The following is a 42,036-nucleotide window of genomic DNA, read 5'->3' on the forward strand; positions in this document are numbered from 1 at the left end:
AGAGCGCCCCCCGAAGGTGCGCTCTTTGTATTGGCGAAAATCCCCTTCCCCCCCTTGCGCCTTCAGGCGGCGAATCGGTGCCCGAAAGCTCCGGGTCTTTTCGGCGCCCTTATCTTGACAGGCTTTTCGTGAAGGAGTAAAATGATTTTACTTATGCGGGTGTAGCTCAGTGGCAGAGCCTCGGCTTCCCAAGCCGATCGCGAGGGTTCGATTCCCTTCACCCGCTCCACGGCCCTCGGGCCGTTTTTTTATTGCTTATGCGGGAAATTCCATAAGGGAATAGACGGGCACGCCCATTTTTTCCCGGCCGTTTAAGCCCTGAAGCTCGATTAAAACCAAGCAGCCCACCACTTCGGCGCCTGCCTGTTTACATAATTCCACTGCCGCGCTCCCCGTGCCGCCGGTGGCCAAAAGGTCGTCGACGATGAGCACCTTCTCCCCTTTTTCCACGCCGTCGACGTGCATTTCCACCTTGTCGGAGCCGTATTCCAATTCATATTCGGCGGAGATGGTGTCTGCGGGAAGCTTGCCCGGCTTTCTTATAGGCACAAAGCCCACGCCCATGTCGTAGGCCAGGGGCGCCCCCAGCAAAAAGCCCCGAGCTTCGATGCCTACGATTTTGTCGATGGCTTCATCCTTCACTAAATCCTTCATGGCGTCGATGGCCGCGCGGAAGGCCTCGCCGTCTTTTAAAAGGGTGGTAATGTCCCGAAAGATGATGCCTTCTTTCGGGTAATCCTTTAAGCTTCTGATCTTATCTTTTAAATCCATAGTCGCCTCTCTTTCTTTTCTATTCATTTATACCCTAAAACTGGGTATAGAACAAGTAAGGAGGGGACTATGGAGCAATTATCCCAATTACAAAAAAATTACTACCGCCTTTTGGCCGAAAAATACCCGTCTCGCGACCGGGCTCTGGCCGAGGCGCTCTTACTTGAAAGCGGCCTGAATCTGCCGAAGCCCACGGAGCATTTCGTCAGCGACCTTCACGGAGAGTATCGCGCCTTTACCCACGTCATCCGAAACGCCTCCGGGCTTTTGCGCCGCTACATCGACGAGCTCTTCCCGAAAAAATCCGAGGCCGAGAAAAAGCGATTGGCCACGATTTTGTACTACCCGGAAGAAAAACTCAGGCTTTTAAAAGAAGCCCTGGCGCCCGACGAATACGACGCCCTTTTAAAGACCACCCTGGCCGACCTCATCGTCGTGGCGAAGCGAGTGGCGGCGAAATACGACCACGATCAAATCGAGGCCACCTTTCCCGAAGACCGAAAGAAAATTCTGAATCTCCTTTTATTGGAAGAAGCGGGGCTGCGCCACAAGGCCGGCTATGTGAAGACACTCCACGAAAAAATCGTGGCCTACGGCGAAGGGGAAACCTACATTCGCGACCTGGCGGATCTTTCCGTGCGCTACGCCGTGGACACCCTCCACGTCATCGGCGACATTTACGACCGCGGCGAGGAAGCGGAAAAGATCATGGACTACCTTATGGCCTCGCCGAAGGTGGACATTCAATGGGGCAATCACGACATCGCCTGGATCGGCGCCTGCGCAGGCAACTTCGCCCTCATCGCCACGGTGCTTCGCATCGCCCTGCGCTACAATGTGCTTCACACCATCGAAGACGGCTACGGCATCAATCTCCTGCCCCTGGTGCGCTACGCAAAAAAATACAAGGCCACGGCGCCCTTTTATCCGAAAAATCCCGACCCCCACGCGGCGCAAAACGAAAGCTTGGCGAAGCTCCACAAAGCCATGGCCATCTTGCAATTTAAGGCGGAAGGCCAACTCATCGCCAAACACCCGGAATATGACATGAGCGACATGGCCCTTTTGCACCGCATGGATCTCGAATCGGGCACGGTGGAAGTGGGCGGAAAAATCTATCCCCTTTTGGATACAAACTTTCCCACCGTGGATCCCGCCGACCCCTACGCCTTTACGGACGAGGAGCAAGAGGTGGTGGACAGGCTCACGGAAAGCTTCACCGGTTGCGAGCGGCTAAAAAAACACATCCGCTTTATGATCGAATCGGGGAGCATGTACTTGATTCGTAACGACAACCTGCTCTTCCACGGCTGCTTGCCCACAGACGAGGCGGGCAACTTCGCCCCCACCTCCGTTTTAGGAAAGCCCCTGGCCGGGCGGGCGCTATTGGATGCTTTCGATGGTGCCGTGCGGGACAGCTTCTTCGCCCGAGGCGAAAAACAGAAACAGGCGGCGGACCTCATGTTCTATTTGTGGTGCGGCGAAGCCTCGCCCCTTTTCGGCAAAGCACGGATCACCACCTTCGAGCGCTACTTTATCGCCGATGAAGCCACCCACGTGGAAGAAAAAAATCCCTACTACCGCCTGAGGGAAGAAGCGGATTTCGCAAAAAAAATCCTCCGCGCCTTTCACATCGACCCGGACCGCGGCAAAATCATTAACGGCCACACCCCGGTGAAGCGGAAAAAAGGCGAAGAGCCCGTAAAAGCCGAGGGCAAAGTCCTGGTTATCGACGGCGGCTTCGCCCACGCCTACCGAAAGACCACGGGCACGGCGGGCTACACCCTCATCTCCAATTCCTACGGCATCCTCCTCGCCACCCACAGCCCCATGAAAGACGAAGCGCGCCGCATTGCCGACGATATAGATATTACCTCCTCCTTGGCCTTTGTGACGGAATACAAAAAAAGGCGACCGGTAAAAGACACCGACGGCGGCAAACAGGCGGCAGAAACCATCGAGGAACTGCTTACGCTGGCAAAACTCTACGAAACAGGCGAAATCAAGACACAAAAATAAGGCCCCGCGAGGCCTTATTTTCTTGCGCGTAAATTCAATTTAATCTCTGTATGCCCGCACGTGGTAGGTTTTTCCCCGGCTTTTCATGCCGTCTAATTGCTCGATGGCGCTTTTGGCGGCCTTCTTCGGCACTTCGATCACGGTGTGGTGGTCGCGAATTAAGATATTGCCCACCACGTCGGCGCCGAGATCCGTTTCTTTTTTAAAGATGGCGAGGATGGCTTTGGGGGTGATGCCGTCTTTTCTGCCCTTGTCCATGTAGAGCTTGGCGTTGTTCGTGAAGTGCTTTTTGCCGGATTTTTCCTTTTTCTCCTTGGTCTTGCGGTCTTTTCTCAGGCCCCGTGCGCGGAATTTCTTGCCGTAGTCCACCTCATCCAGTGCGTCGTGTTTTTTCGACTGGGTGCTGTCGTCTAAAAGCTTTAATAGGGCGGCGGAAATTTCCACGGCGCCGTATTCTAAGCGGAGCATGCTTTCCACCATGGGTTTGTACCGGGAAAGGTCCGCCTCGGCGTCCAGGATCTCGGCCACTTTGCCTTCCAAATTCTCCCGCTTATTTACGTCCATTTGCTCCATGGTGGGCAGTTCCATGTAGGCGAGATCGGCCTTGGTGTAGCGGACGATGTCTTCCAGCTTGTAAATGTCCCGGCCCACGATAAAGGAGAAGGAGAGGCCCTTGCGCCCTGCCCGCGCCGTGCGGCCGATGCGGTGCACATAGTATTCCTCGTCTTGGGGCAGGTCGTAGTTCACCACCATGTCCACGTCGCCCACGTCGATCCCGCGCGCCGCCACGTCGGTGGCGACGAGCATGTCGATGGAGGAATTTCTGAAGCGCTTCATGACCGAATCACGCTGGTTTTGTTTCAAGTCCCCGTGAAGGCCGTCGACAGCATAGCCTCTCGAGGCCATTTCGCTCACCAGGGCGTCCACCCGCTTTTTCGTGTTGCAGAAGACGATGGCCAGGGTGGGATCGTAAATATCCACGAGTCGGCTTAAAATTTCCGGCTTCATGGAGGCCTTCATTTCCAAATAGTATTGCTCGATGTTTTCCACGGTGAGCTGTTTGTGTTTGATGCGAATGATCTCCGGATCCCGTTGGAATTTGGCGGAGAAATCCATAATGTCTTTTTCCATGGTGGCGGAGAAGAAACAGGTTTGGCGATCCTCAGGCGTCTCGTCTAAAATGGTGCGCATGTCGTCGCGAAAGCCCATGTCGAACATCTCATCGGCCTCATCCAAGATGGCCACGGCGAGGTCGTCGAAGCGCAGGGTTTTTCTGCGCATGTGGTCCATGACCCGCCCCGGCGTGCCTACGACGATTTGCACGCCGCCTTTTAAGGCGCGGATTTGCCGCTCGATGCTGGTGCCGCCGTAGACGGGGAGAATTTTCACGCCTTTTTTGTAGGCGCCTAAATTAGCCAGTTCGTTGGCCACTTGCAGGCAAAGCTCACGGGTGGGGCAGAGCACCAGGCCTTGAAGGGGGCCCTTTTTTTCTACTCGCTCCAGCATGGGAATGCCGTAGGCGGCGGTTTTGCCCGTGCCCGTTTGGGCCTGGGCGATAACGTCTTTGCCTTCTAAAAGGGGCGCCATGCTCTCGGCCTGGATCGGGGACGCTTCCTCGAATCCCATGGCCTCGATGCCTTTTAGAATGGCTTCCGACAGATTAAATTCATTAAATTTCAAATGTTCCTCCTCGTTGCAAAAAAAAAAGCAGTCCCGCGGACTACTCAGTTGGTTTGTTTATCTGATTATTTCACTTCTTCCTATTATGAAGGAATGGGGAGACAATTGCAAGGCTTTCGGAAAAAGAATTAATGTTTAAGTATCGGTAAAGATTTTTTAAAAGGCGAAAAAACTCCCCGTAATTTTTTGCCTTATGCTAAACTTAAAGTAGACTGCTTTGGATAAAAACAAGGCGTGAAAGGAGTTTCGGGATTGAAAGATAAAAATGCCATTGAAAAATTTGTGGACCGCGCCATGGAAGACGACGACTTTCAGGACGTGGCCGATGTCATAGAAAAAAGCGTGGAAAGCGCGATTCAGTACTCGAAGATGGGCGCCGGCGCCCTGATGCGCGGGGTGAAAAAAGGCTTCGGGCCGAAAGAGCCCGTGCGCCTTCCCGTAAACCGGGATCCCGCCAAGGTGAAGCAGAAGGTGACATCACCGAACACTTGGTTCTGGCTGAGAAATGCAGCCGGGCTTTCGGCCTTGGGCTCCTTTGTTTGCGCCCTCATGGTCTTTATCGACGACATCGCCTATGGTGTCTTATCCTCCGACACCATTGCCGCGTTCCTCTTTCTTATGATCTCGGCTGTGGTATTCGCCGCAGGCACCCTCATCAGCCAGCGCAATATGATTTTGGCCCGGGATTTCTTCCGCATTCGCCGGGAGATTCAAGACCAGTCGGTGCTGGCCGTGGAAGACATCGTCACGGCGCTGAATAAGCCCCAACAAACGGTGGCAGCGGAAATCAATCACATGATCCGTAAAGACTACCTGCCCCAGGCCCGCCTGGTGGAAGGAGGCGATTTGCTCCTCATCGATCACGCCGCCTACAAGGCCTACAAAGACAATTACATGGGCCGCGCCGTTCCCGTGAAGGAAAATGTGCCGGAAATCGACGAGGCGGAAGCGCCTACCGACGACGACCGGGCCACCGCCATGGAAGATTACGAAAAGACGTTAAAAGAACAGCGGGATCGTGCCCACGACTACGTGATGAAGGACAAGATCTCCGCCCTCTTGAAGCTTTTGGATGCCATTCGCCATGCGGTGAACACGGATCCCGGCCGTGTGGAAAGTTTAAACAAATTCGTAGACTACTACACCCCCACCACCATGAAGCTCATCGAGCGGTTTCTCCAGTTTGAATCCTCCTCGGTGATCACCGAGGCCATTCGAAAGACCATGGACGATATTTTGCGCTCCCTGGACAAGGTCATCGACGGCTACGAAAAATTATTAGACACTTTGTATAAAGACGACCTCTTGGATCTTAACGCCGAGATGGACGTCATGGAAACGGTAATGAAGCAAGACGGATTAATCGATGAATCGGAAGGAGACGAATTCCATGAGTGATGAAATCAAATTAACCTTAGACGGCGCCACCGACGCAGAAATCGAATCGGAACTGACTTTGGAACCCAAGGAAGTGGACGCCCAAGTGAAGCTGACGCCGGCGGAGCAAAAGCAGGTGGATGAATTTGCCAAGACCATCGACCTGACCAATTCCTCGGTGATCCTTCAATACGGCGTGGGGGCACAGAAAAAGATCTCGAATTTTTCCGAAAAGACCTTAAACTCCGTGCGCACGAAGGATCTCGGCGAAGTGGGCGGGCTTCTCTCCCAGGTGGTGACGGAACTGAAGAGCTTTGAAGACGAAGACGAAAAGGGCCTGAAGGGCTTTTTGAAGCGCTCCACCAACAAGGTGACCGCCATGAAGGCCAAGTACGACAAGGCGGAAAAAAATGTGGACGACATTGCCCGCATCTTGGAAGGCCATCAAATCACCTTGATGAAAGACATTTCCATGTTGGATCAAATGTACGACCTCAACGAAAAGTACTTTAAGGAACTTTCCATGTACATTCTCGCCGGCAACAAAAAGCTGGAAGATGTCAGAAATCGCGAGCTTCCCGCCCTTATGGCATCGGCCACGGAGGGAAGCCTGGAAGCTCAAAAGGCCAACGACCTGCAAAACATGGCCAATCGCTTCGAAAAGAAGATCCACGATTTGGAACTGACCCGCATGGTGAGCCTCCAAATGGCGCCGCAAATTCGCATGGTGCAGGCATCGAATACGGTGATGGCGGAAAAGATTCAGTCCACGGTGGTAAACACCATTCCCATTTGGAAAAACCAAATGGTTTTAGCCCTGGGCGTACACCATTCGGAGCAAGCCGCCGAAGCCCAAAAGAAGGTGTCGGATCTTACCAATCAGCTCCTGAAGAAAAACGCCGAAACCCTGCGCCAAAGCACGGTGAATGTAGCCAGGGAAAGCGAACGGGGCATTGTGGATGTGGACACCATTCGCTACACCAACGAGCAGCTTATCGCCGCACTGGATGAGGTACGAAAGATTCAGCTGGAAGGCCACGAAAACAGAGAAAAGGCCAAGCGGGAGCTGGAAGCCCTGGAAGCGGATCTGAAGCACCGCCTTCTTCCCCAAAACAATCAATAGAAAAGACCCCTTGCGGGGCCTTTTTTATTGGAAAAATTTATTTGTATCGAATTACCTGCTTCCCTTTGCCTTCTCGTAAATCATCTTTCCCACTTGCACCGCGAGGATGGCGCATGCGAGGTAAAACAAGAGATTCAGCGGATATATTCTTACATAGTAGATGGGATTGGCGAAACAACTTCCATCTTGACGAAAATCCAGCTCTTGATAAACCGGCGTTAAGAGAAAGCAGATTAAAAACAAGAAGACATCCATGGCAAGGATAATCTCGCGCCTCGTAAAAAGTTTTTTCTGTCCTCTGCGTCCATGGTCGACGGCTCCTTCTCCCGTCAAATCATCCATGGTCACGTCAAAAAACGTGCAAAGCTTCAGCAGATTGCTCGTGTCGAGCACCGCCAAATCCTGTTCCCATTTCGATATGGCTTGACGGGACACATGAATGGAACCTGCCAATTCTTCTTGGGAAATGCCCCGCTCTTTTCTAAGGGAGTAAATCCTTTCTCCTATTGTCATGGTTCCTCCTTTCTTTTCCCTTCTATTTTGCCGTTATTTTATCTTTTTCGCCGCCCATTTTCTATCTATTTCGGGTGGCAATGGAGCAACCGGACTTTCCAATTCAGTTTTTTCTCTGAATGGAGGATTTTTTCATCCTATGTTCACTGTACACATAAAAAGATCCTCCCACAGGCGCTTGTTCTTCGCCTGATTTCGTTTTATCTGCTTCCCTTTGCCTTCTCGTAAATCATCTTTCCCACTTGCACCACGAGGATGATGCAGGCGAAGGCAAGGAGAATGTTTAGGGGGAAGTGGCGCAAGTAGTCTCGGGAATCCGTAAGGTATTGGCCATACACCGCGTTGTCCACCCACTGAAACAGGGGCGCCAAAAGAAAGCACAGAAGGAACAGAGCCCCGTCCAGGATGAGGATTATCTCCCTCTTTGAAAAGCGCCCTTTCTTTTCATCGCATTCCGCTTCCCTGCCTTCGAGGTAGGCCATGGTGACGTGAAAGTAGCCACAGAGCTTTAAGCGATCGCCGTAGCCGGGCACCTGCGTGTCCTGTTCCCATTCCCACAGATCGTCTACGGACACTTCCAAGGCTTCTGCCAAAGTTTCCAAGGCCATGCCCTTTTCTTTTCGTAAATTCGCTATGCGATCTCCTAATGTCATAGGTACCTCCTTTTTTTGTTTTATTTAATACATTATATCAAAAACTACCCCCCACCATAATTTTTATGAAAAAACGGCACACCTTTCGGTATGCCGCTTCATTTCATTTTTTACTCAACCCGCCGTGGCGCCCTTCACATCTTCCGCCAGGAGGGATTTTTCCCCGTGGGTCTTAATGGGATCGAAGGTGAGGCGCGCGATGTTAAAGGCGTGGTCACCGATACGTTCCAAGGTACCCAAGATATCCACGAAGAGGGAGGTGGTCACCGTGGCTTCTTCGTGTTGGGAAGTCATGCGCCTGAAATGGGAGGCGCGGAGTTCGTATTCCAGGTAGTTGAGGTTGTTTTCGTCTTCTTTCATGACGTCGTAAAGGTGGTGATCGCCGGATTTAAAGACTTCCACCCCGTTGACGTACATGTGGATCAGCAGTTCGTAAATGGATGTGAGCTCGGTCATGGCTTCTTCATGAAATTCCTCGCCGGAATCGTAGATCATTTCGAAGTATTCCACGAGATTTTGTACCAAGTCGCCGATGCGCTCAAAGTTTTTTTGCACCTGAAGGCTGGCGGAGTATTCGTCGGCCAGTTCTTCGGAGAGGGACTGCTTGGAAATTTTCAAGAGGTAGGACTCAATTTTCGTATCCAGGGAGTTAATCATGTCTTCCAATTGATTGACTTCGTGGAAGTGTTTTTTATCTTTGGTCAACAGATACTCTTTGCTGTCTTGAAGGGACTCAAGCACGATTTCGGATACTTGCAATATGGCCGCCTTGGCTTGAGAAAGGGCCCCGGCGGGGAATGCCGTAACCATGGCTTCGTCCAGCTGAATTTTCCCCAGCTCCAAGGTGAGGTCGTCGCGTCCGGGCATGATTTTTTTCAAGAGCAGGACGCATTTGGGGATGAGGGGCAGGAAAATGAGCATGCCCACGAAGTTGAAGGTGAAGTGGGCCACGGCCACGGTCATCATGTCGTTTAAGTGGAGCATCTTCGACACGTAGATGACGAAGCGCTCGTAGGGGCTGATAATGGCCAGGAAAAATATGGACACGGACACATTAAATAAAAAGTGGAACAGGGATGTGCGCCGCGCGGCGAGGCTGCCGCCGACGGAGGCCAAGGCCGCAGTGACGGTGGTGCCGATGTTAGCGCCGAAGACCAGGCCCAGGGCCGCCACCAGGGTAATGGACTTGGTGGCATAGAGGGTTTGCACGATCCCGACGATGGCTGAAGACGACTGAATCACGCCGGTGACCACGGCGCCGATTAGTGCGGCGAGGATCGGTTGGCGGCTAAGCCGGACGACCATGTCGGAAAAACCGGGGATGTACTGCAGTTCTTTTAATGCGTCGCCCATAATGTTTAATCCGATAAACAAGAGGCCGAAGCCGAGGATGATTTCTCCTAAATAAATGGTTTTTTTCCTCTTCGCCATAAGGATGAGGAACACGCCTATCAGCAAAATAAAATAGGCCAGGTAATCCAATTGAAAACCGATTAAAATCGACGTCACCGTGGTACCGATGTTGGCACCAAGGATGATGGCGATGGCTTGGCTCATGCCCATGAGCCCGCTTCGCACCAGGGAAATGGCGATTACCGTGGCCGCCGATGAGGACTGAATCAAGCCCGTCATGACGATGCCCACGAGGACTGCCATGAGCGGGTTGGACGTATATTTTTCAATATAGTCCCGGATCTTCGTGCCGGCAAACTTCGTTAAGCTGTCGCCCATGAGTTTGACGCCGAAAAGAAACAAGCCCAGACCGCCGGCGATAAAATGCCAGTCGATTTGAGACCATGAACTTATCTCGCCCATATACTCTCCTTCCGTCACATTGTTTCCTATAGTCGGTCTTATTATATCAAAAAGTAATCCGGTGGTAAGGTGTATGTTAAAAAAAGCCGTTTTTTATTTCGGCCGGGCACAAAAAAAGCGCCTGCGAGAGGCGCTTTTAAGGGATGCTTTTATTTCCAATAATCCAATTTGCTTTCGTCGAGGCCGATGTTTCTGCCGATAAAGTGGGGATCTTTGCCGGCGTGGGCTTGTTCTTTGTAGTCTTTTAATGCGGCCAGGGCTTGATTGCCTAAGAGCAAAATGGCGGGGATGTTGACGAGAACCATGAGGGCCATTAAAAAGTCCGCCACGTTCCATGCCAGTTCCATTTTCATGCTGCTGCCCAAGAAGATGAGGAAGATGGCCACCAGTCGGTAGCAAAGCATGAAGGTTTTGGAGGGGGCTTTTTTGTGGAGATAGTTGAGGCAGCTGTCCACGTAGTAGAGATTGCCTAAAAGGGTGGTGAAGGCGAAGAGGGTCAAGCTCAGGGAGATAAAGACGTAGCCGTAGTGTCCGAAGACCGTAGCCAGTGATTCCTGTACATAGGCGGCCCCTGCCAATTCTTCCGTGGCTTCAACCCCCGATGCCATGGCCATAAATGCCGTGGCGGAGCAGATAACCAGGGTGTCTAGGAAGACGGAAAACATTTGAACCAAGCCTTGTTTTACCGGGTGGGACACATCCGCCGAGGCAGCGGCGTTGGGCGCAGAACCCATACCGGCTTCGTTGGAGTACAGCCCCCGCTTGATCCCTTGAACCAGGGCGGAACCGGCCAATCCGCCGAAGATGGCTTGGAAGTTGAAGGCATCGGAGAAGATGTTTTTAAATACGGTGGGCATGTAGCTGATGTTTTTCACGATCATAAACAGGGCCATGGCCACGAAGATAATGCCCATGAAGGGCACCAAGGTGGAGGTGGCCTTGATGATGCGCTTGCCGCCGCCTAAGATGCAGTAGCCGGCGACGATGGCGAGGACGGCGCCGATGATCCAGGTGGTCTTGCCTTCCACGAAGAAATCGTAGACGCGGAAGGAGTCGGTCATGTTGAAGGAGGCGAGCATATTGAAGCCCACGGCGTAGGTTAAGATCAAGAAGACGGCGAAGAGTACGCCGATGGTTCTGGAGCCCAGGGCGATTTCAATATAATAACTGGGCCCGCCGTAGCTGGTGCCGTGCTCGCCTCGGCGCTTATAGATTTGCGCCAATGTGGATTCGATAAAAGCCGATGCGCCGCCGATTAAGGCGATGAGCCACATCCAGAACACGGCACCGTAGCCGCCGAGGCAGATGGCTTGGGCCACGCCGACGATGTTGCCCGTGCCGACACGGGAGGCCGTGGAAACCATAAGGGCTTGGAAGGAGGAGACTTCTCCTTCGTGGGGCTCTTCTCTCAAGACGCGGAGGGATTCTCCGAACATCGATAATTGCAAAAATCCCGTGCGCACGGTGAAGTACAGGCCGGCGCCGATTAAGATAATAATAAGTATAGGGTAGTACAAATATCCGTTTACTTTCAGTAACAGATCCATGGGTCACCTCAGTTTCATCACAATGTATACAGCGTACTTGTTGGTTCACATTTTATCACAACCGACTACATTGTAAAAGTTTGTTTTGCATTAACACGGATTTTTCCGCTCTGCTCTGAAAAAGCGATGCCTTTCTCTCGAAAAAGCCGCTTTTGACGCAAAAAAAACAGCGCCTGAAAAGGCGCTTGTTGAAATTAATCGGCGAGCTTCGGTGCGATTTTTTCCATGTAGGTTTCGATGCGCTTCGCCATGGGCGGGGCGAAGTCCCCGGCTTTTAACATGGCGTCGATTTCGCTTTTTCCGACGAATTTATAATCTTCCACTTCGCTTTTTTGCATTTTGATCTTGTCCACGTCTCTTACGAGGAGAAAGATTTTGGAAAATTTCTGTTCTTCTTTTAAAGTGCCGAGGAAGGTAAGGTCTCTGTCCGTGGCCGTGATGCCCACTTCTTCTTTCAGCTCCCGCAGGGCGCCTTCAAGGGGGCTTTCCTTTCCGACCACGCTTCCCATGGTAAATTCCCATTGATGGGCGAAGGTTTTGTTTTTGGCTCGTTTCGTGACCAGGAGTTTGCCTCGGGAGATGACCATGACGCCTGCGACGACGAAGTATTCCGTCTCCTCCAGCTCCTCTTTTCGGTCTTTTAAATAGCCCAGGTAGTTAAAATTCCCGTCGTATATGCGTCTCAGTTCCACGGCGACCTCCTTTATTTGCTCACATTGTTTTTCACGCGCTTCAGGCGGAAGAAATCTTCCCGCTCTTTTTCCGCCAAAATCTCTTCGATTTCTTTTTTCGCCGCCTCGTATTTGGGAATTTGGATTTTTTCCAAGGCGTTGGCCCGCTTCACGGTTTTTTTAATTTCCTTGGCCAGGCGATACAAATCCGTTTCGATTTCCGCCAGTTCGTAAATCCGCGCCCGCATGTCGTGCATGCGAATGTAGGCTTCGTCGAAGGCGAAATTGGATTCAAACATACTGAAGGTGGATTGGGGCTTAAAGGCCTTGTAGTGGATCTCGGGGATCTCCACCCCCATGACGGAGCGGTAGCCGATGCTGTAGGGCTCTTCCGTGGGCATGGATTTGCTCATGCTCACCACGGATTCCCACCCCATGGTCACCGAAGCCATGGTAAGGGCGTCGTAGGACTGGCCGAAGCGCTCTTCCACCTCTTGTTGAATGGTTTGGGCCCGGGCGTTTAGGCGCATGATCTCACGCATAAGCACGGCCCGCTTTTTGTCTAAAAGGCCGTAGCCTCTTTGGGCAAAATCCAGGGCGCTTTTTATTTTGATTAAATTGGCTTTCGTCGCCGTCACGCGTTTCGCCATAGCTCACCTCTAATAATATTTTTCCAAAATTTTGGGATCGATGCGAACCAAATTGTCTTTGGGCAGTGTCCTCAAGAGCTCCCAGGCTTTGTCCAAGGTCTCGTAGATGGTCGAGGATTCATTAAAGTCCTGGCCGATAAATTCGTTTTCGAATCGTTTACCGAATGCCAAAATCTTTTGGTCGTTTTCCGAAAGTTCTTCTTCCCCGATAATTTGTGCCAAGGACCGCACCTCGATGCATCGGGAATAGGAGGCAAAGAGTTGGGCGGAGACGTCGGCATGGTCTTCCCTGGTGTAGTCGGCCCCGATGCCGTCTTTCATTAAGCGGGACAGGGAGTCCAAAATATTAATGGGGGGATAAATGCCTTGGCCGTGGAGATCGCGGGAAAGGACGATTTGCCCTTCGGTGATGTAACCGGTCAAGTCGGGGATCGGGTGGGTGATGTCGTCGGAGGGCATGGTCAGAATGGGAATCAAGGTGACCGAGCCCTTTACGCCTTTAATCATGCCCGCCCGTTCGTAAATGGCGGCGAGGTCGGAGTAGAGGTAGCCCGGGTAGCCTTTTCTCGAAGGCACTTCTTGTTGTTGGGAAGACACTTCCCGCAAGCTTTCCCCGTAGCTGGTCATGTCGGTCATAATGACCAAGACGTGTTTGTGCCGCTCAAAGGCCAGGTATTCCGCCGCGGTAAGGGCGCATTTCGGCGCGATGATCCGCTCCATAATCGGGTCGTCGGCGTAGTTCATGTAGATGACGACTTTGTCCATGACGCCGGCTTCCATAAAGCTGTCGGTAAAGAAGGAAGCCACTTCCCGCTTCAGGCCCATGCCGCAGAAGACCACGGCGAAGTCGTCGCTGCCGCCGTCGTCGGCAATGTTGGCCTGGCGAATGATTTGGGCGGCGAGCTCATTGTGGGGAAGCCCGGCGCCGGAGAAGATGGGGAGCTTTTGCCCCCGAATCAGGGTCATAACCGAGTCGATGCCCCGAATCCCCGTTTGGATGAAGTTTCTCGGGTATTCCCGCGCCACCGGGTTCATGGGCTGGCCGTTGACATTGTAAAATTTGTCGGCATAGACGGGGCCGCCTTTGTCGATGGCGCGGCCGATGCCGCTGAAGCGGCGGCCTAAAATTTCCGGAGACAGGGGAATTTCAAAGGGCCGTCCTTCGAAGACCACATTGAGGTTTTCCGTGGAGACCCCCATGGATTCGCCGAAGACCTGTACCGTGGCGGCATCGTCGTTGATGCCGATGACGCGGCCTACCAACATCTCGTTGGTGTCTCGATTGGTAATGGAGACGATTTCGCCGTAGCGTACTCGGTGCAGGCCGGAGAGTTGAATCAGGGAGCCTTCAATGGTATCTAAGCGTAAATACTCTTTCTTCACGTCCTACACCTCCTTTTCTTCCGATGGGCTTTCGCCATCCGTCTCTTTGCTTTGCCCTTCGGCTTCTTTTTTTTCTTTAATTTCGTAGGCTTCCATTTCATCTTCGGCGATGCCGTATTCGATGCGGATTTCCCTGTAGTGTTCTTGAATGTCGTTGATTAAGTGGGTAAAGGCCCTTAAATCGTCGTTTTCGATGTTGTACTTCATGTTGACGATTTTCGTGTAGAGGGCATTGTCTTTCACTTCTTCAATGGAAATGCCCTTTTCCAGCACCACTTTGCCCTCTTCGTACAAGGTGTCGATGACTTCCATCATGGCAAATTGTTTTTCCAAAGGCACGTATTGGTCGATGGGGTTAAAGGCATTTTGTTGCAGGAAGGCGTCTTTAATCATGCGGGCGACGATTAAGAGGAAGCGTTCCTTATCGGGAAGCACGTCCTCGCCGACGAGCATGACGATTTCCTGGAGCCGGGCTTCTTCGGTGAGGATGTTCATGAATTTCTTCCGAAGGCCGGGGAGATCGCCGTCCAGGCGGTTGTCGTAGTAATTGGACAAGGCACCGATGTAGCCGGAGTAGGAATGGAGCCAGTGAATGGCCGGGTAGTGTCTGGAATAGGCCAGGTCTTTATCCAGGGCCAAGAACACATTGACGAAGCGTCGGGTGTTTTCCGTGACAGGTTCGGAGAAGTCGCCCCCGGCCGGGGAGACGGCGCCGATGGTGGTGACGGAGCCTTCCGCACCGCAAAGGGTTTTGGCGGAGCCGCTGCGCTCGTAGAAGGAGGCGATGCGGCTGGGAAGGTAGGCCGGGTAGCCTTCTTCGGCGGGCATTTCTTCCAGTCGGCCGGAAATTTCCCTGAGGGCTTCCGCCCAACGGGAGGTGGAGTCGGCCATCATGGCCACGTCGTAGCCTTGATCTCTGAAGTATTCGGCGATGGTAATGCCGGTGTAGATGGAGGCTTCACGGGCCGCAACGGGCATATTGGATGTGTTGGCGATTAAGATGGTGCGCTCCATGAGGGGCTTGCCGGAGTTGGGGTCGATAAGTTTCGGGAAGTCTTCCAATACTTCCGTCATTTCGTTGCCCCGCTCGCCGCAGCCGATGTAGACGATAATGTCCGCGTCGCAGAATTTGGCGATGGCGTGCTGGGTCATGGTCTTGCCCGTACCGAAACCACCGGGAATAGCCACTGTGCCGCCTTTGGCGATGGGGAAGAACACGTCCAATACCCGCTGGCCGGTGACCAGGAGTTGGTCGGCGTCTAAAAATTCGCTGACGGGTCGGGGAATACGCACGGGCCAGGGATGACTCATGGCCACGTCGTGTTCTTCGCCGGCTTCGTCTTTGACTTTGCAGACGGTCTCGACGATGTTGTACTCGCCTTCCTCAGCGATCCACACCACTTCCCCGGAGACGTTGGGGGGAAGGATGATGCGGTGGGTGATGATTTCCGTCTCTTCCACGGTGCCGATAACGGCGCCTTTTGAAAGCACATCCCCTACTTTGACCGTCGGTTTAAATGCCCACAACTTTTCCAAATCCAAGTTCATCATGCCGATGCCTTCGGGGATAAAGTTGCCGTATTTTTCGTTGATGCGGTTTAAGGGCCGCTCGATGCCGTCGAACATATTGCCCAACAGGCCCGGGCCTAAACGCACGGAAAGGGGGCCTTCGGTGCTCACAATGGCTTCATCGCGCATAAGGCCTTCTGTTTCTTCGTAGACTTGTACCGTGCCTTCGTCGCCGTGAATGGCGATGACTTCGCCGATGAGCTTTTTCTCCCCGACCTGCACCATTTCCCGCATGGAGAAATCCCCCATGGGTCGTCCGATGACGACGGGACCGTTGATCTTGATGATTTTCGCTTCTTTACTCATGGTCCATCTCCTCTCGGAACAGGCGGTAGAGCAACTTGCCGATGGCGTAGCGCTTTTCGTCGATCATGGTGTAGATGTCGTAGTTTAAACTATAGGTTCTGTCCATGTCGCTGATGGTGTGTCCGCCGATGCGCGTATCCTCTAGCGTCTCTCCGTGAAGGGTGATGCCCATGCCTTCGGCCATGACCTTAAATCCATCGAAGAAGCGATCCATATCCGCCGCCACCATGGAGAAGCGGTATTCCCCGGGCTTTAACTCCTTCAGGGATTCTTCCACGCGGGCAGCGAGGTCCTCGGCATACTTTTTCGTCCGCGTGTATTCCATGGCTCGCTCGCGAATGGCTTCGATGAAGTCTTTTTTTAATTCGTTGATCTTTTTCAGTTCCAAGACACGTTCGTTTTCCTTGGCCTTGGCAATTTTTTCATTGCCCATGACCCGGGCGAGCTCCGCACGGCGACGAACGATGTTGTCTTTTTCTTCGTCCAGTTGTTTTTCCTTGCGCTCAATAAGGCTGTTTTTTTCCTGTTCCCATGCCTTTTTGCGCTTTTGTAAATCCACGAGACGCCGCTTGTAGACGACGTCTTCGAATATTTCCAGTTTGTTTTCGACTTGCAGCATTTTCTCACCTACTAATCCAGTTTGACCCCGATGGCATCGCGAACGTATTTCATAATGAAATCTTCTTCCGAGTAGCCATCTCTACCGGGCAATGTGCAGATAAAGGGACTGCGTTTTTTCTCTTTCACCGCCAGAACCTTCTCTTCCAACGCGCGAAAGTCCTTTTCGTTTAAGATAATCATGCCGATGTTTTTGTCTTTAAGGGCGGCGTCGAATTGGGTGTTTAATGCCTCTGTATCGCTGCAGAACACGCCTTCGAAGCCGCTCATGCGAAGGGCGACGAGAAATTCGTCGTCGCGAGAGATGACCCGGGAGATCATTAGAGCTTGCCCAGGATCATAATGGAGATGATCAAGCCGTAGATGGCGATCCCTTCCGCCAAACCGACGAAGATCAGGGTTTTACCTAAGATGGAGTCGTCTTCACTGACAGCACCCAGTGCGGCGCTCCCGACGATGCCCACGGCATAGCCCGTGCCGATGGTGGCAAGGCCCGTGGAAATGGCGGCGGCCAAAAGGCCCAGGCCGTTTACTTCAGTGGCGCCGGTTGCGGCGTGAACGACGCCCGGTGCGAGGAGCACATAGGCGGCGAGGACGGTGGGGATAAAGGCGAGGAGATTGGTGCGCATAGCTTTTTTCAGTTTCACGCGGTCAGCGGAGACGCCTCGTTCCAAAAAGACGAAGCCGGCTGCAATGGTGGATAAGACGACGAGGGATGCTAAAAATAATATTTTTTCCATAATAAACTCCTTCTCAATGCTTGTTTTTCAATTTCAGATTGTCGGAGCGGAATTCCCGTCCGCTGCCGTCGTAGTAGCGACTGAACAATTCGTAGTATTCCAGGCGCAGGCCTTGAATAAAGACGATGAGTCCTTCCAGGCCGATGATTAAAATGTTGCCTAAAATTAAGATCACGTAACCGCCTATATCGTGGGAGGCCATTTCGCTCATGACGTGGAAGGCCATAAAGAGCCCCACGTGGTTAATGGCAAAGGCGCCGACACGAATAAAGGACACGATCCCCGATAAGGTGGAGATCAACAGCTCGATCATGGAGAAGGAGCTTTCGATGAAGTAGCCGCTCTTGTTGCCTTGATAGTCCACATCGGTCTTTTGAATCTTCGCCATAATGGGCTTTTTGAAGATCATAAGCACGATGGATATCACGAGGATTCCCGCCGCCACGGGCATGGGAATAAAGGACACGATGCCGGCCACATCGAGGATCATGGCTAAAAGCATGGCGAAAACCAAAAAGCCGAAGAGGCCGTGTTCGCCGAAGAGGCCCCGGGCCAGGTCTTTGTTTTTAATGGCATTGGCAAAATTCATGCCGTAGGCCATGACAAGGAGCACGATGCCGAAGCCGATGGCGGCCATAAGCACTTGCTCGATGTTTTGGAAGGGCCTGAGCCACAAGGCGTCGATAACATCTTCGTAGCCGAAGACGGAGCCGTACAAAAAGCCGAAGACCACAGAGGATGCGCCCATGCGCATGAGAAGGCCGCCCATGTCTTTTTGTCGGCGCTTCGAAAGAATCAGGCCGATGAGGAAAAAGACCGCCCCTTGTCCCACGTCGCCGAACATGGCGCCGAAAAGGAGCATATAGGTAATGCCGACGAAGATCGTCGGGTCGATTTCATTGTAGTGGGGAATGCCGTACATGCGAACGAGAAGTTCGAAGGGCTTAAAGAATTTCGGGTTGTTCAGCTTCGTCGGCGGGGTAATACCCTGAGCCGCTTCTTCTTCGCTTTGGGTGGTGATGATGACATCGGGGAATTTCTCCGTGCGGCGGCGTATTTCTTCGACGCCGGCCTCGTCGGTCCAGCCCGTAATGAGGAAGTGTTCCTTGGCCGTAGCCATTTGTTGCTTGGCTTCTTCCACCCGGCCCAAAAAGAGCATGTGACCTAAAATTTCACGCACCTTGTCCCGATCGTCGCGGTAGAGGGTCTTTCGCTCCTCATCCAGCTCCGACAGGCGGGTGTAGAGATCCGTTTCTTCTTTTTCAAGCTTGGTCAGGGTTTCTTTGGCCGTACCCATGGCATTTTCCATAACGGGCACGTCGATCCAGTGCAGGGATTTCAACACCCGATCGATTTCATCGGCGACCTCGTTGGGGTAGACGATCATGTACACTTCTTCATCTTCAAAGGTGCCTGTGTGAAACACAATGGCCAGAAGATTTTCGTAGCTGTTTTTCAAGCGCACCCGCGCCGATTTTTCCAGGCGGCCGAAGCGGGCCGTGAAATACTTCATGTCCCGAATTTGGTTTAAATCCACATCCACGTTTTCAAAAAGAGACACATTCTCCTTGAACATGGCGATGGCCTCCAGGCGCTCGTGAATCGCATCGTACTCCTTGCGCATGGGCTCGACTCGATCTAAAAGGGCCTGATACCTGCGGTTAAGGCTGTCGGCATCTTCGAAACCGGTGATCTTTAAGTCCTTAATATGGAAGTAGTCCACCAATTTTTGCGCCTCTTGGGCCTTTTGTCTGATGTCCGTATTGACGGGAAAAGGCGCCAGATTGTTTAAATCCACCACCATGTCCACATTGTCTTCGAGAGAGTAAATATTGCTGTTCTCCGCCAATTGCGTCATGGCATCGACCATATCCAGTGCCTGGGAATCCAAAATCTCGAAGAGAATATCCCGCAGATTTTCGATTCGGCCGACGGCACTGAGCATGACCATTCTCTCTACTGCCATACTTCACCTTCTTTCATAGGAATCGTAAGTAGACTCCTGATTAAATCTTTTCCGAAACCGAGTCGGAGCCCTTCCAGCGTGGTGGAGACGTCTTTAATGGCATCTTCCATCAGGATGGACAGGGCCACGATTCGGCCCAGGCTTAAACCCGCCTGTTGGTACTGTTTCATATACATCAGGGCGAGATCTCGCGTCGCCAAAATGTCGGTCATGTGATTGTCCCTTTTTTCCTGAAACAAGAAAGAAAAGGAGGAGGCGCGCACGGAGCGCACCAGAGCTTCCACATCGTCGGCGTAAATCCACGTCTGCAAGAGCTTTTTGGGAATGTTACCGCCGCGAATGGCGAAGTTTTCCATTTCCGACTTTAAAATGTCGTAGGTTTTTTTGCCACGGTAAATGTATCGGATATTCAACAGATCCACCCGGCGGTTCAACATGGCCGTCACGGAAGCTCTGTCTTTTTTCGGCAGCTGTTTCGCTTCTTTAATTAAATGCTCGTAATAGCTTCTGTCCAGCTCCATTTCGATGTAAAAAAGAATCCGATCCCGGGAGACGTCCTTGTAAGGTGCAAGGATACGTCCGTAGGGGGTGGCATCTAAGATTTTAAATAATTCATCGGGACCCAGGGGCTGATCCTTCGGAAACAGGGCGGGATCCAAGGCGAGGACGCTGTTTCTTACAATGTTCACATCCTCGTCGTGGTACACCGCCCGAAAGATTCGCTTCAAATCCTGAATTTCGTAGCGCGTTAAGATGGCGTTGTAAAAGCGCCGGGCCGGTCCCTGTAAGTAATAGTGGAAGCTGTTCAACGTGTCGCACACTTTGTGAGCCATTTTCACGTTGACTTCCAGTAAATGGGGATTCTCGGAAAGTTCCAAGCCCCAAGTGCTTTCCAAAATCGCCAGGCCGTCTTTAATGTTTCCCGCATCCAGAATCCTCAGAGGCACTTCAGGCTTGAGAAAGCGGGCGTAAACGGCCACGGCTTTGGTGTTGACTGCCGCGTAACTCATATTCGCCTCCCACTAAATGTCCAGGAGTTGAAACGCTTCTTCCACCAATTCCGCTTTGTGGGCTTTATAGACCGCATCCACCGACTCCAACTTTTTTCGATTGTTTTCTTTAATTCCTTCGACCACTCCCATGGCCTCGTTGTAAATCTTATCGTAACTTTCCTTCGCCGATGCCTTCGACGCTTCCCGCTCGTCTACTTCCAATTCCGTGAAATGTTTCTGCAGATCCGCCTTTTCGTCGTCGATGGCTTTTTCTTCATTGCGAACCATGGCGTCGGTTCGTTCGTCTAAATCAATGACGCTTCGAATCAAGTGTTCCAACGTACTCCCCTTTCCATTTTATATTCGGTAAATCCTCAGGCGAGAATTTACAGTTATGATCATTTTAGCACTTGCCCCCTGTTAAAGCAAAAAAACGCCCCTGTAAAATCCGCAGAAAACGCCGATTTGTGCCGTTTATATTGCGAAAAGAAAGGTTTATCAGCAAAAAAACGGATCCGAAAAAAATCCCCTCTGTCAAAACCAGTCGAAAAAACATGTTCTTACATTAAATAAAGGGATAAAAGGACAAAAGAACGTCTCTTTCGGCCCGCCTTTTCTATTTTCTCTACCCCAAAGTAAAAAAAGGTGGCTTTTTTGCAAATTTTTTCCAATTCTCAGTGAAATTGCGCCGCTTTTTTGGTATAATCTTATTAACCTATTTATTTTGATTAAAGGAGGTGCATATCGTGCACATCAATCGCTTCACCGGTGATTCAATCGACACATATATTCTCTCTCTCTTAAATGAAAACAGCCGCATGTCCTTAAGCGACATCGCGAAAAAAGTGAGCCTGTCCGTATCGGCTACGCGCAATCGCATCCACCGCCTGGAAGATGCGGGCGTCATCGCCGGCTATACCATCCTCCTCGGCGGAGAAACGGACGATTCCTACATCCATTCCTTCTGCCTCATCGACATTTCCGAGGAAGACAATACATTGGAAGAGTTTATTAACTACATCCAAACCTCGGATCAAGTGACGGACTGCTGGAAGCTCATGGGGGAATACCAATTCTTAATTCGCATTAAATCCACCTCGTCGAAGGCCTTGGATGACTTTTTAATGCGGTTGAGAGAATCCATTACCATTAAAAGGACCAACACCATCGGCGCTTTGAATCAAGTCAAGGGCAAGGACATTCGGGAACACAATGCCATTCGCATTAAGGAAAAATAAAAGCGGGCGCTTCGGCGCTCGTTTTTTTCGTGGACGCAAAAAAGACAAACCCCCCCTCGAGGTTTGTCTTTTCTTTTTTCTCGCTTATCCATTGGAAAGCGACGCCTCAATGGTTCAATCGGCATCACTGTGTTTCGGCACTCACGCTGGGGGCATCGCCTGCCCACATTTTTAACGAACCCCTTCCGCCTTGTCGCAGCTAGTTTAAAATGCCGTTGCCGTCTCTTTTCAGGTAATTTAAGTTGTCTCGAATGCATAGGACGATGTCCGGATGGAATGCTTCAATAAAATCCATAAGCCCTTTATCCCTTTGGTATCTAAAGTCGACACTACAGAAATTGTCGGCGTTTCGCACCAGCAAGGTCTCTAAGGGATTTGTAAAAGAATCGCCGTAAACAAGTATATTGGGAAGATGGTCTCTGTTCGTATGAATTTCAGTCGTCGCCACGTCGCCGTTCATATAGATTCCATAGGTCATATTGCCGAGGTATTTGTTGTTGTCTTGGAAAAATAATTTGTTTTCGCTTTTAGAACCGTTATCGAATCGCTCGAATGGAAAGTCCGGCGCGTAGACGAAATAGTCGTCGTGGATGTCGCCTAAGAAAAAAAGTTTCCGTGCATAGGAGCCTTTAAAGGGCTCGGGCCCTTGAATCAACTGGACATCACTGTCTAAATTATAATCCGTGACTTCGTTGATGCGCTTTATGATCTCATCGTATACATTTTTTGCGCCTACATAGGAGAAGTGGTGGTCGGTCTTCGTGTATTCGGAATCGACGTTTTTTATTTTCTCGCTCATTCTTATACACTGAACATCCTTTTGATGCAGGGCGTCGAAGAAGCTGTCTTCAATTTCCTTCCACTCATTGTATTTATTGTATAAATAGCTCGGGTAGTCGTCGGCAAAGGCGTAGCTATGTTCCGGGATTCCGACATAGATAAAGTCGATTCCCCTGTCCTTCAGCCGGCGGCTCAACTCCCCATAGCCCTCGGACATGTAGTCTAAATCTTTTTGGTAATCGTAGGGCTTCACGCGCTTCCATCTGGACAGATACATGTTTTTGCCGCAATAGATATCGTTAACGACGGGCCTGAAAAGAACGGATTTGTTAATGAATGTGTCCAGCTCTACGATCTCGTTTCGCCCGATGAAAGCATCTTTGAGGTAATCTTCCAAGCGTCCGAAGTAGTCGTGATTAAAGAGATTGTCTGCAGTAAATTCCGGCTTCGCTGCCGGTTTTCTGTTTTCAACATAGAGCAATTCACTATCCTCTTTATACCGCGCGAACAGCACCATCGGTAGGACGATTGCAAACAGGAAAAAGACCGTTATAATTATGTTTCTTAACCTCACGAAATCACCTAAAACCTAAAGTAGATAAACGGATTAAACGAGCCTGTGATTAGCACCATAACGGACAAAATAAAAAGCATTCCGTAGATAAGCAAAAAGCCTGCTTTCTTGCTGCCCAATTCGAAGTTTTTAAATAGACCGGTGGAAAATAGGATGCCCCAAAAGATTTCTAAGTAGTATTCTCTCAGGTAGTAAAAGATCCCTTCAAGGGCATCCGGCGAGTTCAAGCAAAGCATTGCCAGAATGTATTTTTTCAGCAGAAAAAGATCTTCCGTTCGGAAAATGACCCAGCCGATCATGATGAAAATTAAAGCATAGACATGCTTAAATAGGGCGGGGATATTTTTAACATGATTAGCAAAGATGTATTTTTCTAAAACCAAAAAGACAAAGAAATACAAGCCCCATAGTATAAAGTTCCAGGATGCGCCGTGCCAAAATCCGGTTAAAAACCAAACCACAAACATATTGAAAATATGATGGGTTTTATTGACTTTGTTGCCGCCTAAGGGAATGTAGATGTAATCTCTGAACCACGTACCCAAAGAGATATGCCATCGACGCCAAAACTCTGTAATGCTTTTTGAAATGTAGGGGTAATTAAAGTTTTCTAAGAATTTAAAGCCGAACATCTCGCCGAGGCCAATGGCCATATCTGAATAGGCACTGAAGTCGAAGTAGATCTGAAGGGAGTAGGCGAAGGCGCCAAACCAGGCAATGGAAGGGCTGATGCTATAATGCTTATTCAGTGCAAAGATTTCATCGGCCATGAGGCCAAACTTATTCGCTAAAAGCAATTTTTTTGAAAACCCTACGATAAATCGCAGCACACCGTATGTAAACCGATCCATGTTCTCGTCTCTGGATTCGATGCTATTGGCGATGGTTTCATATCGAACAATGGGCCCGGCAATAAGCTGCGGGAATAAAGCTATGTAAAGTGCAATGTCTAAAGGATTTTTCTTGTATTTCCCATTTCCCATGTACACGTCGAAGACATAACTCAGCCCTTGGAATGTGAAAAAAGAAATGCCGATGGGCATGATGATTTCTTTCGACTTTAGGCTTAAATGTAAGAGGTCCGACACATTGGCGGTGAAGAAGTTTAAATATTTATAATAAAACAGCATGGCCAGATTGATGATGATCGCAACAAGCAAAGGGATTCGACGCTTGTTGCTATGGGTAATGCCTATGATGTAGCCACAGAGATAGTTTGTAAGAATGGATACGACCATTACAAGTATGGCCCGGGGCTCTCCGGCGAAATAAAAGAACAAAGAAAACAGCAATAAAACAAAATTCCTTAAGGCCCGATGTTTTTTAGGAATAAGGAAATAACTGATAATTACGAAGGGGAGAAAATAAAATAAAAAAATTACACTTGTAAAGACCATCTTCACTCCAAAAATTTAAAAATGAGCTTGTATCACAAAACAAATCGTATCTCGTGGTGCGCACTCGATCGAACGATGGGCATGAAATCTTCGTCCTAAAAATAGATGCTAGCACCTGTGTGCGGTATGTCTTTAAATTGCCTTCTATGGTCGTCTTTTAGAGCCCAATCGGTATGACCGGCTCAACTCACATTTAAATATAGAAAATTAATAATATTATGTCAAGAATCGCTCAAAATCTCAGGGGCTTTGATGCCTCGACAAAACGAATTTGAGTGGTTTCTTCCCTTATGCATTTTCTTCGCAGCCAATGCCTTTCACTGCCTTCCGTCGCACAAAAAAAGAGCCCGGTTTTCACCGAACTCCTTAATCGTTGCTATGGCACCTTGCTTTTAGTCTTCGATGCGGGCAAAGAAGGTGTCGTTGTCCAGTTGCTTCAACAGCTCGTCTCGTGCCACGCTCTTGGTGTAGGTAAAGCCTTCATCCACTCGGTCCACGAAGTCGCCTTCCAGTTCTTTGGCCACGAAGTAGCGGCCGCGAATGGGCATGAGCTTCACATCGCCTCGTTTCATCAGGGGCATGGCGCTTTTTGTGGCGGCGGCGACGATGTCGGCTACCACGGCGTTGCCTGTAGGCTCTTTCCCTGCGCCGGGGCCGGTGAAGGCCAAGTCGCCGACCCAGCTGCCTTTCACATTCACTTGATTAATGGCATCGGGCAAAATGGCCAGGCTGTTTGCACCGTCTAAAAGCACCGGTTCCACCACGGCTTCGATGCCGCCATCTACCGGTTTCGCCGAGGCCACAAGCTTCACCTTCTTGTCATTTGCCTTGAGATAGGCCACCACGGATTGATTGATTTGGGCAATGCCCCGTGTGGGAATGGCGTCGCCGTCCACGTGGCCAAAGGCCATTTCGATTAAGAGGTGGAGCTTTCTGCGGGTGTCGTAGCCTTCCACGTCGTCGGTGGGGTCTTGCTCGGCATAGCCCAGCTCTTGGCACAGGGCGAGGGTGTTTTTGTAATCGGCGCCGTCTTTAAACATGGCGTTTAAAAGGTAGTTGCAGGTGCCGTTTAAAATGCCCTTCACATCCAGAATGTCGTTTTGAAGGCACAGGGCCCGAAGGGGCGTAAGGACGGGAATGCCCCCGCCGACGGCCGCTTCAAACAAGAAGGGCGCGCCGGTTTTTTCCGATAGGGCCACGAGCTCTTCGTAGTGGGCGCTGACGCAGGCCTTGTTGGCGGTCACCACGCCGACGCCTTTTTCCAAAGCCCTGCGCATGTAGTCGTAGGCCATGTCCATGGCGCCGGTGGCTTCGGCGATGCAGTCTACCTCAGCCAGGACCTCGTCGTATTCCTTGGCCGTGACCACGGGCTCGTCGATTTCAAGCTCCAAGGTGTTTCTGCTGCGATCAGAGGCCACCACATAGGCGATTTCCACAGGGCCCACGGTCTTCTCCAAAACCTCTTTGCGATCCTTTAAAATGTCGTAGGCGCCGCGACCCACGGTGCCGAATCCGATTAGTGCCAGTTTCATGTTTTCCCCTTTCTTTTCATCTCTTCATTTTATGAATTGACTATACTAGAGTGTTTTTGCTATAGTCAAGAAAAACATTGCTCATTCATAAGAAAGAAGGTTTATTATGACGATCTATCGCACAGCTATTTTAGGCGCGACCGGGCTTGTAGGCCAAACCATGCGCAGTATTTTAGAAGAAAGGAAACTCCCCCTGGAACTTTCCATGTTTGCATCGAAAAACAGTGCGGGAAAGACCTTTACTTTTAATGGTGAAGAACACGTCATCGAAGAGCTTACGGAAGAAGCCTTGAGAGAAGGCAAGTTCGACTATGTCCTCAGTGCATTGGACGGGGATTTGGCCGCGAAGTTTTGCCCCGTCGCCGCCGAAGCGGGGGCCATTGTCATCGACAACAGCTCCCACTTCCGCATGGTCGACGGCATTCCCTTGGTGGTTCCGGAAATCAACCCGGGGGACATTTCTGACAAGGCGGGCATTATTGCCAATCCCAACTGCTCCACCATTCAATCGGTGGTGGCATTAAAGCCTGTGGAAGACCTCTTCAAAATGAAGCGAATCGTCTACACCACCTTCCAAGCCGTCAGCGGCTCCGGCGTGCGGGGCATTGCCGATTTGGAAAAGGGCGTCAAGGGCGAAGCACCGGAATTTTATCCCTACCCCATTGCCTTCAACTGCCTTCCCCACATCGACGACTTCCTGGACGACGGCTACACCAAGGAAGAAATGAAGATGGTCAATGAATCGAAAAAGATTTTCCACCGCCCGGATTTGGCCGTGACCGCCACTGCCGTACGGGTGCCGGTAAAAGGCGCCCACGCCATTTCCATTAACGTCACCTGCGAAAAGCCCATCGACCTGGACAAACTCCGCGCCGCCTACGAAGCCATGGACGACGTCATCCTTCAAGACGATGTGAAGAACCTTATCTATCCCCTTCAAATCAATGCCGAAGGCAAAGATGAGGTCTTCGTCGGCCGCATCCGCAAAGACGATTCCTGCGAAAACAGCTTAAATCTTTGGGTCGTCGCCGACAACATTCGCAAAGGCGCCGCATTAAACGCCATTCAAATTCTGGAAAAACACTTACACGCACGGGCATGAGAGTCTCTGTTATTCAGGCCCCCATCGGCCCCATGCTCATGGAGGAAAATCGAAAGACGATTTTCCACGCCATGGAATCGGCATTAAAAGATGATCCCGATGTGATCGTACTCCCGGAAATGTGGAACACGGGCTTTTATCCGGATAAGTTTTCAGCCGACGACGATTACATGGAAGAAGCCCTGTGCCGGGATCTGTCGGCCTTTGCCGCAGCCCACGGCGTCAACCTCGTGGCGGGGAGCCTCACCGTGTGGGATAAGGGCCGTCGGGCGAACCGTGCCTTTATCTACGACCGCAACGGTGCCCTTTTAGGCACCTACGACAAGGCCCATCTCTTCCCCATCGGGGCGGAAAAAGAACTTTTCACCCCGGGGGAGAAAAACCTCGCCTTCGAATTAGACGGCGTGGGGGCAGGCATCGTCACCTGCTTCGATTTGCGCATGCTCGAGTGGGTGCGCCTCGCCGTCATGGGGCGGGCAAAAATTCTCTTCGTTCCCATGGCCTGGGGCTTTTCACGCATCCCCCACATGCACCTCTTCGCTCGGGCACGGGCCGTGGAAAATCAATGCTTCGTCGTGTCGGTGAACTGCACGAAGCTTGCCGACTACCACGCCATGGGCGGCGGAGGCAGCTGCATCTACGATCCCATGGGGGAGGAAGTGCTCATGACGGGCACAGAGGCATGCATCCACACCGTGGATCTGGATTTAAACAAGGTAGACGAAGCCAAGGCCATGTTCGATCTCTACAACGAGCGGCGGTCGGAAATTTACGGCGGACTGGTGAGGTAATACAATGAAAAAAGACATTCTACGGGCGGCGGAGGCGGCAAAAGCCCACTACCGCCATCTCCACACCCATCCGGAACTAAGCGGCGAAGAAGTGGAAACGGCCCGCTACATTCAGGGGGTGCTGGCGGATCTTTCGATCCCCGTACACAACTACACAAACGGCGGCTTTCACGGCGACATCAAGGGCGCAAAAGAAGGCCCCGTGGTAGCCATTCGCGCCGATATGGACGCCCTGCCCCTGAAGGAAGCCACAGGCCTTGCCTTCGCCTCGGAAAACGACGGCGTCATGCACGCCTGCGGCCACGACATGCACATGGCATCCCTATTGGGTACGGCCATTTACTTCGCCGCGCACCGGGATTTTCCCGGCACCATTCGCCTGATCTTTCAACCTAATGAGGAAAAAGACGGCGGCGCCGAAGTCATGGTCAAAGAAGGAGTCATGGACGGCGTGGATTACGTCACAGGCCTCCACGTCTCCCCCTTCCTGGATGTAGGCACCGTCGGCGTGCGCCCCGGCTTTATGTACGCCGGCGTGGAAGACTTTAAAATCACCTTAAGGGGCAAGGGCGGCCACGCGGCCAATCCCGAGCGCTGTGTGGACCCCATTGTCTGCGGCGGCCACGTCATCGTGGCCCTGCAAAGCATTGTGGCCCGCCACGTTTCCCCCTTTACTCCGGCGGTCATTACCATCGGCGCCGCTCACGGCGGCAACAAACACAACATCATTCCCGATGAGATGATCCTGGAAGGCACCATTCGCTCCGACACGGTGGCCAACGGCGATGCCCTGCGCCGCGGCCTCACCCACATGGCCACCGCCACCGCCGAGGCCCACGACTGCAGTTGCACCGTGGAAATCATCAAGGGCTACATTCCCCTTATTAACGACGAAAAGGCCACGGAAATCGTGGCAGGGGCCCTTCAGGCGGCCTGGGGCGAGGGCTCCGTCGTCGCCCTTCCCACCCCCACCATGGGCGCGGAAGACTTCGCCTACTACCTGCAAAAAGCACCGGGCACCTTCCTGAACCTGGGCGTAAAAAAACCGGGCGAGGAACGCCACGCCATTCACACGCCCCAATTCTTCCCCGACGAAGAGGCCCTGGCCTGGGGCATTGACGCCGAAGTGACGGCCGCCTTGGCCTTTATGAAGCAATAACCCTTCCCCCGCCTTGTCGGGGGAATTTTTTTGCCGACAGGCCGTTTATTTCCGTGAGATTTTCGTCCGCCCTCGATGATACGTTTGTCATCAAAAGCCCCGTCCCTATTAAAGATTTTTTTCTTTATTATGCCCGCCATCACGGCTTTTACCGGGTCTGTTACATTTCGGGCCATACAACATCATTGACTTTCAACAATGTACGATATACAATAATTCTGTAAAACGTTACCACGCAATTTTTCTACGATGAAAGGAGTTCTTAATGCCTAAATTTGCAAAAAGAATGGACAATCTGAAAGCGTCTGAAATCCGTGAGCTTCTCGCTTTAACGGCTGACCCGAGTATTATCTCTTTCGCCGGCGGTCTTCCCGCAGCTGAATTATTCCCCATTGACAAATGGATCGAAGCTGAAAACAAGGTTATGAAAGAAAACGGCGCCGCAGCCCTTCAATATGGCCCCACCGACGGCTACAAACGCTTGAGAGAACACTGCATTACCCGCATGAATAAAGTCGGCGTTAAAAACGTTGAAGCCGATGACATTCAAGTTCTGTCCGGTTCCCAACAAGGTCTGGACTTTATGGCCAGAATCTTTATCGATCCGGGCGATTACATCGTCGTTGAAAGTCCTACTTACTTAGGCGCATTGAACGCCTTCAAGGCTTACGAACCCAAATTCCTTCAAGTACCCCTCGATGAAGACGGCATGGTTCTTGAAGAACTGGAAAACCAATTAAAGAGCCATGACAATGTCAAATTCATCTATGTCATCTCCGACTTCCAAAACCCCTCCGGCAAAACCTGGACCATGGAACGCCGCAAAGGTTTAATCGAATTGGCAAACAAATACGACGTCATGATTCTTGAAGACAACCCCTACGGCGAATTACGTTTCGAAGGCGAAATTCAACCCTCTCTTCGCAGCTTAGACACCGAAGACCGCGTTATCTTCATGGGTACCTTCTCCAAGATCTTCAGCCCCGGTATCCGCGTCGGTTGGTTCAACGCAGCCAAAGAAGTACTCGAAAAGTTCAACATGGTTAAACAAGGTGCCGACCTTCAAACCTCGACCACGACGCAAATGATTTTGGCTCAATTCCTCGACGACAACGACTTGGAAGCACACATCGACGAAATCATCAAGGTTTACGGCAACCGTAAAAACATCATGGTCGAAGCCATGAAGAAATACTTCCCGAAAGAAGTTTCCTTCACCAACCCCGAAGGCGGCCTCTTCCTATGGGTAACCCTTCCCGAACACTTAAATGCCCGCGACATCGCTGTTAAGGCCATTGAAAAGAAAGTTGCTTTCGTACCCGGCGGCGCTTTCTATCCCGACAGCCCGGAAGAAAACCACTTCCGCCTGAACTACAGCTGCATGTCCGAAGAAAAAATCGAAGAAGGCATTAAGCGCTTAGGCGAAGTTTTAACCGAAGCTGTTAAATAAGTCTATTTATAAAAAATCCGTTGGCGATTGCCGCCGGCGGATTTTTTATTTTCCCAAGCTTTTCTTTCTAAAATATGGTTTCGCCCTTCCAGTAACAACTTGTCAAGGACTTTCTAATCATTTTTATCGTCTTTTTGATGTTTTTCCCTCTCCATTTCTCTAAGCATTATCCTTTTCAATTTATCTTGCATGGTTTCAGTCGCATTTTCATTAAAATGGACAACAACCTCATAAGTTCCTTTCCCAATCTTTTTTATAGTCTTTGTTCCTGTATTATGTTCATTTCTGTTTTCGTGCATATAGTTTCTCTCCTGTTTGTTGCAATCAAAAAAACGATTAGAATTTTTAGCTTTTCTAATCGCCTTAAATAGTTTTATTCTTTTAAGTTTTTATTCTTACAGCATTGTTCCCTCTGAAAGAATATCTACATACTTTTTATATACATATTGTCTGTACCTTTTTTTATCTTCTACAAGTTCTAATATTTCCATATCCATTAAATTATCTAAAAGTTTATTGACAGTAGGTTTACTGACATTCACTAAATTTTTAATATCCTCCGCTTCTACAAAAGGGTGTTTCAATAGATATTCGTATACCAAAAGAAGATTTGAAATATTACCGCTTGAAAACTGTCGAATTTTCTCCATATCGTTCTTTTTAAGCTCAACAATCTTTTGGATGGAAGTAATTGCATCTTCCGATATTTCACAAATTCCATTTATAAAAAATTTAATCCATTCTTCAAATTCCCCCTTAATACGGATATTGTTAAGAAGTTCATAATATCTATTTCTATTTTTCTTGAAAAAATAACTCAGATATAAAACCGGATATTCAATCAAACCTTGCTCTCTTAAATATAATATTATGAGTAGTCTACCCATTCTTCCATTTCCATCTAAAAATGGGTGTATCGTTTCAAATTGATAATGAATGAGAGCTATCTTTATTAAGTTTGAAATATCACTATCTTCATGTATATATTTTTCTAAATCACTAAGGCAAATATCCATTTCATCAGGTGCAGGAGGAATGAAACTTGCATTTTTTATGGTTGAACCTGCATGTCCAATCCAATTTTGTGATTTTCTAAATTCACCCGGCATTTTTTCTTCTCCTCTAACATTAGACAAGAGAACCGAGTGGGTTTCTTTAATCAACCTCATACATAATGGCAATTCATTCAGCCTTTTAAATGCGTAATGAGTTGCTTTGATATAGTTTACAATTTCTTCAGTATCCTTTATCTTTTCGCTTCCCCTATCTTTTTGCAGCACATCAACAAGAGAAGCTTGTGTTCCCTCTATTTGAGAACTTATAACAGCCTCTTTTTGAACATACATAGACACAAATAGATCAATATCTGGAAGAGTTATTGCCATACCATCTAACCTTCCCAGTAATAAATACGCTTTATTGATTAAAGCATTTATTTCACTATCAAGATTTAATTTTATATCTTTTAAATTATGTGGAACAGAGCATTCGTAATCACTTTGCATTCTCTTTAGCTGTCCAGGTCTATTGTTTTCTAATCTCAAAATATCACCTCCTAAGTCAAATCCATTTTACTTAGAATAAGTATAACGGTTTTAAGTAAAATTTTCAACTATATGTTTTACTTATATTCCAAAACGCCTCGCTAAGTAAAATTTATTTTCCTCATATGATTAAATTTATTAGATTGTTTATAACTCAAAGTACATTTTGGGGATAAATACATTTTAAGGCTTGTTTATTACTTCAGCCATAGTGTCTCATACCTATTTTATCATTAACGCTCTAAAAACACCTTTCCACCGACTTATGAGAAGTCTACAAGTGTTCACCCTTGTCATAATCTTCAAAGGAAACATTTTTATATTCTCCATAAAAAGAGGGAGATATTTTTTCCATCTCCCCCTCTTTTTCTAACTCTATATCTATCTCATTCTCTATCTCTATATCTCCGTTGCAGTTTTGTTGCAAAATGTTGCAAGATGTTACAAGATGTTGCACTGGTGCCAGATTGCAACGCTTTTTGTCCTCTTGATTTCCTCGAACGCCTTGTAGACGCTGTTTCTGAACCTATAAGCCTGTGATTTCTTCTTTTTCGTTCCTTTTCATTTGCCAACTTGACTAACATTTTTTCTCTATTTTTAAGTTGTAGTAACTGGATTTCGTAACTTTCTTTTTCTTCTTCAAGCTCATCAATTTCTATTTGTACTTCTTGTAATGTATTTTCTTTTTTCATTTTCTATTTTCCTCTCTTTCTAATTTTGAGCAAAGAAAAAACAGTAAACCTTTTTGATCTACTGCTTTTCTCGTTAGCCATTATTTAGTTATTAGTTAAACAAACTGATAGTTAACTACCAATTAAAATGAGTAATAGCACCTAACACCATTATTAATATCCCAGTCATTCTAATCCAAATTTTTAAATTAGAATATCCTTTATAGTTTTCAGGTTCTACTGGATTTACAACAAAAAACAATCCAAAAAGACATGCTCCAATATTAGAAAACCATTTAACATCTGTAACACTGCTTATAATAAACCCTAAAAACATACAAATAATTCCAATTGTTATTTGCCTATTAAAAGTTAAATTTTTCAAAAATCTCATCCTCTCATAAATTTCCATTCATTTATCTCTATATTTAATTTTATTTTTCGTTCATAGGTGTTTTCTTTACATCACTTGCAAAACTTTACAGATAAGCTATCTCTATACAATTTCCAACAAATAATCAACATTAAGCTGCATAATACGAACATAATCGTTTGATATGACAACTCTAAAAAAATCATCATAGTAACAGGTGTTGCAATCATCAAGATTGCAATAAGATTTGTTAGTATGGCTGCTGTACTATGCTTAACTACACTTATCTCATCACTCCATTTTAGTTTCATATACCGCATATTTAGATAAAGACCTACTACAGAAATAAATAACGAGTAACATATCGGAACAACCAATACCAAAATCATTTGAATCACATTTAATTTAACTTTCAAGAAAATCATTGTAACTGCGAAAAAATATCCTATAAAGTGTATTAAGATATTTACTGCTATTTTGCTATTTACAACTTTTGCAATAGACACTGGTGATGATTGCAATATCCATAGGTTGTTGCCTTCCAATGATATGGACGATGATGTAGTGCAAGACATTATTAAAAATGAAGCAATAAACAATGAACCATATTGAGTAAGGATCAATTCCAATGAGCTTATTCCAAACAGATTTTCTATATTAGAAATTCCAAATAGAATACATCCACACGATACAAAACACAAAATCATAATGCCCAAAGAAGTATTTATCACATAAATACTTGAGCCTAAATACCGTCTAAATTCTTTTTCAAACAACGCCCTAAATGGTGTCTTTATCTTAATAGTTAAGTTAGCATCTCTTTTCCCTTGAAAACTTCTATTTAGAAACAGATGTATTTTATCGTAATTTTTCATTGAGAAAGTGAAATACAAGCTAAATATCGCAACTGAAATCAACAAGAAAATAACAAGTCTAATTTGTAAACTTTCTCCGATATAAAATAGCTTTGCAAAAGGAAATATTTTTATAAGTTTATTCTCAATAATTTTTTCTAACGCTGAATATTTCGCCCCACGATTTATTGATATAACTATAAAATATCCCATGAAAAGCAAAAATGATAATGTGATGTTCACAATATTTTTTCTTTTACATAAACTACCTAATATCTCAATTAAAATCGCCAAGCCAGAAGCTACACACATAGGGATGATAGGGATAATTATGCTTGTTACTAAAAAAATAAAAAATAGCTCAATTGAGATGTATTGTTTAAATACTAATAACATCACATCCGGTAACAATATGCTTTCGCATATAATTAAATCTATTAAATATAGTATAAAAAACTTACTTGCAATGATTTCAGATTTTTTTATCGGGAAAGAACTAAGCATTTCAAAGTCTTTGTTATAAAAGAAAATAGAATTACTTTTAAAAATCGTTGCTAAAACCACAAAGAAAAATGATATGGAGACCCCATATGATACAGCATACTTATATAAACCCATTTCTATAATCGATTTTATTGAAAAAAAATTATACAAACAAACCAACAAAAATACAGAAAATAAACTTAATGAAGTATATATCAATGTTTCTTTTTTATTTCTCTCTTCGTTTCCGATATTAAGGAGATTAATAACTTGATTTTTTACAAGTATGATAGTATTTTTCATTTTTTAATCATCTCCATAAAATATTGCTCTAATCCATCAGAATTTTTTAATATTTCTGTTGTTTCCCCCTCAACAATCAAATGTCCATTATCTATCATGGCAATCTTATTACACAACTTTTCTGCAACTTCTAAAACATGTGTTGAAAAGAAAATTGCTCCACCATTTCTCGCTAATTTTCTCATTTCTTCTTTTAGTAAATATGATGATTTAGGATCTAATCCCACAAAAGGCTCATCCATTACTAATAACTTAGGGGAATGAATCAATGCTGAGATAATTACAATTTTTTGTTTCATCCCATGTGAATAGGATGAAATTCTATTGTTTAGAAAGGATTTCATTTCAAACAAGTTTGAGAAATATTCTAACTTTTCTTCTCTTATATTTTTTTCGACCTCGTATAAATCAGATACAAAATTGGCATATTGAAATCCTGTCAAGTTTTCATATACATCCGGATTATCCGGTATATAAGCAATATCTTTTTTATAAACTTCATTTTTTCTGTTTACTTTTTTACCGTTAACAATGATTTCACCATCAAAATCATGGATTCCCACGATAGCCTTTATAGTTGATGTCTTACCTGAACCATTAGAGCCAATAAAAGCATATATATCACCCGCTTCTACTGTTAAATTTAAGTTAGCAATTGCAACATAACCATTACTATAGGTTTTCGAAAAATTACTTATTTTCAGCATAATTCCTCCTAAAAATAGCCCCAGCAGAATAATCTGTCTGGAGCTATTTTACTCTGCACTATGTTCTTATCTCAAAGCTAAAAATATTACCAAGAAACTAATTGCTATTACACTTAATGGTACAAGATAGTATTTCCATGTTGCTTTTTCACTTCCTTGAAACTTCGCAAATGCAATAAAGTTAATAAGTAAATATGCAAATGGAGCTCCGTAAGTTAAATAAGTTTTAGCAATCGTACCATTAACATTTCCAGATGAATCCCAGTGTACCGGTACTACATCAGGTAAATTTTTACCAAATACCAAGAAAATGCCAACTGTGGCTAAACATAAAATACTACTGATAATCAGGTGCTTAATCTTTGATGATTTCATTTTTCTCCTCCTTTTCTTTTTTTTAATAACACAATGGAATATATCAACGGAATGACATATAGCAGCGTTGCATAACCCACTATCCAAAACCATTTATTTGAAACTCCAAAAGAGAGCATCAAAACTCCAGATAAAATCCACAAATAACCTGCCAACCTATGCACTTTAAACCATAGTACAGGTTTATCTAAAAGCCAGAAAAATTTTAGACCTATAAACCGACTTGGCTTTGTTTTAGGCAAATAATTTCCAACTGCGATAATAATTAAAGCTACTAATACATGCATTATTTCCTGAGTATAGTTTTCATTCGATTGATCAAGAATATACTTCCCATATTGTGATATGGCAAATAGCACAGGAACGCTCATTGCAATTGGCAATATTAATTTATGTGGCAGCCTATCCTTTTTCGCAAGTCTTCCACCTATAATGTCTAAGCCTATGCTAAATGCTGAAACTATTATTGGTAATATATACAACTTATAAAAACCAATTTCTCGGTTTCCAGTAGTTAATAGATAGATACTTGCCGAAAAACTAAGCAGTATTATTACCACATACCATTTTTTATTCTTCATTTTCCACCCCTTGAAACTGTGATAACCAAATTATCATTTCCTCAAATACGGATATATTTATGTCATAGTATATGAAATTCTTGTACTTTCTCTCTGTTACCAACTCTGCCTTTTTTAGTAAGGATAAATGATAAGATATGGTTGAGTTAGATAAATCATATTTTTCAGCAATTTCTCCCGCTGTAAGTGATTTTTGCTTTAAGGAAAGTAAAATATCACGCCTCACAGGATCTGCCAATGCTTTAAATGTATTCGGAAATCCCACTAAATTTACCTCTTCTAATCTATTTTAATGCTCGTCATAAAACTATTTCGATTTATTTCTAAATAGATTGTACTACCTTTCGCAAACAATGTCAATTCTATTTTGAAATTTTTCGAATTACCTACATACTATTCGATCACTATTAGCTATTGCTAATACGCTCATATTCTTTTCCCGGTATCCCTGCTCTTTTCAAAACCTTTAGCTTTTCCTGTTTTTTCTTCCTCGTACGAATTTCCAATATGCAGAATATGGAATAACCGCAGCAAATAGAAGATAATATTTATTAGCAAACATATCGGGGATTCCTTTTGCATTGAAATGAACAGGAATTTTCTCTGGGAGAAATATGCAAACAATAAATATTACAAACATTATCCCTATCAACACCAATACATCTTTTAAAAATCTTTTTTTCATAGAACATCTCCTCCTTAAACTAAAAATTTAATCTACAAGTTTTTATATAAACGCCACCCGCAATAACGAGCAAAATAAGTGCTACTCCCAATAATGTAGGTACTATAGAAAAATGCAAAAACCAATGGAAAAGAATTGGTATAACTAATGCAGCCATTCCAATAATTGCAGATAAAATAACAGGCATACTCTGTTTTACTATCATCATCTCACTTTCCCATTCAAAGTTAGGGAATTTTTTATTCAAAGAAATTCCAATCACTGTTATAAAAATGGAATAACAAATAGGAACAATTATTAAGCTGATGGTTTGAATAATTTCCATATCAAGCTTTAGCAAAAATATAAACACAGAAACAATATATCCAATTAAATGAAGCGTAAGATTTACTGCAATCTTAGAATTTAAAATCGTTTTTACCCTAATAGGAGAACTTTGCAAAATCCAAACATTTTTACCTTCTAAAGATATGGAAAATGCTGCCGGACAACTAAGTAAAAACATTGAAGCAATACACATCGGAGCAAAATTTGAAAGATATTCATTAACATTTTCGATTCCCGAATATTCCCCTATTTGTTGTAAAGAATTAAAAAGAAGAAATATGCTGAAAACACATAAAAGTATTACACCAAGACCTGCATTCAATACTGCCATATATGAATTTAGAAACAGTCCCATTTCTTTTTTATATAGGGCAAAAAATACTGATTTTCTATTATTCGAATTTTTGTTGTCAGAATATCTTGTTGTTGTTTTAGCAAGAGTATTAAGCAACCCATACTTCAATGAAACCACTTTGGCAAATATATAAAAAAATACTATTGAAAGAACAATAAATAATCCTACTCCAATGTAAATTGGAAAATTATAGTATTCCATAAATAGCTTAGATAACGGGTACAATCCGGTAATTTGCTTAGAAAGCATAATCCCAATACTATTTTCATTACCTGATTTCATAGCTGACACTGCAATATATCCAATTATCCCTATCATTGCAAATGAAAAAATTAAAGCAATAACATTTTTTCTCTTAAAGAAAGATGAAGCAACAACAATAATGATTCCCATACATGCTGCTATACACATAGGTATCAACGGAACAAAAATTATGGAAGTAAAATACAATATAATCTGTAATGCATTTAAACTTCCGTTTAACACCCAAACAATTCCCCCCGGAAGCATAAACATCAATCCTATTAAAAAATTCAATAAATACATAAACATAAACTTGCTGCTTATAATATCCGAACTTTTTACAGGCAATGACAAAAGATTTTCCATATCACGACTGCCAAATAAAATCCCATTCGAATAAAATATTGTCAAAAATAACATTGCAAAGCTTGATACCGATACCATATATGCCGGTATCAACTCCTGCTGTCCCAGTTGTACCAATGTTTTGGCTGTTATGATATTATAAACAAAGAAAAATATAGCAAGAGTTATTATTCCAAAACTTGCAATAACAATTGAACTTTGTTTTTTATTTCCCGGCTCTTTCATTTCGTTGATCGGAAAGAAATTTATCAATTGTGCTCTAATTAGTATCCAAATTTTGCTCATTATCCTGCACCTCCATGAAAAAAGTTTCCAAAGATTTATTGCCTTTGACTTCTTCTGTATTTCCGCTCGCAATTAACTTTCCATTTTTTATAATTGAAATTTTATTACATAATTTTTCTGCAACATCCAATACATGTGTTGAAAAGAAAATAGCTCCTCCATCTGATACGCATTCGTGCATTATTTTCTTTAGTAGAAAAGTTGCTTTCGGATCAAGTCCAACAAAAGGTTCATCTAAAATTAGTAACTTTGGAGAATGCACCAGTGCAGAAATAATCGCCGTTCTTTGCTTCATGCCATGTGAATACGAAGATATCATTCCCGAAAGATGTTTCGTCATTTCAAATAAATCGCCGTATCTCTGAATTCTTTCTCTGCGTATTTCAGTAGAAACTTCAAATAAATCAGCAATAAAATTGATGTACTGAAATCCTGTCAGATGTTCATATAAATCCGGATTATCCGGAATGTATGCCATTATTTTCTTACAAATAACAGGCTCTTCTTTAATAGAATGCCCGTCAATCGTTATACTTCCATTCTCAAAATCATGAATTCCAACTACCGCTTTTATCGTTGTAGTTTTTCCGGCTCCATTTGCACCAATGAATCCATAAATATCTCCAGACTGTACTGAAATGGATAAGTTTTCAACAGCCTTTTTGTTCCCATAGAATTTACTAAAATTCTTTATCTCTAACATAATTTCCACCTCCATTGATAATTTGTCAGTTATTCCTTGAAATAAAACCGATAACTTGTGTATCAGCAGCTATCGGCAAATTATTCTCCTTGCAAACATTCTATTCTTTTTTAATTACTAAAGAGCTTTTTCGTATTTAAGCTTTGTTCAAGCATTATCTTAAATGCATTTAAGTAGTTATCAACAGGTTCTTCCTTTAAATATCTTATACTTATGTTATTTGAAACAAAAACATAAGCTGTCATAAGCAACTCTGCTGTTTCTAATGGATATTTTACAGAAAAAACTCTTTCCATTATTCCTTGATTTATAATCTTTTCAAAATATATTGTCAGTTTTTCAACAAGCTTATGGGATAACTTATCTATCATATATTGATTTTCTTTAAGGTCAATTGTTTTTTGTAGCACTGTACCCTCTGCTGAAATATTTTCTGAAGATATAATTGTGACATCTATAAAAGATCTGATTTTTTCTATGGCAGTTTTATCTTCATCATAAGCAATAATATAAATATCTTTCAGTAGTCTATCTGAATATTGTTCTACAAGACAATATAAGATATCCTCTTTATTCTTAAAGTGATAATATAACAACCCTCTTGATATATTTACTTTATCAACTATATCCTGAGTTGTTGTATTAGTATATCCTTTCTCCATAAAGAGTATCATTGCAGCATCCATAATCTCTGCACGTCGTATTTCAGGTTCTTTTACATCTCTCATTTTATACCTCCTATTATTTATATAATACATCTAAACTGACAAATTGTCAATCGATTTTAATCTTGTTATTTTATGCTTTTTCATAGTCTTTTCTTAAACTCTTTAGCTTCTCCTGTTTTTTCTGTTCTCTCCTTTCCTTATACCTTTCCTCATACTCCTGTTGTTTTCCATTTGCTTTACGCTTTAGATAATTTTGATGAAGTCTGTCTCTTCTCTCTTTAATTTTTCGTTCTTCTTCCTCAAGTTTTGATCGTTCTTCTTCGCTTAACTCTTCTTTTGGCACTTCATAATTTCCTATGAAGTTAAAATATATTTCTATCTTTTGCTTTGATGTTTGACTGCCTTTCCTATCTCTTTCATGAATGATTATCTTCTTTACAAACTCATTTATCATTGTGTTTGTGAGATTATCAAAGTTTTCATAACGACTAATAAGGGATATGAATTTTCTTGCCTTATCTGTTTCCATTTCATATCTTGATATTACAAGCTCTAAGTCTCTAATCTCTTTACTTAACGTGAGTTGCTCAGTTTCATATTGGTTATTTAAAATTTCATAGCGATTATTCGGTATCTTATTTAAAATCATATCTTCATAAATTCTGCACATCAATCGTTCCAGCTCTTGAAGCCTGTTTTGGCTTTCTGTTAATCTTATCTTTTTCTTTTCTATATGTGCCTTTTCCTTTTCTTCCATTTCATTTTGAATGGAGTGAATAAATGCTTCATTATCTTCATCAAGATAATTTTTTATATCTTTTAATATTTCTTGGATAAGGTTTATGACTACTTCTGCTTTTATCCTATGAGCTGATGGACATAGCGTTCCGCAAGGTACTTTCTTATAATTACTGCAATTGTAATAAGGGATATTCTTGTAATTATTTGTCCTATGAACATACATCTTACTACCACATTCAGCACAATACATTAGTCCTGTCAGTGGGTGATATTCACCCCAACCATCAGGATACCTTTTTACATTTCCTCTTATCCTTTGCACATTATCAAAGGTTTCTTGGTCTATGATTGCTTCGTGGGTATTTTCAAATATCAGCCAGTTATCTTCGGATACATATTTACTTTTCTTATCCTTGAAATGCTTTCTTGTTTTGAAGTTGACTGTATGACCTAAGTATTCTTTTTTCTTTAAGATACTTGCAATGGTAGAACTGCACCAACGATAAGGATGTTCAAAATTTTTGCTTTGATGTAGTCCATATCCCAATTTCTGTTGATGATAGGCGGGTATATCTACCTTTTCACTCTCCAATATCTTTGCTATTCGATACGGACCATTACCTTGCATGGTCATATTAAATATTCGTCTTACTACTTCAGCTACTTTTTCATCTACTATCCATTTGTTTTTATCTTTTTCATCTTTGATATAGCCATAAGGCGGTGTACTTGCAGTATGTTTCCCACTTTCGCCTTTTGACCTGAAAGTCGATTGTATTTTTCTTGATTTATCTCTTGCATACCATTCATTCATGATATTTCTAAAGGGGGTAAAATCATCTTCTCTGTAAAAGCTATCTACATTATCGTTGATGGCTATTAGCCTTACTCCCTTCTGTCTTAGTATTTCCATACATTGACCGACTTTGAGATAATCTCTGCCAAGTCTGCTCATATCTTTTACGATGATACAACCGATATTACCTTGATTGACTCCGTTCATCATTGCCATAAATCCCGGTCTGTCAAACTGTGTTCCGCTGATTCCGTCATCTGTAAAGTGAATAATGTTTGACAGGTTATTTTTGCTTGCGTATTCTTCCAATATTTTTTTCTGATTGATGATAGAGTTGCTTTCTCCTTGCAGTTCATCATCACGACTTAATCTCTCATAGAGTGCTGTTATCTTTTCAAAATTCCTCATTTTTACCCCCTTTCTCTTAATTTTTCCTTAAAAAAAGAATTAAGAAGTACATATTTCACTGAAATAGTGATTAAGTGTTCTCCTTAATTCTATTACTCCCAGTGCGAAACCGGGGGTTTTCTCATACAAAAAAAGACCTCCCGCAGGAGGTC

40 protein-coding genes, 1 tRNA gene and 1 pseudogene are annotated in these 42,036 nt (G+C 45.6%); 9 read left to right on the forward strand and 33 right to left on the reverse strand.

Annotated elements, in window-relative coordinates; all coding sequences use genetic code 11:
- Nucleotides 1-155 precede the first annotated feature (155 nt).
- Nucleotides 156-229 (forward strand) — tRNA-Gly (locus WKT05_RS07270).
- Nucleotides 230-255: 26 nt separating this feature from the next.
- Here the strand turns inward: WKT05_RS07270 and WKT05_RS07275 are convergent.
- Nucleotides 256-771, reverse strand: coding sequence for an adenine phosphoribosyltransferase (locus tag WKT05_RS07275; RefSeq protein ID WP_340413552.1), 516 nt, complete (start codon nt 769-771; stop codon nt 256-258).
- Between the two features lie 69 nt (nt 772-840).
- On the opposite strand from WKT05_RS07275, the gene WKT05_RS07280 reads away from it, so the two are divergent.
- Nucleotides 841-2,790: a fructose-1,6-bisphosphatase gene (locus WKT05_RS07280; protein ID WP_340413553.1), complete on the forward strand. Its 1,950-nt coding sequence runs from the start codon at nt 841-843 to the stop codon at nt 2,788-2,790.
- 39 nt (nt 2,791-2,829) lie between these two features.
- Here the strand turns inward: WKT05_RS07280 and WKT05_RS07285 are convergent, their stop codons facing one another.
- Nucleotides 2,830-4,470 carry a DEAD/DEAH box helicase gene (locus WKT05_RS07285; protein WP_340413554.1) on the reverse strand — a complete coding sequence of 547 codons (1,641 nt, stop codon included), beginning with the start codon at nt 4,468-4,470 and terminating at the stop codon, nt 2,830-2,832.
- Nucleotides 4,471-4,722: 252 nt separating this feature from the next.
- Here WKT05_RS07285 and WKT05_RS07290 point away from each other — a divergent pair, with 252 nt between their 5' ends.
- Together WKT05_RS07290 and WKT05_RS07295 are read left to right on the forward strand one after the other, a co-directional pair.
- Entirely contained in the window at nt 4,723-5,868 is a 1,146-nt protein-coding gene (locus WKT05_RS07290) for a 5-bromo-4-chloroindolyl phosphate hydrolysis family protein (RefSeq protein WP_340413555.1), read from the forward strand.
- Nucleotides 5,861-6,970 carry a toxic anion resistance protein gene (locus tag WKT05_RS07295; protein WP_340413556.1) on the forward strand — a complete coding sequence of 370 codons (1,110 nt, stop codon included), beginning with the start codon at nt 5,861-5,863 and terminating at the stop codon, nt 6,968-6,970. The genes WKT05_RS07290 and WKT05_RS07295 overlap by 8 nt, the downstream gene beginning before the upstream one ends.
- A 51-nt stretch (nt 6,971-7,021) precedes the next feature.
- Here the strand turns inward: WKT05_RS07295 and WKT05_RS07300 are convergent, their stop codons facing one another.
- The 14 genes from WKT05_RS07300 to WKT05_RS07365 all read right to left on the reverse strand — a co-directional run bounded on the left by WKT05_RS07300 (nt 7,022) and on the right by WKT05_RS07365 (nt 20,732).
- The gene (locus WKT05_RS07300) at nt 7,022-7,483 is read right to left on the reverse strand and encodes a helix-turn-helix domain-containing protein (RefSeq protein WP_340413557.1); all 462 of its coding nucleotides are present in this window, start codon (nt 7,481-7,483) and stop codon (nt 7,022-7,024) included.
- Nucleotides 7,484-7,683: 200 nt separating this feature from the next.
- On the reverse strand, nt 7,684-8,136 hold the full coding sequence (locus WKT05_RS07305; RefSeq protein ID WP_340413558.1) for a helix-turn-helix domain-containing protein: 453 nt from the start codon (nt 8,134-8,136) through the stop codon (nt 7,684-7,686).
- A 114-nt stretch (nt 8,137-8,250) separates the two neighbouring features.
- The gene (locus WKT05_RS07310; RefSeq protein WP_340413559.1) at nt 8,251-9,951 is read right to left on the reverse strand and encodes a Na/Pi cotransporter family protein; all 1,701 of its coding nucleotides are present in this window, start codon (nt 9,949-9,951) and stop codon (nt 8,251-8,253) included.
- Nucleotides 9,952-10,100: 149 nt separating this feature from the next.
- Complete coding sequence (locus WKT05_RS07315) at nt 10,101-11,498, reverse strand: alanine/glycine:cation symporter family protein (protein WP_340413560.1); 1,398 nt, start codon at nt 11,496-11,498, stop codon at nt 10,101-10,103.
- Nucleotides 11,499-11,692: 194 nt separating this feature from the next.
- Nucleotides 11,693-12,190 (reverse strand): NUDIX domain-containing protein, encoded by a 498-nt coding sequence (locus WKT05_RS07320; RefSeq protein WP_340413561.1) that lies wholly within the window; start codon nt 12,188-12,190, stop codon nt 11,693-11,695.
- An 11-nt stretch (nt 12,191-12,201) separates the two neighbouring features.
- A complete protein-coding gene (locus WKT05_RS07325; protein ID WP_340413562.1) occupies nt 12,202-12,819 on the reverse strand; it encodes a V-type ATP synthase subunit D in 618 nt (205 codons plus the stop codon).
- A gap of 9 nt (nt 12,820-12,828) precedes the next feature.
- Entirely contained in the window at nt 12,829-14,202 is a 1,374-nt protein-coding gene (locus WKT05_RS07330; protein ID WP_215506736.1) for a V-type ATP synthase subunit B, read from the reverse strand.
- Nucleotides 14,203-14,205: 3 nt separating this feature from the next.
- On the reverse strand, nt 14,206-16,077 hold the full coding sequence (locus WKT05_RS07335) for a V-type ATP synthase subunit A (RefSeq protein ID WP_340413563.1): 1,872 nt from the start codon (nt 16,075-16,077) through the stop codon (nt 14,206-14,208).
- Nucleotides 16,070-16,696: a hypothetical protein gene (locus tag WKT05_RS07340; protein ID WP_340413564.1), complete on the reverse strand. Its 627-nt coding sequence runs from the start codon at nt 16,694-16,696 to the stop codon at nt 16,070-16,072. Before WKT05_RS07340 ends, WKT05_RS07335 begins: the two co-directional genes overlap by 8 nt.
- An 11-nt stretch (nt 16,697-16,707) precedes the next feature.
- Nucleotides 16,708-17,016, reverse strand: coding sequence for a V-type ATP synthase subunit F (locus WKT05_RS07345; protein WP_340413565.1), 309 nt, complete (start codon nt 17,014-17,016; stop codon nt 16,708-16,710).
- Nucleotides 17,016-17,435 (reverse strand): ATP synthase subunit C, encoded by a 420-nt coding sequence (locus tag WKT05_RS07350; protein ID WP_215506727.1) that lies wholly within the window; start codon nt 17,433-17,435, stop codon nt 17,016-17,018. Before WKT05_RS07350 ends, WKT05_RS07345 begins: the two co-directional genes overlap by 1 nt.
- Before the next feature lie 13 nt (nt 17,436-17,448).
- On the reverse strand, nt 17,449-19,401 hold the full coding sequence (locus tag WKT05_RS07355; protein ID WP_340413566.1) for a V-type ATP synthase subunit I: 1,953 nt from the start codon (nt 19,399-19,401) through the stop codon (nt 17,449-17,451).
- Nucleotides 19,392-20,411 (reverse strand): V0D/AC39 family V-type ATPase subunit, encoded by a 1,020-nt coding sequence (locus tag WKT05_RS07360; protein WP_340413567.1) that lies wholly within the window; start codon nt 20,409-20,411, stop codon nt 19,392-19,394. The genes WKT05_RS07355 and WKT05_RS07360 overlap by 10 nt, the downstream gene beginning before the upstream one ends.
- A gap of 12 nt (nt 20,412-20,423) precedes the next feature.
- The gene (locus WKT05_RS07365) at nt 20,424-20,732 is read right to left on the reverse strand and encodes a hypothetical protein (RefSeq protein WP_340413568.1); all 309 of its coding nucleotides are present in this window, start codon (nt 20,730-20,732) and stop codon (nt 20,424-20,426) included.
- A gap of 407 nt (nt 20,733-21,139) precedes the next feature.
- Here WKT05_RS07365 and WKT05_RS07370 point away from each other — a divergent pair, with 407 nt between their 5' ends.
- Nucleotides 21,140-21,631 (forward strand): Lrp/AsnC family transcriptional regulator, encoded by a 492-nt coding sequence (locus WKT05_RS07370; RefSeq protein WP_340413569.1) that lies wholly within the window; start codon nt 21,140-21,142, stop codon nt 21,629-21,631.
- Nucleotides 21,632-21,830: 199 nt separating this feature from the next.
- Here WKT05_RS07370 and WKT05_RS07375 read toward each other — a convergent pair whose 3' ends face one another.
- The 3 genes from WKT05_RS07375 to WKT05_RS07385 form a co-directional block, all read right to left on the reverse strand.
- Nucleotides 21,831-22,892, reverse strand: coding sequence for an alginate O-acetyltransferase AlgX-related protein (locus WKT05_RS07375; protein ID WP_340413570.1), 1,062 nt, complete (start codon nt 22,890-22,892; stop codon nt 21,831-21,833).
- A gap of 101 nt (nt 22,893-22,993) precedes the next feature.
- Nucleotides 22,994-24,223: an MBOAT family O-acyltransferase gene (locus WKT05_RS07380; protein WP_340413571.1), complete on the reverse strand. Its 1,230-nt coding sequence runs from the start codon at nt 24,221-24,223 to the stop codon at nt 22,994-22,996.
- Between the two features lie 551 nt (nt 24,224-24,774).
- Nucleotides 24,775-25,914: a homoserine dehydrogenase gene (locus WKT05_RS07385; RefSeq protein WP_340413572.1), complete on the reverse strand. Its 1,140-nt coding sequence runs from the start codon at nt 25,912-25,914 to the stop codon at nt 24,775-24,777.
- Nucleotides 25,915-26,020: 106 nt separating this feature from the next.
- Between WKT05_RS07385 and WKT05_RS07390 the strand changes: the two genes are divergently transcribed.
- The 4 genes from WKT05_RS07390 to WKT05_RS07405 all read left to right on the forward strand — a co-directional run bounded on the left by WKT05_RS07390 (nt 26,021) and on the right by WKT05_RS07405 (nt 30,416).
- Nucleotides 26,021-27,016, forward strand: a complete 996-nt coding sequence (locus WKT05_RS07390; protein ID WP_215506715.1) for an aspartate-semialdehyde dehydrogenase — start codon at nt 26,021-26,023, stop codon at nt 27,014-27,016.
- Nucleotides 27,013-27,807: a nitrilase-related carbon-nitrogen hydrolase gene (locus tag WKT05_RS07395; RefSeq protein WP_340413573.1), complete on the forward strand. Its 795-nt coding sequence runs from the start codon at nt 27,013-27,015 to the stop codon at nt 27,805-27,807. The genes WKT05_RS07390 and WKT05_RS07395 overlap by 4 nt, the downstream gene beginning before the upstream one ends.
- 4 nt (nt 27,808-27,811) lie before the next feature.
- Nucleotides 27,812-28,966, forward strand: coding sequence for a M20 metallopeptidase family protein (locus WKT05_RS07400; RefSeq protein ID WP_340413574.1), 1,155 nt, complete (start codon nt 27,812-27,814; stop codon nt 28,964-28,966).
- Nucleotides 28,967-29,231: 265 nt separating this feature from the next.
- On the forward strand, nt 29,232-30,416 hold the full coding sequence (locus tag WKT05_RS07405; RefSeq protein ID WP_340413575.1) for an aminotransferase-like domain-containing protein: 1,185 nt from the start codon (nt 29,232-29,234) through the stop codon (nt 30,414-30,416).
- A gap of 113 nt (nt 30,417-30,529) precedes the next feature.
- Here the strand turns inward: WKT05_RS07405 and WKT05_RS07410 are convergent, their stop codons facing one another.
- The 14 genes and pseudogenes from WKT05_RS07410 to WKT05_RS07475 all read right to left on the reverse strand — a co-directional run bounded on the left by WKT05_RS07410 (nt 30,530) and on the right by WKT05_RS07475 (nt 41,884).
- Nucleotides 30,530-30,715, reverse strand: a complete 186-nt coding sequence (locus WKT05_RS07410; RefSeq protein ID WP_340413576.1) for a transposon-encoded TnpW family protein — start codon at nt 30,713-30,715, stop codon at nt 30,530-30,532.
- A gap of 96 nt (nt 30,716-30,811) precedes the next feature.
- Nucleotides 30,812-31,960 (reverse strand): Fic family protein, encoded by a 1,149-nt coding sequence (locus WKT05_RS07415; RefSeq protein ID WP_340413577.1) that lies wholly within the window; start codon nt 31,958-31,960, stop codon nt 30,812-30,814.
- Nucleotides 31,961-32,243: 283 nt separating this feature from the next.
- Nucleotides 32,244-32,496: pseudogene (locus tag WKT05_RS10650) on the reverse strand (phage replisome organizer N-terminal domain-containing protein); the annotation flags it as partial.
- Between the two features lie 271 nt (nt 32,497-32,767).
- A complete protein-coding gene (locus WKT05_RS07425) occupies nt 32,768-33,016 on the reverse strand; it encodes a hypothetical protein (RefSeq protein ID WP_445323187.1) in 249 nt (82 codons plus the stop codon).
- Nucleotides 33,017-33,096: 80 nt separating this feature from the next.
- Entirely contained in the window at nt 33,097-34,644 is a 1,548-nt protein-coding gene (locus tag WKT05_RS07430) for a hypothetical protein (RefSeq protein ID WP_340413579.1), read from the reverse strand.
- A complete protein-coding gene (locus WKT05_RS07435) occupies nt 34,641-35,351 on the reverse strand; it encodes an ABC transporter ATP-binding protein (protein WP_009345518.1) in 711 nt (236 codons plus the stop codon). Before WKT05_RS07435 ends, WKT05_RS07430 begins: the two co-directional genes overlap by 4 nt.
- A gap of 66 nt (nt 35,352-35,417) precedes the next feature.
- Nucleotides 35,418-35,726 carry a DUF1648 domain-containing protein gene (locus WKT05_RS07440; RefSeq protein ID WP_009345621.1) on the reverse strand — a complete coding sequence of 103 codons (309 nt, stop codon included), beginning with the start codon at nt 35,724-35,726 and terminating at the stop codon, nt 35,418-35,420.
- Entirely contained in the window at nt 35,723-36,307 is a 585-nt protein-coding gene (locus tag WKT05_RS07445) for an SdpI family protein (protein ID WP_009345530.1), read from the reverse strand. The genes WKT05_RS07440 and WKT05_RS07445 overlap by 4 nt, the downstream gene beginning before the upstream one ends.
- Complete coding sequence (locus tag WKT05_RS07450) at nt 36,297-36,572, reverse strand: autorepressor SdpR family transcription factor (protein WP_004825167.1); 276 nt, start codon at nt 36,570-36,572, stop codon at nt 36,297-36,299. Before WKT05_RS07450 ends, WKT05_RS07445 begins: the two co-directional genes overlap by 11 nt.
- 201 nt (nt 36,573-36,773) lie before the next feature.
- Complete coding sequence (locus WKT05_RS07455) at nt 36,774-36,992, reverse strand: DUF1648 domain-containing protein (RefSeq protein ID WP_019035215.1); 219 nt, start codon at nt 36,990-36,992, stop codon at nt 36,774-36,776.
- 19 nt (nt 36,993-37,011) lie between these two features.
- A complete protein-coding gene (locus WKT05_RS07460) occupies nt 37,012-38,568 on the reverse strand; it encodes a hypothetical protein (protein WP_340413580.1) in 1,557 nt (518 codons plus the stop codon).
- On the reverse strand, nt 38,543-39,271 hold the full coding sequence (locus WKT05_RS07465) for an ABC transporter ATP-binding protein (protein WP_019035217.1): 729 nt from the start codon (nt 39,269-39,271) through the stop codon (nt 38,543-38,545). Before WKT05_RS07465 ends, WKT05_RS07460 begins: the two co-directional genes overlap by 26 nt.
- A 110-nt stretch (nt 39,272-39,381) precedes the next feature.
- Entirely contained in the window at nt 39,382-39,999 is a 618-nt protein-coding gene (locus tag WKT05_RS07470) for a TetR/AcrR family transcriptional regulator (protein WP_002838505.1), read from the reverse strand.
- 70 nt (nt 40,000-40,069) lie between these two features.
- On the reverse strand, nt 40,070-41,884 hold the full coding sequence (locus tag WKT05_RS07475) for a recombinase family protein (RefSeq protein ID WP_340413581.1): 1,815 nt from the start codon (nt 41,882-41,884) through the stop codon (nt 40,070-40,072).
- Between the last annotated feature and the right edge of the window lie 152 nt (nt 41,885-42,036).

The sequence above is a fragment of the Peptoniphilus sp. HCN-40583 genome (assembly GCF_037892835.1).
GTDB classification, from domain to species: Bacteria; Bacillota; Clostridia; order Tissierellales; family Peptoniphilaceae; genus Aedoeadaptatus; species Aedoeadaptatus rachelemmaiella.

What these genes read in the sequence shown, in the direction of transcription:
- WKT05_RS07275 (WP_340413552.1), bottom strand. Translation starts at nt 771, where the DNA reads ATGGATTTAAAAGATAAGATCAGAAGCTTAAAGGATTACCCGAAAGAA.
- WKT05_RS07280 (WP_340413553.1), top strand. Translation starts at nt 841, where the DNA reads ATGGAGCAATTATCCCAATTACAAAAAAATTACTACCGCCTTTTGGCC.
- WKT05_RS07295 (WP_340413556.1), top strand. Translation starts at nt 5,861, where the DNA reads ATGAGTGATGAAATCAAATTAACCTTAGACGGCGCCACCGACGCAGAA.
- WKT05_RS07300 (WP_340413557.1), bottom strand. Translation starts at nt 7,483, where the DNA reads ATGACAATAGGAGAAAGGATTTACTCCCTTAGAAAAGAGCGGGGCATT.
- WKT05_RS07305 (WP_340413558.1), bottom strand. Translation starts at nt 8,136, where the DNA reads ATGACATTAGGAGATCGCATAGCGAATTTACGAAAAGAAAAGGGCATG.
- WKT05_RS07310 (WP_340413559.1), bottom strand. Translation starts at nt 9,951, where the DNA reads ATGGGCGAGATAAGTTCATGGTCTCAAATCGACTGGCATTTTATCGCC.
- WKT05_RS07315 (WP_340413560.1), bottom strand. Translation starts at nt 11,498, where the DNA reads ATGGATCTGTTACTGAAAGTAAACGGATATTTGTACTACCCTATACTT.
- WKT05_RS07325 (WP_340413562.1), bottom strand. Translation starts at nt 12,819, where the DNA reads ATGGCGAAACGCGTGACGGCGACGAAAGCCAATTTAATCAAAATAAAA.
- WKT05_RS07335 (WP_340413563.1), bottom strand. Translation starts at nt 16,077, where the DNA reads ATGAGTAAAGAAGCGAAAATCATCAAGATCAACGGTCCCGTCGTCATC.
- WKT05_RS07340 (WP_340413564.1), bottom strand. Translation starts at nt 16,696, where the DNA reads ATGCTGCAAGTCGAAAACAAACTGGAAATATTCGAAGACGTCGTCTAC.
- WKT05_RS07345 (WP_340413565.1), bottom strand. Translation starts at nt 17,016, where the DNA reads ATGATCTCCCGGGTCATCTCTCGCGACGACGAATTTCTCGTCGCCCTT.
- WKT05_RS07350 (WP_215506727.1), bottom strand. Translation starts at nt 17,435, where the DNA reads ATGGAAAAAATATTATTTTTAGCATCCCTCGTCGTCTTATCCACCATT.
- WKT05_RS07355 (WP_340413566.1), bottom strand. Translation starts at nt 19,401, where the DNA reads ATGGCAGTAGAGAGAATGGTCATGCTCAGTGCCGTCGGCCGAATCGAA.
- WKT05_RS07360 (WP_340413567.1), bottom strand. Translation starts at nt 20,411, where the DNA reads ATGAGTTACGCGGCAGTCAACACCAAAGCCGTGGCCGTTTACGCCCGC.
- WKT05_RS07380 (WP_340413571.1), bottom strand. Translation starts at nt 24,223, where the DNA reads ATGGTCGTATCCATTCTTACAAACTATCTCTGTGGCTACATCATAGGC.
- WKT05_RS07385 (WP_340413572.1), bottom strand. Translation starts at nt 25,914, where the DNA reads ATGAAACTGGCACTAATCGGATTCGGCACCGTGGGTCGCGGCGCCTAC.
- WKT05_RS07390 (WP_215506715.1), top strand. Translation starts at nt 26,021, where the DNA reads ATGACGATCTATCGCACAGCTATTTTAGGCGCGACCGGGCTTGTAGGC.
- WKT05_RS07395 (WP_340413573.1), top strand. Translation starts at nt 27,013, where the DNA reads ATGAGAGTCTCTGTTATTCAGGCCCCCATCGGCCCCATGCTCATGGAG.
- WKT05_RS07400 (WP_340413574.1), top strand. Translation starts at nt 27,812, where the DNA reads ATGAAAAAAGACATTCTACGGGCGGCGGAGGCGGCAAAAGCCCACTAC.
- WKT05_RS07405 (WP_340413575.1), top strand. Translation starts at nt 29,232, where the DNA reads ATGCCTAAATTTGCAAAAAGAATGGACAATCTGAAAGCGTCTGAAATC.
- WKT05_RS07410 (WP_340413576.1), bottom strand. Translation starts at nt 30,715, where the DNA reads ATGCACGAAAACAGAAATGAACATAATACAGGAACAAAGACTATAAAA.
- WKT05_RS07430 (WP_340413579.1), bottom strand. Translation starts at nt 34,644, where the DNA reads ATGAAAAATACTATCATACTTGTAAAAAATCAAGTTATTAATCTCCTT.
- WKT05_RS07435 (WP_009345518.1), bottom strand. Translation starts at nt 35,351, where the DNA reads ATGCTGAAAATAAGTAATTTTTCGAAAACCTATAGTAATGGTTATGTT.
- WKT05_RS07440 (WP_009345621.1), bottom strand. Translation starts at nt 35,726, where the DNA reads ATGAAATCATCAAAGATTAAGCACCTGATTATCAGTAGTATTTTATGT.
- WKT05_RS07445 (WP_009345530.1), bottom strand. Translation starts at nt 36,307, where the DNA reads ATGAAGAATAAAAAATGGTATGTGGTAATAATACTGCTTAGTTTTTCG.
- WKT05_RS07455 (WP_019035215.1), bottom strand. Translation starts at nt 36,992, where the DNA reads ATGAAAAAAAGATTTTTAAAAGATGTATTGGTGTTGATAGGGATAATG.
- WKT05_RS07460 (WP_340413580.1), bottom strand. Translation starts at nt 38,568, where the DNA reads ATGAGCAAAATTTGGATACTAATTAGAGCACAATTGATAAATTTCTTT.
- WKT05_RS07465 (WP_019035217.1), bottom strand. Translation starts at nt 39,271, where the DNA reads ATGTTAGAGATAAAGAATTTTAGTAAATTCTATGGGAACAAAAAGGCT.
- WKT05_RS07470 (WP_002838505.1), bottom strand. Translation starts at nt 39,999, where the DNA reads ATGAGAGATGTAAAAGAACCTGAAATACGACGTGCAGAGATTATGGAT.
- WKT05_RS07475 (WP_340413581.1), bottom strand. Translation starts at nt 41,884, where the DNA reads ATGAGGAATTTTGAAAAGATAACAGCACTCTATGAGAGATTAAGTCGT.